General features: G+C 66.4%; 68 protein-coding genes and 1 pseudogene (2 of these 69 cut by a window edge). 36 read left to right on the top strand and 33 right to left on the bottom strand.

All coding sequences use genetic code 11. The annotated features are described in order from the left end of the window. On the bottom strand, positions 1-390 hold the 5' portion of the coding sequence (locus D8896_RS05525; RefSeq protein WP_121821085.1) for a hypothetical protein. Its footprint begins 612 nt before the window's first position; the window shows 390 of its 1002 coding nt (coding positions 1-390); it begins with the start codon at positions 388-390; its stop codon lies beyond the left edge, outside the window. Between the two features lie 128 nt (positions 391-518). On the opposite strand from D8896_RS05525, the gene D8896_RS05530 reads away from it, so the two are divergent. Next, positions 519-1436, top strand: coding sequence for a ParB N-terminal domain-containing protein (locus D8896_RS05530; protein WP_121821086.1), 918 nt, complete (start codon positions 519-521; stop codon positions 1434-1436). Between the two features lie 45 nt (positions 1437-1481). Here D8896_RS05530 and D8896_RS05535 read toward each other — a convergent pair whose 3' ends face one another. From D8896_RS05535 to D8896_RS05550, 4 genes are all read right to left on the bottom strand, one after another. Beyond that, the gene (locus D8896_RS05535; protein WP_162991469.1) at positions 1482-2369 is read right to left on the bottom strand and encodes a hypothetical protein; all 888 of its coding nucleotides are present in this window, start codon (positions 2367-2369) and stop codon (positions 1482-1484) included. A 110-nt stretch (positions 2370-2479) separates the two neighbouring features. Next, positions 2480-2854, bottom strand: coding sequence for a hypothetical protein (locus tag D8896_RS05540; RefSeq protein ID WP_121821088.1), 375 nt, complete (start codon positions 2852-2854; stop codon positions 2480-2482). Positions 2855-3097: 243 nt separating this feature from the next. Next, complete coding sequence (locus D8896_RS05545; protein ID WP_162991470.1) at positions 3098-3442, bottom strand: hypothetical protein; 345 nt, start codon at positions 3440-3442, stop codon at positions 3098-3100. Positions 3443-3555: 113 nt separating this feature from the next. Then, positions 3556-3780 (bottom strand): HalOD1 output domain-containing protein, encoded by a 225-nt coding sequence (locus tag D8896_RS05550; protein ID WP_205596774.1) that lies wholly within the window; start codon positions 3778-3780, stop codon positions 3556-3558. A 124-nt stretch (positions 3781-3904) separates the two neighbouring features. Here D8896_RS05550 and D8896_RS05555 point away from each other — a divergent pair, with 124 nt between their 5' ends. Next, positions 3905-5701: a PAS domain-containing protein gene (locus D8896_RS05555; RefSeq protein ID WP_121821090.1), complete on the top strand. Its 1797-nt coding sequence runs from the start codon at positions 3905-3907 to the stop codon at positions 5699-5701. Positions 5702-5841: 140 nt separating this feature from the next. Here D8896_RS05555 and D8896_RS05560 read toward each other — a convergent pair whose 3' ends face one another. Continuing rightward, positions 5842-6231, bottom strand: coding sequence for a hypothetical protein (locus tag D8896_RS05560; protein WP_121821091.1), 390 nt, complete (start codon positions 6229-6231; stop codon positions 5842-5844). Further along, entirely contained in the window at positions 6228-6419 is a 192-nt protein-coding gene (locus tag D8896_RS05565; protein ID WP_121821092.1) for a hypothetical protein, read from the bottom strand. The genes D8896_RS05560 and D8896_RS05565 overlap by 4 nt, the downstream gene beginning before the upstream one ends. A 94-nt stretch (positions 6420-6513) precedes the next feature. On the opposite strand from D8896_RS05565, the gene D8896_RS05570 reads away from it, so the two are divergent. Then, complete coding sequence (locus tag D8896_RS05570; protein WP_121821093.1) at positions 6514-6825, top strand: hypothetical protein; 312 nt, start codon at positions 6514-6516, stop codon at positions 6823-6825. 59 nt (positions 6826-6884) lie between these two features. Further along, a complete protein-coding gene (locus D8896_RS05575; protein ID WP_162991471.1) occupies positions 6885-7121 on the top strand; it encodes a hypothetical protein in 237 nt (78 codons plus the stop codon). Positions 7122-7398: 277 nt separating this feature from the next. Here D8896_RS05575 and D8896_RS05580 read toward each other — a convergent pair whose 3' ends face one another. Continuing rightward, positions 7399-7887, bottom strand: coding sequence for a hypothetical protein (locus D8896_RS05580; protein WP_162991472.1), 489 nt, complete (start codon positions 7885-7887; stop codon positions 7399-7401). Positions 7888-8201: 314 nt separating this feature from the next. After that, the gene (locus D8896_RS05585; protein ID WP_162991473.1) at positions 8202-8663 is read right to left on the bottom strand and encodes a hypothetical protein; all 462 of its coding nucleotides are present in this window, start codon (positions 8661-8663) and stop codon (positions 8202-8204) included. Between the two features lie 167 nt (positions 8664-8830). Here D8896_RS05585 and D8896_RS05590 point away from each other — a divergent pair, with 167 nt between their 5' ends. Next, positions 8831-9058 carry a hypothetical protein gene (locus D8896_RS05590; RefSeq protein ID WP_121821097.1) on the top strand — a complete coding sequence of 76 codons (228 nt, stop codon included), beginning with the start codon at positions 8831-8833 and terminating at the stop codon, positions 9056-9058. Between the two features lie 311 nt (positions 9059-9369). Here D8896_RS05590 and D8896_RS05595 read toward each other — a convergent pair whose 3' ends face one another. Beyond that, positions 9370-9573, bottom strand: a complete 204-nt coding sequence (locus tag D8896_RS05595; protein WP_121821098.1) for a helix-turn-helix domain-containing protein — start codon at positions 9571-9573, stop codon at positions 9370-9372. 637 nt (positions 9574-10210) lie between these two features. Between D8896_RS05595 and D8896_RS05600 the strand changes: the two genes are divergently transcribed. The 10 genes from D8896_RS05600 (at position 10211) to D8896_RS05650 (ending at position 14443) form a co-directional block, all read left to right on the top strand. Continuing rightward, a complete protein-coding gene (locus D8896_RS05600) occupies positions 10211-10708 on the top strand; it encodes a hypothetical protein (protein WP_121821099.1) in 498 nt (165 codons plus the stop codon). A 151-nt stretch (positions 10709-10859) separates the two neighbouring features. Continuing rightward, positions 10860-11159 (top strand): hypothetical protein, encoded by a 300-nt coding sequence (locus tag D8896_RS05605; protein WP_121821100.1) that lies wholly within the window; start codon positions 10860-10862, stop codon positions 11157-11159. A 103-nt stretch (positions 11160-11262) separates the two neighbouring features. Beyond that, the gene (locus D8896_RS05610) at positions 11263-11751 is read left to right on the top strand and encodes a hypothetical protein (protein ID WP_121821101.1); all 489 of its coding nucleotides are present in this window, start codon (positions 11263-11265) and stop codon (positions 11749-11751) included. Positions 11752-11880: 129 nt separating this feature from the next. Continuing rightward, entirely contained in the window at positions 11881-12180 is a 300-nt protein-coding gene (locus D8896_RS05620) for a hypothetical protein (protein ID WP_162991474.1), read from the top strand. Further along, positions 12177-12422, top strand: coding sequence for a hypothetical protein (locus D8896_RS05625; RefSeq protein WP_121821104.1), 246 nt, complete (start codon positions 12177-12179; stop codon positions 12420-12422). Before D8896_RS05620 ends, D8896_RS05625 begins: the two co-directional genes overlap by 4 nt. Positions 12423-12555: 133 nt before the next feature. After that, positions 12556-13116, top strand: coding sequence for a hypothetical protein (locus D8896_RS05630; protein WP_121821105.1), 561 nt, complete (start codon positions 12556-12558; stop codon positions 13114-13116). Positions 13117-13294: 178 nt separating this feature from the next. Then, positions 13295-13528, top strand: coding sequence for a hypothetical protein (locus tag D8896_RS05635; RefSeq protein WP_121821106.1), 234 nt, complete (start codon positions 13295-13297; stop codon positions 13526-13528). Then, positions 13525-13797 (top strand): hypothetical protein, encoded by a 273-nt coding sequence (locus tag D8896_RS05640; RefSeq protein ID WP_121821107.1) that lies wholly within the window; start codon positions 13525-13527, stop codon positions 13795-13797. Before D8896_RS05635 ends, D8896_RS05640 begins: the two co-directional genes overlap by 4 nt. A gap of 119 nt (positions 13798-13916) precedes the next feature. After that, positions 13917-14219 carry a hypothetical protein gene (locus D8896_RS05645; protein WP_121821108.1) on the top strand — a complete coding sequence of 101 codons (303 nt, stop codon included), beginning with the start codon at positions 13917-13919 and terminating at the stop codon, positions 14217-14219. Then, a complete protein-coding gene (locus D8896_RS05650) occupies positions 14216-14443 on the top strand; it encodes a hypothetical protein (protein WP_162991475.1) in 228 nt (75 codons plus the stop codon). Before D8896_RS05645 ends, D8896_RS05650 begins: the two co-directional genes overlap by 4 nt. Positions 14444-14460: 17 nt before the next feature. Here the strand turns inward: D8896_RS05650 and D8896_RS05655 are convergent, their stop codons facing one another. Then, a complete protein-coding gene (locus tag D8896_RS05655; RefSeq protein ID WP_162991476.1) occupies positions 14461-15768 on the bottom strand; it encodes a SprT-like domain-containing protein in 1308 nt (435 codons plus the stop codon). An 18-nt stretch (positions 15769-15786) separates the two neighbouring features. On the opposite strand from D8896_RS05655, the gene D8896_RS05660 reads away from it, so the two are divergent. Together D8896_RS05660 and D8896_RS05665 are read left to right on the top strand one after the other, a co-directional pair. After that, a complete protein-coding gene (locus tag D8896_RS05660) occupies positions 15787-16044 on the top strand; it encodes a hypothetical protein (protein ID WP_121821111.1) in 258 nt (85 codons plus the stop codon). 32 nt (positions 16045-16076) lie between these two features. Further along, positions 16077-16496: a hypothetical protein gene (locus tag D8896_RS05665; RefSeq protein ID WP_121821112.1), complete on the top strand. Its 420-nt coding sequence runs from the start codon at positions 16077-16079 to the stop codon at positions 16494-16496. A gap of 55 nt (positions 16497-16551) precedes the next feature. Here the strand turns inward: D8896_RS05665 and D8896_RS05670 are convergent, their stop codons facing one another. The 3 genes from D8896_RS05670 to D8896_RS05680 all read right to left on the bottom strand — a co-directional run bounded on the left by D8896_RS05670 (position 16552) and on the right by D8896_RS05680 (position 18858). Continuing rightward, on the bottom strand, positions 16552-16854 hold the full coding sequence (locus D8896_RS05670) for a hypothetical protein (RefSeq protein WP_121821113.1): 303 nt from the start codon (positions 16852-16854) through the stop codon (positions 16552-16554). 63 nt (positions 16855-16917) lie between these two features. Further along, positions 16918-17271: a hypothetical protein gene (locus D8896_RS05675; protein ID WP_121821114.1), complete on the bottom strand. Its 354-nt coding sequence runs from the start codon at positions 17269-17271 to the stop codon at positions 16918-16920. Between the two features lie 57 nt (positions 17272-17328). Beyond that, positions 17329-18858 (bottom strand): site-specific integrase, encoded by a 1530-nt coding sequence (locus D8896_RS05680; RefSeq protein WP_121821115.1) that lies wholly within the window; start codon positions 18856-18858, stop codon positions 17329-17331. 188 nt (positions 18859-19046) lie between these two features. On the opposite strand from D8896_RS05680, the gene D8896_RS05685 reads away from it, so the two are divergent. Next, on the top strand, positions 19047-19811 hold the full coding sequence (locus D8896_RS05685) for an RlmE family RNA methyltransferase (RefSeq protein WP_121821116.1): 765 nt from the start codon (positions 19047-19049) through the stop codon (positions 19809-19811). A 35-nt stretch (positions 19812-19846) separates the two neighbouring features. Here the strand turns inward: D8896_RS05685 and D8896_RS05690 are convergent, their stop codons facing one another. The 3 genes from D8896_RS05690 to D8896_RS05700 all read right to left on the bottom strand — a co-directional run bounded on the left by D8896_RS05690 (position 19847) and on the right by D8896_RS05700 (position 22834). Then, complete coding sequence (locus tag D8896_RS05690) at positions 19847-20050, bottom strand: hypothetical protein (RefSeq protein WP_121821117.1); 204 nt, start codon at positions 20048-20050, stop codon at positions 19847-19849. A 283-nt stretch (positions 20051-20333) separates the two neighbouring features. After that, positions 20334-20507: a ribbon-helix-helix domain-containing protein gene (locus tag D8896_RS05695; RefSeq protein WP_121821118.1), complete on the bottom strand. Its 174-nt coding sequence runs from the start codon at positions 20505-20507 to the stop codon at positions 20334-20336. Positions 20508-20554: 47 nt separating this feature from the next. Beyond that, positions 20555-22834: a twin-arginine translocase subunit TatC gene (locus D8896_RS05700; protein ID WP_121821119.1), complete on the bottom strand. Its 2280-nt coding sequence runs from the start codon at positions 22832-22834 to the stop codon at positions 20555-20557. 137 nt (positions 22835-22971) lie between these two features. Here D8896_RS05700 and D8896_RS05705 point away from each other — a divergent pair, with 137 nt between their 5' ends. The 4 genes and pseudogenes from D8896_RS05705 to D8896_RS05720 all read left to right on the top strand — a co-directional run bounded on the left by D8896_RS05705 (position 22972) and on the right by D8896_RS05720 (position 29106). Continuing rightward, positions 22972-23979 carry a twin-arginine translocase subunit TatC gene (locus tag D8896_RS05705; protein ID WP_121821120.1) on the top strand — a complete coding sequence of 336 codons (1008 nt, stop codon included), beginning with the start codon at positions 22972-22974 and terminating at the stop codon, positions 23977-23979. A 327-nt stretch (positions 23980-24306) separates the two neighbouring features. Further along, positions 24307-26409 (top strand): assimilatory nitrate reductase NasA, encoded by a 2103-nt coding sequence (nasA, locus tag D8896_RS05710; RefSeq protein WP_121821121.1) that lies wholly within the window; start codon positions 24307-24309, stop codon positions 26407-26409. Beyond that, positions 26406-27089 (top strand): nucleotidyltransferase family protein, encoded by a 684-nt coding sequence (locus D8896_RS05715; RefSeq protein WP_162991477.1) that lies wholly within the window; start codon positions 26406-26408, stop codon positions 27087-27089. Before nasA ends, D8896_RS05715 begins: the two co-directional genes overlap by 4 nt. 253 nt (positions 27090-27342) lie before the next feature. Next, positions 27343-29106 (top strand): annotated as a pseudogene (locus D8896_RS05720) (nitrite/sulfite reductase). Between the two features lie 20 nt (positions 29107-29126). On the opposite strand, the gene D8896_RS05725 reads toward D8896_RS05720, so the two are convergent. From D8896_RS05725 to larE, 3 genes are all read right to left on the bottom strand, one after another. Continuing rightward, on the bottom strand, positions 29127-30047 hold the full coding sequence (locus D8896_RS05725; protein ID WP_121821122.1) for an NAD+ synthase: 921 nt from the start codon (positions 30045-30047) through the stop codon (positions 29127-29129). Positions 30048-30551: 504 nt separating this feature from the next. Further along, positions 30552-30950, bottom strand: a complete 399-nt coding sequence (locus tag D8896_RS05730; protein WP_162991478.1) for a hypothetical protein — start codon at positions 30948-30950, stop codon at positions 30552-30554. Between the two features lie 209 nt (positions 30951-31159). After that, the gene (gene larE / locus D8896_RS05735; protein ID WP_121821124.1) at positions 31160-32044 is read right to left on the bottom strand and encodes an ATP-dependent sacrificial sulfur transferase LarE; all 885 of its coding nucleotides are present in this window, start codon (positions 32042-32044) and stop codon (positions 31160-31162) included. Between the two features lie 207 nt (positions 32045-32251). Here larE and D8896_RS05740 point away from each other — a divergent pair, with 207 nt between their 5' ends. The 3 genes from D8896_RS05740 to D8896_RS05750 all read left to right on the top strand — a co-directional run bounded on the left by D8896_RS05740 (position 32252) and on the right by D8896_RS05750 (position 35759). After that, complete coding sequence (locus D8896_RS05740) at positions 32252-34300, top strand: MutS-related protein (protein ID WP_121821125.1); 2049 nt, start codon at positions 32252-32254, stop codon at positions 34298-34300. 47 nt (positions 34301-34347) lie between these two features. After that, positions 34348-34506 (top strand): DUF1059 domain-containing protein, encoded by a 159-nt coding sequence (locus D8896_RS05745; RefSeq protein WP_121821126.1) that lies wholly within the window; start codon positions 34348-34350, stop codon positions 34504-34506. Positions 34507-34634: 128 nt separating this feature from the next. Next, positions 34635-35759, top strand: a complete 1125-nt coding sequence (locus D8896_RS05750) for an ORC1-type DNA replication protein (protein ID WP_121821127.1) — start codon at positions 34635-34637, stop codon at positions 35757-35759. Here the strand turns inward: D8896_RS05750 and D8896_RS05755 are convergent. The 3 genes from D8896_RS05755 to glmM are packed head-to-tail and all read right to left on the bottom strand — an operon-like array spanning position 35756 to position 38349. Then, entirely contained in the window at positions 35756-36409 is a 654-nt protein-coding gene (locus tag D8896_RS05755; protein ID WP_121821128.1) for a hypothetical protein, read from the bottom strand. The genes D8896_RS05750 and D8896_RS05755 overlap by 4 nt on opposite strands. After that, the gene (locus tag D8896_RS05760) at positions 36406-36990 is read right to left on the bottom strand and encodes a hypothetical protein (protein ID WP_121821129.1); all 585 of its coding nucleotides are present in this window, start codon (positions 36988-36990) and stop codon (positions 36406-36408) included. The genes D8896_RS05755 and D8896_RS05760 overlap by 4 nt, the downstream gene beginning before the upstream one ends. A gap of 48 nt (positions 36991-37038) precedes the next feature. Further along, positions 37039-38349: a phosphoglucosamine mutase gene (gene glmM, locus D8896_RS05765; RefSeq protein ID WP_121821130.1), complete on the bottom strand. Its 1311-nt coding sequence runs from the start codon at positions 38347-38349 to the stop codon at positions 37039-37041. 206 nt (positions 38350-38555) lie between these two features. Between glmM and D8896_RS05770 the strand changes: the two genes are divergently transcribed. After that, the gene (locus D8896_RS05770; RefSeq protein WP_121821131.1) at positions 38556-39650 is read left to right on the top strand and encodes an aminopeptidase; all 1095 of its coding nucleotides are present in this window, start codon (positions 38556-38558) and stop codon (positions 39648-39650) included. Positions 39651-39665: 15 nt separating this feature from the next. Here D8896_RS05770 and D8896_RS05775 read toward each other — a convergent pair whose 3' ends face one another. From D8896_RS05775 to D8896_RS05785, 3 genes are all read right to left on the bottom strand, one after another. Continuing rightward, on the bottom strand, positions 39666-39944 hold the full coding sequence (locus D8896_RS05775; protein WP_121821132.1) for an amphi-Trp domain-containing protein: 279 nt from the start codon (positions 39942-39944) through the stop codon (positions 39666-39668). A 365-nt stretch (positions 39945-40309) separates the two neighbouring features. After that, positions 40310-41542 (bottom strand): ABC transporter permease, encoded by a 1233-nt coding sequence (locus tag D8896_RS05780; protein WP_121821133.1) that lies wholly within the window; start codon positions 41540-41542, stop codon positions 40310-40312. After that, on the bottom strand, positions 41539-42267 hold the full coding sequence (locus D8896_RS05785; RefSeq protein ID WP_121821134.1) for an ABC transporter ATP-binding protein: 729 nt from the start codon (positions 42265-42267) through the stop codon (positions 41539-41541). The genes D8896_RS05780 and D8896_RS05785 overlap by 4 nt, the downstream gene beginning before the upstream one ends. Before the next feature lie 114 nt (positions 42268-42381). Between D8896_RS05785 and rpiA the strand changes: the two genes are divergently transcribed. Continuing rightward, entirely contained in the window at positions 42382-43068 is a 687-nt protein-coding gene (rpiA, locus tag D8896_RS05790; RefSeq protein WP_121821135.1) for a ribose-5-phosphate isomerase RpiA, read from the top strand. Positions 43069-43105: 37 nt separating this feature from the next. Here the strand turns inward: rpiA and D8896_RS05795 are convergent, their stop codons facing one another. Further along, on the bottom strand, positions 43106-43273 hold the full coding sequence (locus tag D8896_RS05795) for a DUF1931 family protein (protein ID WP_121821136.1): 168 nt from the start codon (positions 43271-43273) through the stop codon (positions 43106-43108). A 159-nt stretch (positions 43274-43432) separates the two neighbouring features. Here D8896_RS05795 and larB point away from each other — a divergent pair, with 159 nt between their 5' ends. The 5 genes from larB (at position 43433) to D8896_RS05815 (ending at position 46486) form a co-directional block, all read left to right on the top strand. Further along, positions 43433-44194, top strand: coding sequence for a nickel pincer cofactor biosynthesis protein LarB (gene larB / locus D8896_RS05800; RefSeq protein ID WP_121821137.1), 762 nt, complete (start codon positions 43433-43435; stop codon positions 44192-44194). 174 nt (positions 44195-44368) lie between these two features. Beyond that, a complete protein-coding gene (locus D8896_RS19260) occupies positions 44369-44518 on the top strand; it encodes a DUF7563 family protein (protein WP_162991479.1) in 150 nt (49 codons plus the stop codon). Positions 44519-44604: 86 nt separating this feature from the next. After that, a complete protein-coding gene (locus D8896_RS05805) occupies positions 44605-44844 on the top strand; it encodes a GIY-YIG nuclease family protein (protein ID WP_121821138.1) in 240 nt (79 codons plus the stop codon). 36 nt (positions 44845-44880) lie between these two features. Next, positions 44881-46260, top strand: coding sequence for a phosphoglucomutase/phosphomannomutase family protein (locus tag D8896_RS05810; RefSeq protein WP_121821139.1), 1380 nt, complete (start codon positions 44881-44883; stop codon positions 46258-46260). 37 nt (positions 46261-46297) lie between these two features. Continuing rightward, a complete protein-coding gene (locus D8896_RS05815; protein WP_121821140.1) occupies positions 46298-46486 on the top strand; it encodes a hypothetical protein in 189 nt (62 codons plus the stop codon). On the opposite strand, the gene D8896_RS05820 is transcribed toward D8896_RS05815, so the two are convergent. Together D8896_RS05820 and samp2 are read right to left on the bottom strand one after the other, a co-directional pair. After that, positions 46483-46893, bottom strand: a complete 411-nt coding sequence (locus D8896_RS05820; RefSeq protein WP_121821141.1) for a GNAT family N-acetyltransferase — start codon at positions 46891-46893, stop codon at positions 46483-46485. The two genes, D8896_RS05815 and D8896_RS05820, sit on opposite strands and share 4 nt — an antisense overlap. Next, positions 46890-47087, bottom strand: a complete 198-nt coding sequence (samp2, locus tag D8896_RS05825) for a ubiquitin-like small modifier protein SAMP2 (protein WP_121821142.1) — start codon at positions 47085-47087, stop codon at positions 46890-46892. Before samp2 ends, D8896_RS05820 begins: the two co-directional genes overlap by 4 nt. A gap of 96 nt (positions 47088-47183) precedes the next feature. On the opposite strand from samp2, the gene D8896_RS05830 reads away from it, so the two are divergent. After that, positions 47184-48518, top strand: coding sequence for an ABC transporter substrate-binding protein (locus tag D8896_RS05830; RefSeq protein WP_121821143.1), 1335 nt, complete (start codon positions 47184-47186; stop codon positions 48516-48518). On the opposite strand, the gene D8896_RS05835 is transcribed toward D8896_RS05830, so the two are convergent. Further along, positions 48471-49385, bottom strand: a complete 915-nt coding sequence (locus D8896_RS05835) for a hypothetical protein (protein ID WP_240452001.1) — start codon at positions 49383-49385, stop codon at positions 48471-48473. The genes D8896_RS05830 and D8896_RS05835 overlap by 48 nt on opposite strands. Before the next feature lie 78 nt (positions 49386-49463). Here D8896_RS05835 and D8896_RS05840 point away from each other — a divergent pair, with 78 nt between their 5' ends. Further along, entirely contained in the window at positions 49464-50435 is a 972-nt protein-coding gene (locus D8896_RS05840) for a WD40/YVTN/BNR-like repeat-containing protein (protein ID WP_121821144.1), read from the top strand. A 32-nt stretch (positions 50436-50467) separates the two neighbouring features. Here D8896_RS05840 and D8896_RS05845 read toward each other — a convergent pair whose 3' ends face one another. From D8896_RS05845 to D8896_RS05855, 3 genes are all read right to left on the bottom strand, one after another. Next, positions 50468-51367: a hypothetical protein gene (locus D8896_RS05845; protein ID WP_121821145.1), complete on the bottom strand. Its 900-nt coding sequence runs from the start codon at positions 51365-51367 to the stop codon at positions 50468-50470. An 87-nt stretch (positions 51368-51454) separates the two neighbouring features. Then, positions 51455-51736: a hypothetical protein gene (locus D8896_RS05850; RefSeq protein WP_121821146.1), complete on the bottom strand. Its 282-nt coding sequence runs from the start codon at positions 51734-51736 to the stop codon at positions 51455-51457. A 64-nt stretch (positions 51737-51800) separates the two neighbouring features. Next, a complete protein-coding gene (locus D8896_RS05855; RefSeq protein ID WP_121821147.1) occupies positions 51801-52079 on the bottom strand; it encodes an ArsR/SmtB family transcription factor in 279 nt (92 codons plus the stop codon). Positions 52080-52352: 273 nt separating this feature from the next. Between D8896_RS05855 and D8896_RS05860 the strand changes: the two genes are divergently transcribed. Together D8896_RS05860 and D8896_RS05865 are read left to right on the top strand one after the other, a co-directional pair. Beyond that, positions 52353-53813 (top strand): DUF4397 domain-containing protein, encoded by a 1461-nt coding sequence (locus D8896_RS05860; RefSeq protein ID WP_121821148.1) that lies wholly within the window; start codon positions 52353-52355, stop codon positions 53811-53813. A 134-nt stretch (positions 53814-53947) separates the two neighbouring features. Next, positions 53948-54213 carry the 5' end (the start) of an MFS transporter gene (locus D8896_RS05865; protein ID WP_121821149.1) on the top strand. The gene runs 1012 nt beyond the window's last position, so the window shows 266 of its 1278 coding nt (coding positions 1-266); its start codon is at positions 53948-53950; its stop codon lies off the right edge, out of view.

Below are 54213 nucleotides of genomic sequence, written 5' to 3' on the forward strand. Positions count from 1 at the left end.
ACCTTCGTCCGAGTCCTCGTCGTCTGTTCCCGTGATGATCTGGCTCCCGGTCGGTTCGTCGGTTTCGCGGATCACGCCCGCGCTCTCGTCGACCTCGAATCGAGGATGGAGACTCAACACGGCGGGGTACGGATCGGCGTCAGGCGGGAGCCGCGAGAGGTCGAATCCATCGACGGCGTCACTGATGCGCTCGTGGAGCGTCTCGAACTGGTCGCGCTGGAGCGGTTGCGTCTCATCCACGTCGCGGTCGAGAAACTCGACGATGATGCGGTGTTCCTGCACGTCGACGATCTGGAAACGCTCCTGAGAAAGGGGTGTGAGCAAGGTCGCGTACTCGGCGAATCCCTCGCACTCGTTGAGGAGCGTGTGCCACTCGCTGCTGAAGGACATAGCGGTCTGTTTGCTGCTCCTCGCGATAAAGTGTGCCGACCCTTCACGTGGAACGGCAGTTCAACGTTGTGTATGTGGGGCTATCCCCTTCTCACAAACACTAACCCACCTCCCTTGCATCTCCACCTATGACCAACAACCCGTTCTGGGACGCGGCGGAGGACGCCCTCCGCGGTGAACGCGTCCGCGTCCACACGACCGACGGAACGTACACCGGTCTTCTCACCCTGTTTCACTATCAAGACCACGCGGTACTACTGAGGGACGTCACGACGCCCGACGGCGACGCGACACCGGCCACGCTCGTCGAGAACCCTCGCACCATCGAACAGCAGCCCGAGACGACCAGCCGCGAGGTCGTCACCGTCGACGTGGACGCGATTGCATCACAGCCGTACAGCGTCCGCGAGTACGACTCCCCAGACTTCGCGGCGTTCGTGCGACAGGTGCGCCACGATGGTGGCCTCACGAATCTCCCGCTACTTCGCCCGCTCGATGGCGACCACGATGCAACGCATCAGGTCGTCTCCGGCCACCGACGCGTCGAGGCGCTCCGCCGCGCCGGCATCGATGAACATCCCGTCGAGGTGGAGTCGTTCACCGACTGGGCGGCCACGAGACGGTTCATCGACGAGCACTTCCCCGTGACCGACTCGGAGCGAGAGAGCTGCACGGACTCGAGGAGTGGGTGGTATTCACCAGAGCTGATGCAGGCTTCGTACGAGCGGCTTCGAGAGGAGTGGGGGCGAGAGAAGCTGCTTGGACATCCAGCTATCAAGGCAAACGAGGCGATTCTCGAAGCGGCCGACGGCACGGCAGCGGACGTTCACGACGTGTTGACCGAGGCTCGCTCTGAAGAGGGTGCTACGGATGAGTCCACCGAGGAAAGTGACACACCCGAGGTTGATGAGGTGGTGGCGGACTTGGCGGCCGATTCTGATGCCGGTGAAGAGCGGATCAGAGACGATGTGACGACGCTTCGAGAGCACGAGGTGCCGCTCAATGCGGTCAAGGGCGCCCTCCGTCGGAAATACGCTGGCGAGTAGACCGGTTCGACGAGCGTTACGAGAGCAGGAGAGGTCGCCTGCTGTTCATCGAAGCAGCGTCTCGCCGTCGAGTTCCACCTCATCGTGTGTGATCGGATTGCCGGTCTGCACGGCGTCAAGCATCTCGTTCACCGTATCTGGCCTGTTCTCCTCGGGAACGTTCGCGATCACGTTGATGAACAGCCACGCCATCCCATCCACCTTGTCCTCCAAGTGGTACGCGCTTGAGGAGATCGCGCCGCGGCTCACGTCATCGAGTTGCTCGGCCATCTCGGCGTGCGAGTCGATGCCGTGCAGGTAGCAGGCCATAATCTCCGACTCTCTGGTTCCGATCGGGCCGTTCTCGTCGATCAGCTCCGCCAACTCGTCGATGCTTCGCGTCGGTTGTTCCTCGATCTCCTGCGGGTCTTGTCCCTCGAGCAGCACGTCGATGTCGCTCGCATCCAGTTCCCTTGCACGCCACGCAACGCGGGCGGCCTCGCCACTTTCGTCCACTTCATCGAAGACGGCGACGAACTCCTCCAACTCGGGATACAGCCACGAGTCCTCCAGTCTGGCGGCCCTGCTCCACACGCCGCGGGATTCGAGAAATCGCTTCGCTCGCCGTCGTCCGATGGGAATGAACCGTTCCTCGGGCGGTTCCTCGGCGTAGTAAACCGTCTGCTCGGTCACCTCCGCCTGCACTCGCTTGACCCGCTCTCGCTCCAACTCGGAGCAGAACGTCACCTCCCATCCCTCGTCCTCGGCCACCTCGACCGCCGCCTCCGGAGCATCGTCCTCGACAGCCAAGAGGAACGGCTCGTCTGCAGCCTCCCAACATCGATACATCTCCATCTCGTCGGCCTCGTCGGGGACGTCAGTCGCAACCAGCACGTGGTCGTGGTCTTTCTCGCTCGATACTTCGTTCAGCTCGAACTCTGTGAACACCTCCAACAGATAGTATGTTATCTGACAATAAATATCATTTCGTGGTGGCGTGACGAGGGATCAGACGACGATGGGATGTCTCAGAATTCCGGACGGTACGGTGGTTCCCCGTCCATCTATTCGACGTCGAAGCGGTCGGAGACCTGATCGGCAAACTCGCCCTCTTCCACGTCAAGGTAGCCGACCTGCCGTCCGTCAACATACACGTGGCCCTCAAAGTCGTACAGTTCGATCTCGCAATCCCCCAGCGTAAAGCAGACTCCCGGGGGGCGGCCCCACGACTCCTCGGTGGGGTACTCCGCGCTTCGCCACTCCACGTCCTCCACACATTTGTCTACCCAATCCTCGACGCGATCTGGCTCGTCGTGAGCGCACTCGATAAGCCACGCCACGGGCGGCATATCGTCTGGCACATCCCGTGATGCGCGTTCCACGACCGAGTCGACGGCGAGCGCAAGCGAAGCCATCGCTTTCTGATGTGCTGTGTCCATATTCGTGGCTATCGTGGTGGGACTGATAAGAACACCGTCAGAACAGGCGACAGTCCCATGGCATCTCAAAGCACCTGTTACAGGGCTATCTGAACTTCTTGAGTGTGACCCTCAACATCGACGACCCATTTGACTTGGCTTCCTGAAACGATACGAGGCAACCGCGAGGAGGCGTGGCGACAGTTAACGCGATCTTTCGACCGGGCCGCCTCAAACGCGCGAAAAAGAAAAGAGGATTAGCAGTCAGTCGATGCGCTCGACTTCCACGACTTCTCCAAGCGACTCGTACTCGTCGATACCGTCGTTGCGGCCTGCGAAGTACTTCGCTTCGGGTTCCGGCCATCCCGTGCGACTCCGCGATGCGAACACATGGATGCAGTAGTCGCGGGGGAGGCCCAGTCTGTCCGCAGTCTCCTTGTTGACGTGGAGGCGGACTTCGATCACCCGATAGTGCTTGGGGTTCCTGTCGAGGATGGCCTCGTTGAATCCGACGCCGGCCTCGAACTCGTGTCCGTTGCTCGTCTTCACGCGAACATCGTCTCCGTCGGAGAGCATCGATAGCTTGCTTATGAGATGTGGTACTCCCATCCGCGCTAGGTACTAGGCACGGGAGTGACATAACTCCACTGACTCGGCACCCGTCGAATTCTGCGGGTATCGGGCTTATAGAGCGAAAACTGTTGGACTCGGCTCGGAACTGGTCACCCAACTCTCACTTCTTCCCCGACGACTACCACGTCGTGTCCCGCGTACGTGAACTCGACGCGCACGCCGTCTTCCGCGATGTCGTCAAGCGCGTCGGCGTCCACCGCGTCCTGCAGCGTCGGCAGCTCTGTCTCGTCCACGCCGTCGACTTCCGCGACCGCCCTCACCACCGCGGCTGACGGTGACTCGTCTGGATTGATCTCTTGGCTATGCATTCCCATACGTGGAGACACGCGATCTACCGTGGAAAGCGTGTTGTTGGACTGTGATGCTCACGGATACGGGCAGTGAAATATGCAGCAGTTGACAGCAGGTTTTTGATGTCGAATATATAAGTAATGGTGTATGGCCACTCACCCCGGCACAGATATTGAAAATCCCCTCAATGAGCAGGCGCTCATCTCCGATGTTGGCGGTGGCGTCGAAATACTACACATCGAGGACGAACCGGACTTTGCCGATCTCGTCTCCACCTTTCTCCAACGTGAACGCGATCACTTCGAGATCTCGACCGAGACCGATCCCCGTGAGGGATTGGAGATTGCAGTCGAGAACGACATCGACTGCGTGGTGTGCGATTACGATATGCCGGGATTGACCGGGCTTGACGTGCTGGAGGAGGTCAGGGAAGAGCATCCGAGTCTGCCGTTCATCCTCTTCACGGGGAAGGGCAGCGAGGAGATCGCCAGCGAGGCCATCACAGCGGGCGTCACAGAGTACCTGCAGAAGGAGGGTGGCACGGATCAGTATAAGGTTCTCGCCAACCGCATCGAGCAGGCCGTGGCCCGGCACCGCGCCGAACGTCAAGTGGAGCGTGGCTTCCACGCCATCGAGACGGCGCACGACGGTATCAGCCTGCTCAACGAGGACGGCGAGTTCATCTACGTCAACGAGGCGTATGCCGAAATCACGGAGTACGAGCGCAGCGAACTCGTCGGTGAACACTTCGATATTCTCTATCCCGAGGGAAGTGTCGACATCGCGTACGACGAGATCATCCCGACCGCGCGAGAAACTGGGGATTGGAAGGGGGAGACCATTTTCCTGACGAAAGATGGTGACCCGGTCACAGTCGATCACTTGCTCTCGTTCACCTCGAAGGATGCGATGGTTTGCACGATCTCCGAGACGGATGATGCGGAGGCGGTGCGCGAGGAGCTTTCACTAAAAGAGCGGGCGATAAACGAGGCCCCGATCGGGATCACGATCAGCGATCCGGCGCGGGACGACAACCCGCTCATCTACGCCAACGACGAGTTTCTCGAGATGACCGGATATGATCGGGACGAGGTTGTGGGCCGGAACTGCCGCTTCCTGCAGGGCGAGGAGACGCGGGAGGAGCGCGTTGCGGAGATGCGTCGGGCAATCGAGGCCGAGGAACCCGTCTGCGTCGAGCTGCGCAACTACCGGAAGGGCGGCGAGATGTTCTGGAACCGCGTGACGATTGCGCCGCTGCGCGACGAAAGTGGCGAGTTGGATCACTTCGTCGGCTTTCAGGAGGACGTGACGTCCCGCCGCGAGTTGATCGAGGAGTTCACCTCGCTCGGGGGCGTGTTGGCCCACGATATGCAAAACCCGCTGCAGACGATTCGTGGGCGGTTGGAGTTGGCTATCGAAGATGATGAGACGGAACACGTCGAGGCCGCGATGTCGTCGCTGGAGCGAGCGGAGCAGCTGGTGGACGACGTTGCCGGCGTGTTGAGATCAGGGACGATCGTCGGTGAACGCGAGGAGATCGATGTCGGACATATTGCTGCGGGCGTGTGGGAGGCGTTGGATCGGTGCAGCGAGGATGATGCGATTGAGATCCGGGACTCGCCCACGGTGAGAGCCGATGGTGATGCAGTGCGGCGGATGCTCGACAACGTGCTTGGCAACTCGTTGGAGCACGGCGAGACGCCGGTCAAGGTGCGAGTGGGTGAGCTGGAGGACGGTTTCTACATCGAGGACAACGGCCCGGGAATCCCCGAGGAAAACCGCGAGCAAGTATTCGAGCAGGGATTCTCGACGAAGGATACTGGGGACGAGACGGGAATGGGAATGGCGTCCCTGCGGCAGATCGTGTTGGCGCACGGTTGGCGCATCGACATCGCGGATGCGGATGAGTTGGACGGCGTTCGCTTCGAGATTCGCACGGAGTGACCTCTTGATCCGCGGTTCCCGATGCCGTCTTCTGGACGACTCCCTATCCGTGACCTTTGGTACATCGGTACCAGCGATTTTGGATGTACCTTGGTACCTGAGGAGTCTCTAGAGTCTATCTGTGAGAGCCGATAGGGAGGTCACCGGTTGGCGTGGTTGCTGGCGAGCATCGCACCCGACAGCGTGACCATATCCTCGCTTCGCCGCCACATTCCACCAGAAATCATCGTCGCGTTGCTGATCGGATTCTCCCACATATCCTCGACGATCCGCTCAACGCCGTCCTGTGCGCTGTCCCACACGCCCTCATCGATGAACTGCACGCACGACTCCGCGAACCCGATCTGCAGCCACCGCGTCACCTCGGAGGTGTCAACCTCGTCCTCAACGCCGTACTCGCACAGCAGTTCGGGTACGGCGTCTTTCGCCGCGTCGAACAAATCCCCGACCGTCCCGCTCGACACTCCGCGCTCCATCAACTCGCCCCGGGCCTCATCGACGGAATTGAATTGGGGTTTGGCGTCAGTCATTCCAACGTGAAATCGGCGTCAAAGCTGTTCTCGAAGCCGTCCTCGATGTTCTCGTCTTGCTCTCTTTTCGCCACAGCGACTGAGATGGAGCGTTCTATCCCGTCGACATCGTTGAATCGCTCCAGCACCTCGTCTGGATCGGTCTCGCCGTGCTTGACCTGTTGGAGGGTCTCTCGCACTTCGTTCACACGTGATGGCACGCCGCTGAACACCTTGAAAACCCGCTTTCCAGAGTCTGAAAGTCAGGATACTGATTTGACGCTCGTCCGCGTACGTGCGGCCGTGAACAGTGAGGACGTCCGCCTACTCCAGCAGCTCCTCGCCAACCGGCACGGTTCGCTGTCGCTCTCGGAACTTGCGGCGTGGAACAGAGAGAGTGAAAGCGAGCTGGAGCAGCATCTGCAGGACTTGCAGGCACGAGGCCTCGTGACGACGTTGATGGGCGACACCACGTACTACGCAGTCACCGAGTTCGGCATCCAGTTGTTGAAGCAAATTGGGCACTTCGAGCAGATCGGCATCCTCTACGATATGTATGAGGCAGCAGAGACAGAAGTGAAGACTGGAGACCGTCCACAACCGGAGTGGCTGTAGCCGTGCCCGGGAGAGTGCGAAAGGTTGCCCTCGCGCTCCGCGTGGGTGGCGGTGACTCCGTGGAGGAGGTGGCCGAGGAACACGGAGTGGGTGAAGAAGCGGTTCGCAAAGCCGTGGAGTGGGTTGTCGCAAACGAGGATGAGGTGCGGGAGATCATCGGGGAGCGTGTCGATTCCCTCGCCGAACTCGGCGTGGAGTATCCCGACGATGTGGAACCGCCCCGGGAACAGTCCGCGGCGGATTACAGGGAGCGGCAACTCGACGCGCTTGACGCGGTTGTCGATCAATTCGAGTAGTCACTCGCTGTTCAATATTTTCTCCACCCACTCCGAGAAGTCGCCGCTCTCACATACACGTCCGTCTAGATCCACGACCGCACCCTCACGTGCGTGCCACCTCCGCATCGTGTAGTCGCGCTCGTCAATCACAGGTAGTCGATCAACTCGTCGATGTCTGCGTGCTTGTCCTCATCTTCGAGCAGCGCCGCCCGCTCCCGCGCCACTTCCCTGTCGCTGCGATTGCCGCTCACACTCGTGGATACGTACTACTGAGGGAAAAGAGCACCCGGGAGCGTTACACGTCGAACTCGTCTGCCGCCTCGTCCAGCATCATATCCCAATCCCATTCGACTGCACTCCAGTTGCGCTCCATCTCGTCCTCTCTATCGACTTGATCTTCCCCTTTTTCGCAGCATCTGATTCGGACGACTTGCTGCCCGGGCGACTCTCTGCACTCGGGTTTGACCTCACTCTCGGGAACGTACACGTCGTAAATGTTGGATAGATTGACGAGTGTCTTTCCTTCAACTTTCCAGCCCATTTTATCCGACGCTCTAACGCTCTCCTCGGTGGTTTTCGTCGTCTTGTTCCTTGGCCTCACGTTAGTGTGTGGGGAGAACACGGTGGATGCGGCCTCGCTCATCAGCAGCGCGTTCGCCATTTTCCCGGGGCGCAATTCGTACAGGTACTCGCATATTGTGTCAAGGGATTGAATGACGTATCCGGGTTTTGCAAGGGACGGGTACCGCGTGGAGAGGTGGATTGTTGTTCGCTCGGTTCGCATTCGCATTACGCCGTGGATTGCCATTCTCTTCATTTGATATTTGGTGCGTGACTCAGAAAAGGGCACTGTCTCGGGGTGTACTGGTGAAAATCAAAGTTTGAAGTGGGTGGTGTGGTTGTGGAATAATCAGAAATATGGGGTGTTCAAGATAGCGTATGTATAAAGTGATGCCGGACGATACCGGTGAGTCTGATTTGACGCAGGCCAGCACGATGTCGTGACGCTCTCCAGCATCGTGTAGTCGCGCTCGTCCATCTCCGTGCTTATCTCCCGCAAACGGTTTGAGAATATGCTTTGGAAAGAGAGAACGTCTGCTACTCGATGCCCAACAGCTCCGCCGCGTTCTCGCGCTCTTCAACACCGATGTCGCCCCACCTGTCAACCGCCTCATCGACGGGAACTTCGTCGCTCCAGCGGAGTCGGTAGTCGTCGGGGAAGTCACCGACGCCGATTCGGACGTGCCACTGCTCGCCAGCACGGAGGCGGAAGTCGTACGCGAAGTCTGCCCACGCTCCCTCGTATCTTTCGCGGCGGATCAGCTTGTAGTTGCAGTGGATCGCGGCCTCGATCTCGTCCTCGTAATCGCGGTAAGGGCAGTGAGGGGAGCGTGCGCCGACGGCGACGAGCAGGCCGGCGAGACCCGGCGGATGCGGGCTGTTGCCGGTGCGGCTTTCCAGTCGCTCAATGATGTCGTGGACGTGGTTGAGCACGATGCGGGGGTAGCCATCTAGTTGACGCCAAACCAACTCCTCGCCGTCATCGTCTGCAAATCGCATCTTTGCCTTGGTTCCCATTCTCTGTAGTTGATGTTTAGAGGGGGTCTCAGAAAAGGGAACTGTCTCGGGGTGTACCGATTGAATTCAAAGTTTGAAGTGGGTGGTGTGGTGGTGTATTAGTCGGATTGACGAGGTGTTTAAAAGTATCAGAATCCTAATATTAGGTGATGGCAGGTGATACCCCTGCTTCAGAGGAGAAGGTTCAGACGACGGTCTACATCACCCGCGAGCAGCGGGAATGGCTTGACCGGCACGACGTGTTGACGCTCTCCAGCATCGTGCGCAAGCAGATTGCCGAGCTGATGGATGCGGATGGAATCGTCGCCACGGTTGATCCCGACGAATTCGAGTTCGACACCGAGTCCTCGCACACCAGTGCGGAGGAGTCGTCGTGATTCGCAGGCTGGTTCTCTCTTTGCTGCTGTGGCTGGCGGGCACGGCGGTGTTGGCCGTCTGACTTGCCCCGGGTGTTGTCTCAGCCACACTGGTGATTGGGAATGCAGTTGTTGCCGCCTCCAAGCGATCTCGTCGTGGGGAAGTGAAGAATGAAGGACGCGAGGAAACGAAAGACGTGAGCAGCGTCGGTGGCACCCTCCCAAAGGAGCCAGCCTTGCTACGCCCCGGTTCGCCGGGACGCACCTCATACTCGGGGTTGATTTGTATTAAACGCCGGCGTGCAGCCGGCTGCAGAAGGTCAGCAAAAAAGTCACTTGTCGTTGGCCAACTCGTAGAGTCCGGTGTTGACCTTCTCCACGAGACCGGCGAGTCGCAGCTCCTTCAGATGGTGCTGGACGGCGTGCTTGCTGTCGATGCTGGTGTTCTCCTTGATGTGGTTCGGCGTCGCTCGGCCTTCTCGAAGGACTTCGATCACTTCTTCCTGTGTCGGAGTGGGTTTCGGTTCCGCACTCATATACGTGTAGTGGTACGTTATAGTGCCACTTAGTGGTTCTGAGTATCCGACTACAAACGACCTCTAACACCCACTTAGTACGTTTGCTTTACTTTGTGGTGCTACCCCGTAACCCTTTAGTGTCAAACAGGGCAAGTATAGGCTGAACAGAAGAAGAGAGCAAACGAGGTGACACAGAAAATGGGACTCGGATGTTTTGGAGGTGATTCGACGCAATCCAAGCCAACGATGGAATGAGCCAAGGAGCGCCGTAGTACTCGCACGGCGTCCGTGGACGTGGCCGAAGCCCACATCTGACACGGACACGACGACGGGGAACAGCCCTCGTCTCTCCCGGTGAAAATCGGGTGCTTCGAGGGTTAAGGGCCTACAAGGCCGACTGGAACGGCGCTGGACGGCACAGTTCCCGTATGGCCCTCGCGGGAAGCAAGCACAGAACGCGCGTGGGAGAGTCGTGGCCGACCCGGCGAGCCCACGTGCGCTTGTTGGTGTTTTCATTCTTGACCCGGGCGTCAAGCCGCGGGAGACCGCGTCTGGTGACCGTCCCCTCGAGGGGACGCGGGGTTCGAGTCCCCGGCGGTCAGTACGACTTGGACGTTCTGGAGGTGATTCGGAAGGCAACCACTATCTGCAAACTATGACAGTCAACATCCGCACGAACGAGTTCGGTGACGTCGTCGTCGTGACGAGAGACAAGTATGGAAACGGAAACAAATACAAGTTCCACAAACTTTTCGATGAGGAGGATGCCGTCGCGCCGAAACCTTCGGAAAAGGTGACCCACACGGTGCGAGAGGCACTTGAGGACGTGGGATACACGGTGTACGGGGAAGATGACGTGAACTACTGTATCTATGATGGCTTCTACATCAAAACGACCCGCGTCTACAGGAGCGAACCGCCCGCAGTCCTCAAGACGACGTGGCATCGTCCCGATCTACTCGATGGCATCTTCGTTGAAGCAATCGAGGCTCACGGCGTCGAGACATACGCTTTCAAGAACACCGACGATGGCCTGATGTACGTGGGCGGCGACACATCAAGACCGCACCGCGAGAAGGACATCAGCGAGGTTCCCCACGAGATCGTCGAGAGGTTGGAGGACGAGGGCTTCGAATTTCACCGAGACGGGTGAGGTGTGGACGCAACTGAGCCTCGATCCAGCCGCGTGATGTAGACTCGCCTTACAGGCGGGATGCGACCTCGACTCGACTGTTCTACGGCGACTCTGAAGGTGATTCTCGACACTCGACAGCCAGCGTTCAATTTTCCTCACAACTCAAACTATGCCAGACAGCGCTGAAGATATGTATGCCACTCTGAACGAGGCAAGCGAGGGAAATGTCGTTGAACTGGACTTCCTGAACCAGCACGGTGAGAAAGATGGAGCGGCGGTTCTGCGCATCGACGAGAAAGTACAAGAGTTCGGTGACGGCGGAGGCAAGATTATCTGCCGGAACGACGTTGACGATAGAGTCCACGTGATCCTTGAAAACGTGGACTATGCAGCAGATGGCCCGCTATTCGTCGAGGAAAAAGATGCCAGATTTTGGTCAAGAGCAGAGGTTGACTGCATCTACGACTGACCGAACGATTGCCTGCTGAACGCTTGACTCGGTTCACAACCGGGAGCGGGCCTCACGACTCGGCTGTTCTGCGGCGACTGGAGGTGATAACCACTACTCAACTATGTCCGACAACAACATCGACATCGAGATCGAGAACAGTATCCAACCGACGCTGCTCGAAGAAGGCGACGAGATTCGCATCGAGAGCATACCCACCGACGAGGAAGTCGTGACGACGGTGAGCGGCGTTGAACACGCCCGCGACGAGCAGAAGCTCACCACCGTCCACCTCGAAGATATCGACCGGCGGCTGTTCCACGATGATGAGTGGCGGTGCGAACACGTCGAGTGCCGCGTTCGGCGCACCGGTCTGCCAACCACTGAGGAAATCATCGAATCCCTGAAGAGCAGCGAGCGACAGCCGGATGAAGCCGACGAGTACGTCGCCATCGAGGGCGACATAGAAGCCTATCACGAGGCCGCCGACGGCCGCGTGATTCTGCGCTACGTCCTGCAGATGGGTTGGGATATGGACGGCACCCACGAGGGCGAGATGCTCGCCGACGAGGAGGTGCAGGAGATGACGCCCCACGACGTGACCGGCGATTGAGAATCACGACCGCTTTCTCACAGGCCAGCCGCGCTCGGCGCCACCCTTGCGGGTGCGGCGGTTCGACTCCGCCGGCGGCCCTCGTTGGTTCTGGAGGTGATTTGCAGGCAATAAAGCACTATTCCAATTATGTCCGACACAGACACCATCGATAGTTTGGAACAGCTCGCAAACGAGTCTCGGGTGGAGACCTTCGACGCCACGCTGAACACCGTGCAGAACGCGCTGGAGATAGACGGCAACCGAATCAACCTCGGCCTCTGCATCGACTACGAGGAGCACTTCGGCGGCGATGTCCGGTACTACACGTACCGGTGCGGGCCGTACGAAGTCGAGGTCAAGCGCGACGTGCGGAAGCAAGGTGGAACGAAGATCGCCGTCGAAGTGACCGACACGCGAACCGCCGACGTGGCGGGTGAGACGATATGAACGAGGAGAAACGCACCGAGATGGAGAACTACGATCTCGATCCCACCCACGTGATCGTGGTAGTCAGGGAGGGTGGCCCAGAAGTCGCGCTCGTCACCGTCGAGGCAGACGTGTTCCGCCACGCGATGAGTGAGGCGGAGGAGCGCATCGAGGAGGAGTATGATGGGACGTGGTACGCTGAAGGCCGCCTCGACGACTATCTCGCCCGCGCGGAGAGCCGCGACATCTCGATTCTCCGCTGAACTTCCGACCGCCCTCACGAGCCAGCCGCGCTCGGCGGCCACCACATCGTGTGGTGCTCGGGTTCGACTCCCGAGGCGGCCCTTCGACTCGGTTGTCTGCAAGACGTTCTGGAGGTGATACACTACCGAAACTATGTCCGACAACAACAGCAACAGCACGGACAGCATCGACATCGAAGACATCGCTGACGGCGACGTGCTTCATCTAGAGAACAAGCACGGAGAGGAGGAGGAAGTTCTCGAAGTCGAACACGTTGGTCACGCGATGGTGTGGCTCGTCAACGACCAGCGGCTGTTCTACCGCGATGGTGGAGAGAAGTGGACGTACGAGGGCACCCCAGCCCGCGTCGAGTTCTCGTCGGCAGCGACATCCCGAGAGCAGGCGTTCGCCGCCGCCCGAGAGATTCACACCGCGCTCCACGATGGGGCACGCCCGGAGCGGGCCGTCGACAAGGCCATCGACGCGGTCGAAGACGACAACGAGGCAGACGTGCTGGATACCGAGCGCGTCAACTCGTCCTCGTGGCGGGTCGAGTGGGGACACTCGTGGGAAACCGCTCTGACGATGGATCGCACCGGCAACTGCTGGACGGTCAAGGTCATCGTCGACGCGGAGACCGTGGCATCTGCCGATCACAACGACGACCCCGCTCCCACTCAGCTCGCTGGCGAATTGCCGGCTGATAGTCGATGACAGTGGAGTACCTGTGCCCGAAGTGTCGCACCCGGGCCGTCACGGGTGACGTGCATCGGTACGGGTGTGAGAGTTGTGGTGGAACGTGGGACAGTCTGAGCGATTTGGCGGAAACGGAACCGCGGATCGACTACGGGCAACTCACCCTCTCCTCGGTAACCGATCCGGGGGATGAGTCGTGATTGCAATCTACCGTGTTGAGGTGCGCCGTCACGGCGTCACGGAGTTTGAAGACCGATGCACCACCCGTGAGACGGCAGAGGGGATTGGAGAGCGGTTCGTTGAGGCTTGCGACGATCCGAGCTGGCAGTACGATGTGACGGTGGAGACGGTGCAAGTGGCTGAGAGCGTTGAGGAATGTGAAGAGATGATCGAGACGATCTCACACACCAGTGTGAGTGATGCAGATTGACCTTTGAGGAGACGTGGGTTGAGGTGGAGAGCGAAGACCGGTTGATTGTGAAGACGAACCCCAGACATCAGAGCGTGCATCGCTACGAGTTCCATCGCAAGGGTGACGCGTGGGTGCCGGATGGCGTTGTGACGGGGCACGCGCTGGAGTACGCGAGAAACCACGTCGATGAGCCGGTTTTGGATAGACGGCTGGCGGACGGTCAACTACAGCTCACTGACTTCTCGGAGACCGTGGCAGACCGTTCGGCAGTTCACGCCGTCGCATAGCTTCGGCGGAGAATATTTCTATTTTAGACAAATACGTATTCCGCCGCTTTCCGTCGTTTTTGGAAAGGGGTGTCAGACATTGCATTTTCACAGAAGCCATTCCAAGATGCTGTTGCAGCGTGGCAGAGAAAGAGAAACAGCCCGATTCAGGTATCGACATCGCAGACAACGAGCCGCACGCGGACGAGTTCTACGAGGGTCTATCGGAGAACGACAGGGAGATAATGCTCGACGCAAGGGCAGGCCTGCACGTCCGCGAAACGTGGCTCCGCGAGCGTCCCGACGATATCGAGCAGGTGCCGTCCGACGTGATCGCCGACCCCCGCAGCGCCGACGACGTTGAGGGAGTCATCCGTGAGTACGTCGAGGATTGGAGAGAAGTGAGAGAGCGACTGGCCGACGAGGCCGGTGATGTGGAGTGACTCCCCATCGCGCCAAACGCCCCCGAATCCGCGCCGCACATCAAGTGCAGGCGCTGTTGGAGGAACGGCACGGCGAGGAGGTCGATGTGGGTGAGGTCTACAAACCCGACGAGCCGCGGAAGAAGTTCACCAGCCGAGACGACAACTACGTCGCAGACCCCGAGGAAACTACCTCTTTCCGGGCGGTCTGGCGCGAGTGGCATCCCGAAGAAATCAACGTCTAAACGCGGGTGCTCCTCGTTCAGGGCCAAAAGACTCCGTACACATCCGTACTGTCTGAACGACGTACAGTTCGATCATCCATCTCCTCTACCTCAGTAGTCCGGAGTCTGGGACGAGACCACACATCGTCTTTCCGGGTACTCAACTTAACCTCGTCCGCATCAATACCCGTCTCGTCTAACTCCAATCTAACGTATTCATCTGACACTTCGACAGGAATCACATATCCCACATACGTCTCGTGATCAACTGTCTCAACCTCTAACTCGTCTCCCTTGTCAACGTCCTTCATAACCATCGCATCGTGTTCCAACCCGCCAATCCCATCGAACTTTTCCCGCCACTCCCACCACGGCCGCTCACCCGCCTCAGCTTTCTCCAACAATTCGAGATCGCCATCACGTTTCTCGCGAATCTCGCTCAACCTCTCCCTCAGATCATCCCTGAGTCTATCCACAAACTGGGCTGACACGGCTTCTCGAATGGTCTCGTGCAACTCACCATCCACAACCATCTCATCTATCATCACGAAATTCCCCGACAACTCCCTCGCAGTCTCATCCCCGATGCCGTAGAAGTCCGTGAGATCAGCCGTCTCCGGAGCCCACTCGTAATCAGACGGGTTGTAGCGCAGATGGGACTTGTCCTCCACGTTGGCACGGTTGTACAGAAATACCGGATCTCCGTCGAACTCGTCTTCATCCGACTCGGAGAGCATCTCCTCGGTCATCACCTCTCCGCGACATTTGACTATCACCTCTCCTTTCGATTCGGGGCCACAGTTTGAGCAGTAACTATGGCCCCGAACCAGACGGCGCACGCTCTTACACATCCGGTGATAGCCCCACTCTGACCCACACATCGTGCAGCGGCACCTGTACTTGTACTCCGTCACCTGCGGCCCCCTCTTTTCGATGTCCAGCACGTCCGTCCACCGCTCAAAGGATTCCGTGTCGTGAGCGTAGTCCACTCCCCATTTGAAGTCCTTCTTGTCGTGTTTGTTCTGCCACGCGTGGACGAGTTCGTGGCGAGTGGTCTGCATTATTTTCTCCCACCCGTTGTACCGCAGACTAGGTATCGAGAGGCGAATTTCACTCCTCCCACCAGAGAGCGGCTTGCAAACTCCGTGCTTGCCCTTCAACCGCTTGCTCGCGCTCCACTCTACGTCGTCCTTGACATCGACATCCATCTCGTCAACGCGGTCAACGACTTGCCGAGCGTGGTGCGTGGCCACATCGAGGAGTTCCTCTTCACTCGCCTCTTCAGCATCAGACTCGATTTCCGGCCGGATCAACTCATACCAGTCAATACTCTGACTCCCAGCCATCATCCCATTCTGCAACACGTGAAGAACTTAAACGTCGATAAGCCGGTCTGCAAGCAGGCCAGTAACGATCTGGAGGTTTTAACCCTCGGCGTAAAAACCGGCTCCATCCACTCCTCACGAGTCCTCTCGGCTGGCGTCGAAGCAGATGAAGGTGAACGGGTCTTCAAGGACAAACCGAAATGGAGCATCAACTCGTCCGCAGACAACTACGTCGTCCCTGCGCTCGAACTGCAGCCCGTTTGGCGTGAGGGATCGGCCGACGACTACGAGGTGTAACTTTCTTTTTACATCACGTCCACCACTCGCGTATGCCCGATCTGTCCACAGACCATTTCGTCACGTTCCAACAGGCAGGTCTCGACTCCAACGGAAACGCGAAATGGAATCCCTCCGACATCCTCGACATCGATCCCGGAGACACCGTGGAAGTCGAAACCGCCCACACCGACGACACGTACATCAGCGAAATCACCTACACCGCCTACGTTGAGAACATCGACGAGGAGACCGACGAGGATGGCACCCTCCGCAAGCGCGAAATACTGACTGCCACGGATTACATCGAGGGCGGCTATTTCTACGTGATCCTCCACCACGCGGATGACTTCCCACCGATCGATGAGGACTTGGATGGCTACGTCTGCTCAGTCACGCACGTGCCTGAAGATCAGGACAAGGACGTGGAGACGGAACTCCTCGAAGACATCGAAGTCGTTGACAAAGTGTAGCGGGCCGTCCTTTATCAGGTGGGTGTGAGTGGTAGCCCGAAGATTACCGGTTAGATTAATCCTCGTCTCCCTCAGCAATAGGAGGATCAGTCGCGGTCTCGAGATACAACTTCGGGATGTACTGATCAAAGGGCTCTGGGAATTCTCCGTCCGCACCAACCGACATATCGAGCAACATCTCATACGCGTTTTCAATCTTCCTGCCCGATTCCCTCGATAACTCTCCTTCCATCGATTCGGTCACGAGACGGGCGATTGCCACAGATGCTGCAAAATTCGCTATATGCTCCTCACTGTTCCATCCGTTCTCCTCCAACCACTCACGAACATCATCCTCTGACAGACTTTCGTCCGCCATACACGATTCACAAACCTAACTCCACTAAGAATTGATGAACGCTACAAATCGGGTCGCCCCTTCTCACTCACCGTCAAGCACACCTCTCAACGCCTCCACGTCGCACTCAAGCGCAACCTTCACGTAGTACTGATCGACGGACTGCTCTACGAACGCCGAGACGGAACTGTCTCCAATATCTTTCTCCTCCAACACAGGACGCAACTCTTCCGCATCATCCTCACCCATCACCCACCCATCACCCCACACGACAACGCAGTGCTTGATCACGTCAATCTTGTACTCGTCATCCACCCCGGCTGCCTCCAACGCTCGATGAACATCGTCCGCAATCTCAGACGCAAACTCCTCATACAACTCGCCTCTCTCATCAGGTGTCAAAGAGTCGTCGTGGATGCGCGATTCCCACGTAACCATACCATCAGGATACCCACGCAATCACCGAAAAATCAACGGAATACGACGAAACAACGACTACTCGCCGCGGAGTTCGCGGGCTCCGGGGTAATGGTCTGTGTGTTCTTCGAAGATGTCGGCGTAGTTCTCGGCGAGCCATTCGATGTCTTCTTCGTCGATAGGTTCTGCGTCTTCAAGGATGTCTTCGCTGGCCCCGAGGTCTTCGAGTGAGACTGGTAGTGGGTCGATGGTGGTGTGCGTGCCTGCTGATATCAATACGCCGACTGCGTGATCGTAGTACCCCGGTGGCAACTGGGAGAGACTTCCGGGAGGAATTTCGTCGTCGTACAGTTCGCGCACCATATCGTCTTCATCGGTTGCTTTGCGGTAGATGCGCCACCACCGCGGGCGCTCGTCGTCTTGTCGGAGCGAACATTCCGGACAGTATTTGGCTTCGGCGCTGACCACCGTGCCACACCGGGGGCATTCGTGCTGTTCGACGGTATCGCCGCCTTCTGCGGGTTCGAATCCGTGCTTTCTGAGAATCCGTTCCGCCTCGTCTTCCTCGGTGACGTGTTCATACCTCGAGTGCATCGGAGTGCCTTCTTCCCAGTCGAGGATTTGTTCGATGTCGTCCTTGTCGTACTTCTCGGAGGCCCGCATCTCGCTCGCCCTACCGTGTTTGAATTTGTGCGGAGAGATGAGGTCGGGGTCAAGACCGTCTGTGCGGCGGGAGATGCGGTTCATCTGGGTGCGGATGCTGTGTGGGTGTAGGTGTTCGGATGGGTCGTCTTGGCTCCGTGTAGGGCAGAACAGGGGTGCGTCGGGGTCGTCGGCCAGCGGGTGTTCGGAGAGCCATCCTTCGAGATATCCCCTGCTGAAGGTGATCGGTTTCGCGGAGAGGTCTGCCCCTTTTAGCCCCACGACGTTGGTGGGGAGTTGGATCACGCCGTAGCTGTCTCCCTTCGGCATCCAGTGCTTGACTTTGAGCGAGCACATCGCGGTCACTCGATTTCCGGTCTCCCAGAGTACGGTGAATAGGGCTTTGTCGCGGGCGGATTCCCCTTCGATCAATAGCATCAGGTCTTCACGTGTGGGTACGGTGTCGACGTCGACAGCGACGTTTGATTGGCCGACTTGAGGGTAGTGGATTTTCTTCGCCTCGTCTTCCTTCGCGTGAGCGAGGAAGTGATTGCGGAGCGACAGGCAGTAGTCCCGTTCGGTTGCTTGGCCGAGTTCGCGGTCGATGGAGAGATCGGCTATGAATTCCGTTGCCATTTCCCCGTCGAGGTCGAGGAGGCGGTCTGGATACTTGTCGCGGTCGGATTCGACGGCGGGCCACGTGATTCCGTCGTATTCAGCTGCGTCCAGTCCCTGTATTTCGCCCGCAAGGATGCGGAGGTTCCGGGCGTTGTTCTGGATAGTCCGTGGTTCCCAGCGTGATTTGGTCTGTTGGTGGGGTTTTGGGCTGGGAATGTTGCCGCGTTCCCCTTTCCGTATGGTCTTCAGAATCTCGTTCTTATTCGGCTCTCGCACGGTGAGCCGTATCCGTTCCTTCTCCCGTTCGGCGTAGCGTTCGACGCGGCCGGGGTCGCTTCCGTCCGGCATAGTCTGGACGAGATGGCGATTCCTGTTAAAAGCCGGCGAGTAGGCATAACAGGCTGTTACTTTCTTATTGGGGAAATCAGGATGGCAATCCTTTCCCTCGCGGGAGCATTCTGGATTGGTATGAGCGAGCGAAATGGACTGGATAGAACGGTGGAAGTGTTAGGGAATTCGAGTTACAGGGCATCCTTATGACTGACGAGTACTACAACAAGGCCAAACAGGAGGGGTATCGGACCCGTGCGGCGTACAAGCTCCAGCAACTCGACCGGCTGGAGGGGCTGATCGGCCCCGGCAACACGGTCGTCGACCTGGGCGCGGCCCCCGGCGGCTGGCTGCAGGTCGCCGCGGAGATGGCGGGCGAGCGCGGCACCGTCGTCGGCGTCGACCGCCAGCGGATCGACCCGCTGGATGACCCCGACGCGACCGTCGAGTACGTCCGCGGCGACATGACCGACGAGTCGACCCGCGAGGAAGTCGTCGATCTCGTCGGGGACGCCGACGTCGTCGTCTCAGACCTCGCGCCGAACATGACCGGCGAGTACGGACTGGACCACGCCCGGTCGGTCCACCTCGCGCGGCAGGCGTTCGAGACGGCGCTGGAACTGCTCGACAGCGGCGGTGACTTCGCGGTGAAGGTGTTCGAGGGGCAGGACCTGAACGACCTCCGCGAGGAGATGGAGGCGGAGTTCGAGTACGTCCGCACGACCAGCCCGGACGCCTCCCGCGACGAGTCCTCGGAGGTGTACCTGATCGCCAAGGGGCGGCTGACCGCGCCCGTCCGCGAGGGCGACCGGCTCACGGTCGAGGTCGTCGACGAGGGGAGCGAGGGCGACGGCGTCGCGAAGGTCGAGGACTACACCCTGTTCGTGCGCGACGGCGAGGTCGGCGACGAGCTGGAGGTCGAAGTGACCGACGTGAAGCCCCGATTCGGATTCGCCGAGCCCGCCGACTGACCACGCCGGCCCACCGGCGACGGCTGCCGTCCGCGCTACCGCGAGATCCAGCAGTACGTCTGGACGCCGCCGAACGCCAGCGCGAGGACGCCGTTCTGGACGATCAGCAGCGTCCGGTCCGGCGCGACCGCCCGGGTGAGCAACAGCAGCGCGGCGAAGACGGTGCTCAACACGAGGTTGTACTTCGCCAGCGCCGTCCAGCACTCCTGGTCGAGTTCGAGGAGGCCGTCGCTTCCCATGGACGGGGGACGACGCGGTCGGGGGTAAGCGTCGGGTGTCGGCCGCTCGGTGGCGTTCGGAGACGGCCCAGCCGAGATGGCGAACGCGTCGAAAGCCCTCGGCCGGTTCCGGTCCCGCGGCTCGCTGCGCGCTTCAGCCGCTTCGCGGCTTCTAGTGCTTACTTCGCCTGGGTTCCCGGAACCGGCCTCGCCCTTTCAGTCCGCCAGGGGCCGGCTGGTCGGCCTGCGAGCAGTTGTTCTTCGTTCGGTGCTTTCTGATACTCCACGCTCATCCGGTCCGGAGTCACTCCCCGTCCAGCCGGCCGTGTCGCTCGTCGATCTCGTCGAGGATGTCGAGGTTCTTGCGGACCGAGGCGCGGATCGCCTCGCTCCGGTTGACGTACTTTCCGTCCTCCCCGACGTGGTCGTCGAGGTCGTCGAGCAGTTCCGCCGGCACCTCGACGCTGATCTTCGGCATATCCACCTATTGCTGCCGCCGGCTGTTAAAAGGCGGAGCTGACCGCATCACTCCGTCGGCGACGCCGACAGCCGGCCGGGCAGCGTGACCACGTAGAGGATGCCCAGACCGAGCACGTACGTCAGCGCCACCGGGAGCGCGACGATGAGCATCGTCAGGACGCCCGACGGCGTCAGCAGGCCGGCGAGCGCGAAGATCAGGATGGTGACGATCCGCCAGCGCCTGTACATCGACTCGAACGAGACGATCCCGCCGAAGTGGAACAGGAGCTGCGTGACGAGGATGTTGCCGAGGATGCCGATCCCCGCGGTCGTGAGGAAGATGAGCCAGAAGAAGTTCTTCAGGCGGTAGGAGATCACCATCCCGGCCTGGTAGGCGTCGGCGACGAGGTAGGAGATGATCGTCGGCGCGACGAAGAGGTAGCCGACGGCGCTCCCGCCGACGACGCCGCCGAGGATCGCCAGCCCCCACACCGCGAACACGCGGCGGTCGCCGCTGACGAGGCCGCGCTCGGACATGGCGGGCCAGGCGTAGTAGACGACCAGCGGCGCGACGGCCAGCGCCGCGAGGATCGTCGACACCTTCACCTCGAAGATGAGCGCCTCGACGGGGTGCATGGCGATGACCGGGTCCTGCACGTCGCCGATCACCTCCTGTGGCATCTTCCGGAGGAAGTCATCCCGGATCCGCCCGATGCCGCCCTGATAGAGCCAGAAGAACGTCCCCGCGAGGACGACCATAAAGAGGCCGACGATGCGGAACAGCTTCGACGTGAGGCTCTGGAGGATGAAGGAGAGGTCGTAGTAGTAGCCGCCGATGTCCTCCTCGGTCGTCTCGTCCTCGGTGAACGCGTCGACCATGCCGGCGGCGGTGCTGGTGGCGGTGCCGCCGGGATCCTCTCCGCCACCGTCTCCGCCGCCCTCGTCGCCCGCGTCGTCGGCGCTCGCGGCGGCCGCCTCCCCGTCGCCGTCGTCGTCCGCCTGCGCTTCCTGGACCTCGTCGAACCGGTCCAAGATCGCCTCGGCCTTGTCGGGCTGGTCGGCCTCCATCGCCTCGCGGGCGCGGGCAAGCGCCTCGTCCTCGGTCAGCTCCGCGAACGCCTCCGGCGGGGCCGCGCGGATCCCCGCGGCGTCAAGCGGTCCCAGATCGATGTCGGCCGGGTCGGGCGACGTGCGGGCGTCGTACCGTGGCGCGACGGGCCCCCGGAGCACCTTCACCGTGTAGGCGAGCACGAGCAGGATGGCGACCGCGAGGGCGATCTGACCCGCGACGGCCGCCTGGTCGAGGAGCCCGGTCGGGGCCGAAAGCGGTCGCGTGGTCAGCGCGTTCGGCGTGTACGGGATCGACGGGAGGACGGAGTTGAGCGCGTCGACGACCGTCCGGTCGACGACCGGCAGCAGGCGGTCGTTGATGAGCCCGACCGCCCCGGCCCGGATACCGGCGACCGATCCGGCGAAGGCGAGCGCGACGGCGAGGACGCCGACCCCGGCGGTCCGTTCGAACGAGCCCTCCTGAACGGCGTCGGGGGCGGCTCCGGTCCGGCGAACGTTCGTCACCAGCTTCGCCAGCCCGAGGCTGACGACGTAGAGGACGACCAGCGGCGCGGCCCACATGATCTGCGTGAACGGGTCCGGCGGGGAGAACAGCGCGCCGAACGCGAAGATGCCGACGATCGCGTAGCGCCACTTGTCGCGGAACGTCTCGTAGGGGACGATCTCGGCGTAGGAGAGGACGCTCATCACGAGCGGGAGCTGTGCGGCCAGCCCGAACGACGCCGTCAGGAGCAGGAGGAACTGCGTGTAGAGGACGATCCCGTAGCTCGGCTTGATCTCCGCGCGGACGGCGTTGACCGCGAGGAACTCGAACATGAACGGGAAGAAGACGTTGTAGGCGTACACGATGCCGCCGGCAAACAGTGCGAGGGAGAGTACGACGAAGCCGGCGACGCGGGCGCGGGTGACCGGGACGACCGAGTCGTACCCGCGCTCCCGCAGGGCGTCCCGGGAGTAGTACAGGAGGAACGGGATCGCGAGCAGGACCCCGACGAGCAGGCCGATCTTCACCTGCAGCAGTATCACGTCGAAGGGGGTGCGGACGATGAAGTCGACCTGCCCCTCGGCGACGGTGCCGCCGAGCCGGGACTTGGTGTTTGCCTGCAGGAAGTCCCAGACGTACGTCCGGAGGCCCCAGATCGTCGCCATCATGCCGACGACGAAGACGATGAACACCTTCTGGAGGTGGGACTGGGCGGACGACAGCATCGCGCCGATCGTCTCCCGGCCCGCGTTGACGGCCTGGACCGTGTCCTCGTCGACGGCCGAACTCATGAGTCGTCGGACGGTAATCCTGTGGTGGTTATCAATCTTCTTCTCTCGTCGGCGGGCGAACGCGGACGCCGCCCGCGGTTCCCGGCGCGAGCAGTACAAAAAGGCCTATAAGAAGCCGCCTGCCTACACACGGACGAATGGCGGACGAGTCGGAGGACGGTTCTGAGCGGGATGCTACCGGTTCCGACGAGCCGTGGGACCCGCCCGAGCAGGAGGTGCCCGACCACTCGGCACCGGGCGCGGACGACCCCATCGAGCGAGCGACGCCCGACGCCGGATCGGGCGGCCAGTCGTTCGACCCGGCCGACGACGTGGACACGACGACGCCGCCCGGCACCCCGGCCCACGGCGGGCCTGAGACCGGCACCGGCGTCGACGAGGAGGTGGAGGACGAGTGGGCACAGCCGCCGGACGACGAGGAGCTGCCGCTGGCGGCCCACATCGAGGAGATGGTCAAGCGGCTCGGCGTCGTCGTCGTCATCGCCGCGATCGTCACCTCCGTCGCCTTCCCCTTCGCCGAGAACTTCATCACGACCATCTGGTACCACATCCACCCGGGGACCGTGGCGACCTGTCCGGGGACGGAGTCCTGCGCGCCGCCCCACGTGTACGGCCCGCTGGAACTGAAACTGGCCGAGCTGAAGCTGGCGAGCCTCGCCGGCCTCGTACTCGCCCTGCCCGTGTTCGTCTACGAGACGTACCTGTTCATGCGGCCCGGGCTCTACCCGCAGGAGCGCCGGTACTACCTCGCGGCGGTCCCGACGAGCCTCGTGCTGGCGCTGTTCGGCGTCGCCTTCGCGTACTTCCTCGTCCTGCCGGCGCTGTTCACGTACTTCCTCTACTACTCGCAGGCGACGGCCGACATCGCCTTCGCGCTCCGGGACACGTTCAACCTGATCCTCATGATGATGGGGACGCTGGCGCTCGTCTTCCAGATCCCGCTGTTCATCATGCTCGCCATCATGATGGGGATCACGACCCGCCAGTGGCTCGCCGACCGCCGCCTCTACTTCTGGGGCGGGTTCCTCGGCATCGCCTTCATCTTCAGCCCCGACCCGACCGGGATGGCCCCCATCCTCGTCGCCTCGACGATGGTGATCCTGTTCGAGGGGACGCTGTTCCTCCTCCGCTGGGTCGGGCGGTGACCGGGCGGTCCCCGACCGCTCCCCGCACGGGACGTCCTTGAGGGGATACCCTGTGAACAGCGTGAACACGGCACACGCCCGCCGGCCCACGCCCGGTCAGTTGCGCCGCCGGTCCGCGGCGTTCCGTTCGGTTAACCCGGTTATATCCCCTTGAACATCGACCGCCCGGCCACGATCGCGGTACTTTATTCGACGTTTCACAACGGGCAGGATTATGAAGTGGTGGGACGTTCAGATGAGTATGAATATCAGCGCGTTCGTTTCGGATCCTATCTTGGAACTGATCGAATGGCATACCGGAGACGAACTGCCGGGGGTGAGCCGTCCGTGACGGACCAGGTTCCGACGACCTGCGTCCGCTGTGCGGTGGGCTGTGGCCACGTCCAGCAAGCCGTCGACCAGGGGTACGGGCTGGACCTGGTTCGGGGCGACCCTAGCCACCCGGTCAACCGCGGGCTGGCCTGCCAGCGCGGCGTGAGCGAGACGGCCGACCCCGACGGCGAGTGGCTGACGCGGCCGCTCGTCCGGACGAACGGCGAACTGACGGCGACGACGTGGGACGTGGCGCTGTCCGCCGCCGCCGAGGGGATCGCCTCGGCGGCCGAGCGCGACCCCGACTCGGTGGCCGTCCTCGGGAGCGGCCAGCAGACCAACGAGGCCGCCTACGCCCTCGGCAAGCTCGCTCGCGCCGGGATCGGAACCAAACACTACGACGCGAACACGACGCTGTGCATGGCCAGCGCGGTGACGGCGTACTACGACGCGTTCGGGAGCGACGCGCCGCCGCCGACGTACGACGACATCCCCGAGGCCGACACGCACCTCGTCTGGGGCGCTAACCCGGCGGCGGCCCACCCGGTCATGTTCCGCTGGATCGCGGACTCGGCGGCCGACGACGGCAGCGAACTGCTCGTCGTCGACCCGGTCGGGAGCGAGACCGCCGAGGTCGCGGACGAGCACGTCGCCCCGGACCCGGGGACCGACCTCGCGCTCGCCCGCGCCGTGCTGGCGCGGGTGGTCGACACCGACCGCGTCGACGACGCGTTCGTCGAGCGAGCGACGGCGGGGTTCGACGACCTCCGCGCGGCGCTGCCCGACGCCGCCGAGGCGGCCGAGACGGCCGGCGTGTCCGCCGACACCGTCGACCGCCTCGCGGCCGCGCTGGCCGACGATACGCTGCTGTACTGGGGGATGGGCGTCAACCAGTCGACGCAGGGGACCGCGACCGCCGGCGCGCTGGTCGACCTCTGTCTCGCCACCGGCAACCTCGGTCCGGGGACCGGCCCGTTCTCGCTGACCGGGCAGGCCAACTCGATGGGGACCCGCGTCTGCTCCTCGAAGGGGACGTGGCCCGGCCACCGGCCGTTCGACGACCCCGACGCCCGCGAGGCGGTGGCGTCGGCGTGGGACGTGCCCGTCGCGGCGCTCGCGGCCGACACCGGTCCCGGTCCGGTCGGGATCGTCGACGCCATCGGCGACGACGTCGACGTCTGCTGGACCGTCGCGACGAACCCCGCCGCCGGCCTGCCGGACGCGACCCGCGCCCGGGAGCGGCTCGACGACGCGTTCCTCGTCGTGCAGGACGCCTTCCGCTCGGAAACGGTCGAGCACGCCGACGTGGTGCTGCCGGCGGCGACGTGGGGCGAGACCGACGGGACGGTGACGAACATGGAGCGGCGCGTCTCCCGCGTCCGCCCGGCGACGGACACGCCGAGCGGCGTCCGCTCGGACCTGAACATCATCGCGGCGATAGCCGCCCGCGTCGCCCCGGACCTGCTCGGCCGGCCGCCGGTCGACCCCGAAGCGGTGTTCGACGAACTCGCCGACCTCACCGCCGGGACGCCGGCGGACATGTCCGGGATCGGCTACGACCGGCTGGACGCCGCCGGCGCGGTGCGCTGGCCCGCGCCCGACGCCGAGACCGAGGGGGGCTACCGCTACCACGACGACGGCGACTGGTCGTTCCCGACGCCGTCGGGCCGGGCACGGTTCTCGACGGCGACCCACGCCGGCGTTCCCGAACCGCCGGACGACGAGTATCCGCTGACGCTCACCACGGCCCGCGAGGCCGACGCGTACAACACCGGCGTCCGGGCGCGCGGCGACTCGCCCACGGCGCGGCTGAGCCCCGCCACCGCCGCGGCGTTCGAGGGGGCTGTCACGGCGGACGGGGACGATGCCGGCGGCGACCCGCACGCCGACGCCCGCGTGACCGTCGTCTCCCGCCGCGGCTCGGTCGAGGCGGCCGTCGCTGTCGACGACGGGGTGCCCGACGGCGTCGTCTGGCTCCCGATCCACCACCCCGCGGTGAACGACCTGACGCTCCCGGCGACCGACCCGCGGTCGGACGAACCGAACTTCAAGCAGTGTGCGGTGCGGCTGGCGAGGCCGGAGCAGTCGCCCGAGCGCGCCGCGGAGGTGCCGCAGTGACTCTCGCCGGACTCGTCGCCGGCGGCTGTCGCCCGGACGAGGGGGGTGACGACGCGGCCCGCCCGCTCGTATCCGGCGACGGCACGCCGGATCTCCGGCACGTCGCGGAGACGCTCGCCGAGCAGACGGACCGGCTGGTCGTCACCTGCTCGCCCGACCGGCGGGACGCCGTCGCCGACGCGCTGGACGGACTGGACGCTCGAATCGCCCCTGACCCGACACCTGCCGGCGGTCCCGCCGCGACGCTCCGGGCCGGCCTGCGGACCTGCGGCCGCGACCGCGCGGTCGTCGTCGCTCCGGACGTGGCGACGGTGGACGGCCGGGTCGTCGACGCACTGGTCGCCGCGCTCGACGCGAGCGACGCCGACGCCGCGGTTCCGACCGTCGACGGCCGCCAGCGCCCGCTGTGTGCGGCGTACGACGTGGCGGCTGCCGTCGACGCCTGTACGACGGCGCTGCGCTACGGCGAGGGGAGCATCCGGGGCGTCCCGGTGGGATCGCAGGTCGGCCCGCGAGGGGTCGCGTTCCGCGGCGTGTTGACCGCGCTGTCGGTCGTCTCCGTCGACGCGTCGCGGCTCCGTTCGCGGGCGGACTCGGCGGCCGTCCGTCGGAGCGACGCCGCCGGGACGGCCCGCGCGGCCCGTGGCGACCCCGTCGACCACCGGCGTGGGTCGGATTGACGAACCCACCGTTCCCGGCCGGGCCACCCCCGAACAATCGAACGTGCGTTGGCCTAAAACACCATTAAGACGGCTTAACTCCGACCGCACGTCGGCGGGAGCACGATAATTTTGGAGTTGTTCAATGATTACTCTTTTGCACGTCGTTAGAATAAGATCGACTGATATACGGATATGTACGCAAGGAAATCACAGATTAATATGGACGAATGTTCACAACTATTGGCCGGTACGGTCGCGGGGGGCGCTGGCGATGCCGCATAAGAAAGAGGCCTGGAAGGAGGGCTGTTACGGCGACGAGGTGCGGGAGAAGATCCTAGAGTTCGCGGACCGCGGCTGGGAGTCGGTGCCCGAGGACGAGCGCGACGAGTGGTTCTCCCGGTTCAAGTTCTGGGGCCTGTTCCACCAGCGCTCCGGCCAGGAGAGCTACTTCATGATGCGCCTGACCAACTGCGGCGGCGTGCTGGAGCCGGGCCAGCTCCGTGCGATCGGCGAGGTCGCCGACGAGTACGCGACCGGCCCGGCCGAGAACCCCGAGTGGGGGAACGGCTTCGTCGACCTGACGACGCGGCAGTCGGTCCAGCTGCACTGGCTCAAGCTGGAGGACGTGCCCGCGATCTGGGAGCAACTCGAAGCCGTCGGCGTCTCCTCGCGCTCCGCGGGCGGCGACACGATGCGTAACATCTCGGGCTGTCCGGTCGCCGGAAAGGCCGAGGAGTACGTCGAGAGCCGCGACCTGCTGGACGAGATCCAGGCGGAGATCCGCGACGACGACGCGCTGTCGAACATGCCGCGGAAGTTCAACATCAGCGTGACGGGCTGCCGGGTCGGGTGTGCCCAGGACAGCATCAACGACGTGGCGCTAGAGCCCGCCCGGAAGCTGGAGGACGGCGACTAGGTGACGGGGTTCAACGTCCGCGCCGGCGGCGGGCTGGGCGGTCGCGAACCCCGGCCCGCACGGCCGCTCGACATCTTCGTCAGGCCCGAGAACGCCGTCGAACTCGTGCGGTCGTTCGTGGAACTGTACCACGAGGAAGGCAACCGCGAGAACCGCTCGAAGAACCGCGCCCGTTTCTTCGTCGACGAGTGGGGGACCGACGCGATCCGGGAGGAGCTGGTCGAGCGGACCGACTTCGCCCTCGAACGCGCCGGGACGGACCTGCGCGACGAGTACACGTACAACGCCGGCCGCAAGGCCGAGCGCGGCAAGCACGACCACGTCGGCGTCCACGAGCAGGCCGACGGGAACCGCTACGTCGGGCTGAGCGTCCCCGTCGGCCGGCTCACCGCGGCCGAGACCATCGAACTGGCCGACCTCGCCCACGACTACGGCTCCGGCGAAGTGCGCCTCACTCGGCGGCAGAATCCGATCATCGTCGACGTGCCCGAGGCCGACCTTCCGGAGCTGCTCGACGAGCCCCTGCTCGACGACCTGCCGCCCGAGCCGAACGTCTTCGAGCGCGGCGCGGTCGCCTGCACCGGGACGGAGTTCTGCTCGCTCGCGCTGACCGAGACGAAGGCCCGCACCGCCGAGATGCTGCGCTGGCTCCAGACCAACGTCGCGGTGCCCGACGACGTACAGCAGCTGAAGATCCACTTCTCGGGCTGTACCGCCGACTGCGGGCAGGCGATGACGGCCGACATCGGGTTGCAGGGGATGCGCGCCCGCAAGGACGGCGAGATGGTCGAGGCCGTCGACGTCGGCGTCGGCGGCGGGATCGGCGAGGAGCCGTCCTTCATCGAGTGGGTCCGACAGCGCGTGCCCGCCGACGAGGTGCCGGGGCTGATCCGGAATCTGGTGGAGGCGTACGCGGCGCTGCGCACGGAGGGCCAGACGTTCCGCGAGTGGGTCGAGGCGACGGGCCACGAGACGATCATCGAGCTCGCCGAACCGGAGGAGACCGACTACGAGGACCCGTGTCTCACCGACGCCAAGCAGTCGTGGTACCCCTTCGACGACGGCGAGAGCCCCGCGCCGACCGCGCCGGACGGGACGCCGCTGTCGGCCGATGACTGACGCTAGGAGCCGGTGAGCCGTCAGTCCGCGCCGGACCCCCGAACCTCGTCGACGAGGTGGAGCGCGTACGACGGTCGGCTGCCGTCCTCGCCGCGAAGCCCCGGCGTCGGCGGCACCGTCCGCTTGTGGAGCGTGTCGACGTACATCGACGCGACGCGCTCGGCCGTCTCGACGTCGACGCCGACCTCGTCGGCGGCCCGTTCGACGCGCTTGCCCTCGTCGACGAGCCGGCGCAGGAGCGGGTCGACCACGTCGTACCGTGCGCCGATCTCCGACTCGTCGGTCTGGCCCGCCCACAGCCCGGCGGTCGGCTCCTTGCCGATGATCCGCCGGGGGATCCCCAGATGGCTCGCGAGCGTCCGCACCTCCGTCTTGTACAGGTCGCCGATGGGGTAGCAGTCCGCCGCGCCGTCGCCGTATTTCGTGAAGTAGCCCAGCAACAGCTCCGAGCGGTTGGCCGTGCCGACGACGAGCCGCGACCGCGCGTTGGCCGCGTAGTACGCACAGACCATCCGGAGTCTGGCGATGACGTTGCCGATGTCGTCCCTGTCGCCCTCGGGCGCGACTTCGGGGGCGACGAGGTCCTCGAACATGTCGAGCAGGGGCCGGAGCTGTATCTCCCTGAACTCGATGCCGAGCCCCTCCGCGACCGTCCGGGCCTCCGTGGCGTGGGCGCTGTCGACCTTCGTGCAGGGCAGGCCTAGCCCGAGTATCCGGTCGGGGCCGAGCGCGTCGGCCGCCAGCGCCGCCGTCACCGTCGAATCGATCCCGCCGCTCATCGCGACGACGACGCCGCCCGCCCCCGCCTCGGCGACGGTCCCCTGCAGAAACGACCGGACGTTCGAGCGCGCCCGCTCGGCCGCCTCGTCCGTGGTGATCGCGTCGGCGGACGGCCGTCCGTGTCCGTACGTGTCGCTCGTATCCGAATTACTACCTAGCATGAATGGTCCTCGTATCAAATCCGCGTCCCTCGGTCGTTCGAAAGCAGGGAGACGGGAAGGACGGCCGTCGAGGCAGACGTCGCCGTCGCACGATAACCGCCGACGGTAGGGGATCGCGCACAGGTCAACGACGATCAGCCCGCGTCGGCGCAGGTGGCTGGTGTCGACAGGCATGGCTGACATCCCACTGGTGACAGCGTACCGACGACGCCCCTCCCGGGTCAGCGTCCGTCGAACCGGAACCTGCGGTCGTGTAGCCTCGTTTCTCACCTCCGGCATCAGTCTGGATGCTCCGGAGGTATAAGTATTTTTCCTAGAACGTCCTATATTCCACAGGATACCTATTCTATCGTCGCCGAATTCGAGAGATAACACAACATACAGACACAGTACTGGAGTTTAATTGAATGAATGGGGGAACAAGGGTTGCGTTCCGGCGAGAGCGGGCGGCACGCCCGCGTACTCGCCCGGATCGTCACAGGAGACCCGCATCGACGGCCGCCGTCACCCGTCCCGGCTTGGCAGGTCCGTCCCGACCGCTTCGGTCGGTCTCGTCCGTTCGAGCGCGTAGGCGACGGCGTTCTCCAGAGCCATTTCGCCGTCGCTGGCCCCACCGGGACCGCCGTACGCGCCGTCGAAGAGGCCGGCGAAGTCCCGGGCGATGCGCTCGGCACGGCGGCCCGACGCCACCGTCCGCACGTCGTACTCCTCCGCGAGGTCCGTGTGGGGAAACAGCGTCACACCGACCGCGTACGCGCCGTCGTCGGTGTTCTCCGGCGGCGTGACGCGAAGTCGAACGTCGCCGGAGGCGTGGACGTAGTCCACGAACTCCGCGGTCCGCGTCTCGTGTACCGTCCGCTCCCAGGCCGTCGGGATGTCCTCGTCGTCCATCGAGCGTGACAACGTCTCCCCACCTTACGTGCGTAGAGAATCAGTCAATATTCGCAGACGGAACGAGTGTTTCTGGACGAATACCGCAGTTCATGCCGGATGTATCGGACTGCATGTGGTCGAACGTCCAACGACGGCGACGGAAGTTTGTGGTTTGCGCGGTGCGTCCGGTCGCTTCCCGCCCGGCACGCCGGCGTCGGGCCGTCGCCGGTCGGGGGTGGTCACTCGGCGTGGGGGTAGTCGGCGTCGAGCGGGTCGTCGTCATCGCCGTCCGCGAACACGTCGGCGACAACCGGTTCGTCGTCGGGGCTGACGCTTCCGGTCCGGTAGCCGTGGAGGTCGAGCGTGACGTGGTCGAACCCGAGGTCGGCGAGATGGTCGCGGACGGTTTCGACGAACTCGCGGTTCAGCGCGGCGTCGAGTTCGTCGGGCGCGATCTCGATGCGGGCGAGGCCGTCGTGGTCCCGGACGCGGAACTGCGAGAACCCCCACTGCCGGAGGATCGTCTCGGCCTTCTCGACGCGGGTGAGTCGCTCCTCCGTGACCTCCAGTCCGGTCGGGATCCGCGAGGAGAGGCAGGCCATCGACGGCTTGTCCGCGACCGAGAGGTCGTAGCTGTCGGCGATCTCGCGGACCTCCTCCTTCGTGATGTCGTGGGCCAACAGCGGCGAGTAGGCGTCGAGTTCGTCGACCGCCTGCAGGCCGGGCCGGTGCCCCTCGCCGGGATCGCTGGCGTTCGTTCCGTCGCAGACGACCTCGATACCCATGCGCTCGGCGGCGTCGAACATCTCGCCGAGGCGCATCGTCCGGCAGTGGTAACAGCGGTCGCCGTCGTTCTCGACGAACGCCTCGCTGTCGAGTTCGCTGAACTCGACTATCTCGTGACGGATCCCGATCTCCTCGGCGACGCGTTTGGCGTCGTCGAGTTCGGCTGCCGGCAGCGTCTCGCTCTTCGCGGTGCAGGCGACGGCGTCGTCGCCGAGCGCCTCCGCGGCCAGCGTCGCGACGACGCTCGAATCGACGCCGCCGCTGAACGCCACGAGCACGCCGTCCCGTTCCGCGAGGTCCTCACGGACGGCCGCCATCTTCTCCTCGACGGTGGTCATGTCCCGGATGTAGCCGTCGCGCGGGCAAAAGCGCGTTGCACGCGGCGACCGGCGGCGGGTCCCCGCGGTCGACCGACGCACGGAATCCGTCGAATACGGTCGTTCTCCACCGGAAACGGAGGGGTTCCCCGTCTGTTTGACAACGTTTCACACTGGTTCGGTCCCCGGGCGGGAGGTTTTTCCCCTCCCCCTCGCATTGGCGAGGTGATGGAGTTCGAGGCGATCCCCGGCGTCGGCGAGAAGACCGCGGCGTCGCTCGCCGAACTGGACGACGCCGAGCGCGCCCTGCGTGCGGGCGACGTGGCTGCACTCGCCGACGCGCCGGGCATCAGCGAAGGACGGGCCGCCCGCATCGCCCGGGCGGCGATCCGGCTGGAGCACGACGACCCCGGCGGCTTTCTCGCCACCGACCGGGCGAGGGAGGTGTACGACGAGGTGCTCGGACTGCTGCGCGACCGGACGGTCACCGACTACGCGGCCCGGCGGCTGGAGACGTTCTACCCCAGCCCGACGCCCTCCCGGATCGCGGAGGTCCGGGCGTTCGTGGCCGACGCGACCGAGCGCGAGCCATCGCCCGAGGTGACCGACGCGCTCGCCGGCGTCGAGCCGCTCTCGACGCCCGGCGACCTCCGGGTCCGGGACCGGTGTCTGGCCACGAGCGACGCCGAGCGGTACAGCGAGGCCCGCGAGGCGGTCCCCGAACTGAGCGTCGAGGTCGTCGAGGACGCCCGCGACCTGGCCGAACTCGCGCGGGGCTACGCCACCGTCGTCGCGCTGGACGAGGACTTCGCCGGCGTCGACGTGGAGGGCGACGTGCGCGTCGAACCGGACGCCCTGGAGAACCCCGCGGAGGTGGTGCCCGAGCGCGTCCTCGCGTTCTTCGCCACGAACCGCGAGCCGCTGCGGGCCGCCGCCGCGGTCCACCGCGCCGCCGACATGAACGCGCCCTGCGATCTGGACGCGCTGTCGGGCGCGCTCGACCGCCTCGCCGCGGACGGCACCGTCGTCGGCGACGACGAACTCGACCGGCTGACGACCGCTGTCGACGATCTTGACGCCGCGGTCGGCACCGCCGAGAGCGTCGCCAACGACCGCCTCCGCGAGTCGATCCGCGAGCGCGACGTGACCGTCGAGGGGTCGGACCTGCTCTCGCTGGTCGAGCAGGGGGCGGGCGTCGACTCCCTGCTCTCCCGCGAACTGGCCGACGAGTACGCCGCCGCGGTCGAGGCCGCCCGCGACCACGTCGTCGACGCGCTGGACCTCGACCCGGGGGAGGCGGAGGTCGTCCGGCGGGCGTTCCCGGACGAGCCGACGTTTCCGGTCGAGCGCAACGACGAGGCCGTCTCGCGGCTCCGCGACGACCTGACCGCCGCCAAGGAGCGCCGGGCGACCCGCCTGAAGCGCGAGTTGGCCGACGACCTCGCGGACCTGCGCGAGCCGGCCGAGGAACTGGTCCGCGCGGCGCTGGAACTCGACGTGGAACTCGCCGTTGCGCGCTTCGCCGACGACTTCGACTGCACGCTCCCCGAGGTCGTCGACCCGGACGACCCCGACGCGCCCGACGGCTTCGAGATCGAGGGCGGGCGCTCGCCGCTGCTGGACGTCCCACACGACGAGGTCGACCCGGTGGACTACGGCGTCGACGGCGTCGCGCTGCTGTCGGGTGTCAACAGCGGCGGGAAGACCTCGACGCTCGACCTGGTGGCGACGGTCGTCGTCCTCGCGCACATGGGCCTGCCGGTGCCCGCAGACGCGGCGCGGGTCGAGCGCGTCGAGGAGCTACACTACCACGCCAAGACACAGGGCACCCTCGACGCCGGCGCGTTCGAGTCCACCGTCCGGGAGTTCGCGGATCTGGCCACCGGCGGCGAGGGGTCGCTCGTCCTCGTCGACGAACTGGAGAGCATCACCGAACCCGGCGCGAGCGCGAAGATCATCGCCGGCATCCTCGAAGCGCTCCACGAGAACGGCGCGACGGGCGTGTTCGTCTCCCACCTCGCGGGCGAGATCCGGGACGCCGCCGACTTCGCGGTCACCGTCGACGGCATCGAGGCCGAGGGGCTGGAGGACGGCGAACTGCAGGTGAACCGCTCGCCGGTCAAGGACCACCTCGCGCGGTCGACGCCCGAACTCATCGTCGAGAAACTCGCCCGGGAGGCCGGCGACGGCGACGGTCCGGGGAGCGGGGCGGCGGCCGACCACGACGCCGCGTTCTACGGCGGCCTGCTGGAGAAATTCGAGTCGGCGGGGGACTGACCCCGCCGGCCACCAACGTTTACGCCGTCGAGCGTCGTCGTCCGAACGTGCCGTACAGCTACGACTGCCCCGCCCGCGACTGCGAGTACAGCGCGCAGGACAACGAGATGGGCGTCGTCGTGGAGAACGCTCAGCAACACCGGCAGGACAAGCACGGCGAGTCGGCGACGCGGGAGGACGTGGAGGAACGCATCGTCGGGCCGTAGCCCGCCCGGGCCGGATCGTTGACCGCCCCGCGTCCGTCGCCGTTCGCTTCCGGCGAAACGCCCGAACACGGCGGGTATGACGCCCGTCTGCCGAAAGACTAAGTGCCTCGGCGAGCGTGGTGAAAGTGATGGCCGACGACCCCGAGGAGGGGATGTTGTCCTGGGACGAGTCGGTGTTCCGGAACGAGCACGTCTTCGAGATCGACTACGTTCCGGAGACGTTCAAACACCGCGAGAGCCAGGTCGACAGCCTCAAACACTGCCTGCGCCCGGCGGTCAGGGGCTCCCGCCCGCTGAACGCCATGGTCCGGGGGCCGCCCGGCACCGGCAAGACGACCGCCGTCCAGAAGCTGTTCGGCGAGCTGTCGGGCAAGACTGGCGTGAAGACGACGCGCGTGAACTGCCAGGTCAACGCCACCCGCTACTCCGTGTTCTCGCAGCTGTTCGAGGCGATGTTCGACTACGAGCCGCCGTCCAGCGGCATCTCGTTCAAGAAGCTGTTCGGCCAGATCACCGAGAAGCTGGTCGAGGAGGAGGAGGTGCTCGTCGTCGCGCTGGACGACGTGAACTACCTGTTCTACGAGAGCGAGGCCTCCGACACGCTGTACTCGCTGCTGCGCGCCCACGAGGAACACAGCGGCGCGCGCATCGGCGTCATCGTCGTCTCGTCGGACCCCGACCTGGACGTGATCGAGGAGCTCGACGGGCGCGTCCAGAGCGTGTTCCGCCCGGAGGACATCTACTTCCCCGTCTACGGCGAGCGCGAGATAGCGGACATCCTCGCCGAGCGCGTCGACCGCGGGTTCCACGACGGGGCCGTGGCCGCGCCGGTGCTCGACCGCGTCGCCGAACTCACCGCCGAGAGCGGCGACCTGCGCGTCGGGATCGACCTGCTCCGGCGGGCGGGGCTGAACGCCGAGATGCGCGCCAGCCGGACGGTTTCGGTCGACGACGTCGACGAGGCCTACGAGAAGTCGAAGTACGTCCACCTCTCGCGGAGCCTGGAGAACCTGAGCGACAGCGAGGCCGAACTCGTCCGCGTCATCGCCGAAAACGAGGGCGAGCAGGCCGGCGACGTGTACGAGGCGTTCCACGACGAGACGGATCTGGGCTACACCCGCTACTCGGAGATCATCAACAAGCTCGACAACCTCGGGCTGGTCGAGGCCGAGTACACCGACGTGGAGGGACGCGGCCGCTCGCGCTCGCTCGAACTGGCGTACGACCCGCAGGCCGTGATCGACCGGCTCTAGCGGTCCTCCTGCCGGCCGAACACGCTCGCGACCCCGCGCGACAGCACCGCGGCGATGCCGTCGAAGTACCCGGTTCCCCACAGCCCAACCGCGACCGCGCCGACGGCGTTGAACGTCAGGTCGAGCACGATGTCGCGTTGCCCGTACTGTGCGAGCACCGGTTCGCCGCCGACGAGGCTCGCCAGCCCGCCCGAGGCGAACTCCGCGACCTCCCAGACGACGCCGAACGCCAGCACGAACAGCACGATGAAGAGAAAGCGGAACTCGGGCGGGAACTCGACGGCACCGGAGGACTCGTCCAGTGCCTTCACCACGGCGTACCCCACGCCCGCGACGAGCGTCGCGGACAGCGTGTGTGTCACCTGGTCGTACCAGCCGATCCACTCGTAGGGGCCGAGCGCGCCGACCGTGTGGAGGAACGTGGCCGCGGCGATCCACACTGCGAGTCCGCCGCCCACGTCGCGCTCGTAGTGGCGGTCGAGGATGTCGGGAACGAACGACACGAGCAGCGGGAGGCCGGCGTTGACAACCAGCGTCGGGTCGACCGTGACGACGGCGTACGCCGTGACGGCGGCGAGGGTGGCCTGCATCCCCCGGACGACGGCCCACAGGGGCGAGTCAGCCACGCCGAGCGTCTCCCGGACCGTCATTCCAGCCCCTCCTCGTCGCTGGCGACGGCCGCCACCGGGGTGTGCCGCCGGAAGTAGAGTTCGAAGGCGACGCCCGCGACGACGCCGACGGCGGCCGCGAGCACCATGTCCCACATCATGTCGGCCACGTCGGCGAAGTACGCCGTCCCGAGGTAGCGGTCCGCGGCGAACCCGGTGATCGTCCGGAGCCCGGCGACGGCCAGCGTCGTGATCACGACGAAAGCGACGGCGAAGCGGGCGGTCATCTCCACCTCGGTGAACGCGTCGAGTTCGACCGCCACCAGCAGGGCGAGCGCGGCGACCGCGACGTAACCCGCGAACTGCGTGTACGGCTCGGCCCGCCGGACGACGGCCGGCAGCGCCGCCAGTGCGAGCAGTTCCGGCGGCGGCATCGCCGTCCGGGACCGCCGGACGGCCGCCGGGATCAGGGCGACGACGGCCACGGCCACCGCGAACAGCGCCCACAGCGGCGCGTCCGTCGCCGCGCTCTCGACCGCCGTGAGGACGAAGAAGCCGACCAGCAGCCAGGCGATCGCGACGCCGACGCGCCGGTCGCCCACAAGCGACGCTCGTGACGACATGGGGGGCGCTACGACCCCCTGCCGGAAAAATCCCGCTAGGGCGGACGCTCAGGCGGCGTCGTCCACGAGGGCCGCGGCCTCGTCGAACACGGCGTCCGCGCGGCCGGCGTCGCGGGCCTCCGCGGTGATCCGCACCAGCGGCTGCGTACCGCTCGCGCGGACGAGGAACCAGGCGTCCCCGAGGTCGACGCGGACGCCGTCGACCGTCTGCACGTCGTCGTACTCGGCGAGGACGGCCTCGCGGACGCGCTCCATGACGGCGGCCTTCTCGGCCGTCTCCACGCTGTCCCGGCGGATCGGGTACGTCTCGACGGCGTCGACCAGGTCGGCGAGCGGGCCGCGCTCGCTCACGAGTTCGACGAGCTTGCAGGCGGCGAGCGGCCCGTCCGGACAGAGCGTCTCGGCGGGCCAGATCCACGCGCCGCTCTCCTCGCCGCCGAACGCCACGTCCGGGTCGGTCGCCGCCTCCGCCACGAACACGTCGCCGACCCGGGTGCGGGAAAGCGACGCCCCCACGTCGGCGAGCGCGTCGTCGACCGCGAGGCTGGTGTTCAGCGGCGCGGCGACGCGGTCGCCCTCGCCGGCCGCCGCCCGGCCGAACAGCGCGAGCAACACGTCGCCGGCGATGAACTCGCCGTCGCCGGTGACCGCCTGCATGCGGTCCGCGTCGCCGTCGTGGGCGACGCCGAGGTCCGCGTCGGTCCGGTCGACCAGCGCGCACAGCGACCGGCAGTTCGCGGCGGTCGGCTCGCTGGGCCGCCCCGGGAACGACCCGTCCTCCTGTGCGTTCAGCGTCTCCACGTCACAGCCCAGCCGCGAGAGCGCCGCGACGGTGACGCCGCCCATCCCGTTGCCCACGTCGACGACGACGCTGGGAGGATCGTCGACGGAGACGGCCTCTGTGAGCGTCTCGACGTGGCGGTCGAACGCCCCGTCCCACGCCCGCCGGTCGCCGGTCGCGTCCCACCCCGACAGGTCGGGGTCGTCCGCGCGGACGCGCTCCGCGACGGCCTCGCGCTCGCCCTCGTCGAACGCCTGCCCGCTCGGCGACCAGAGCTTGATCCCGTTGTCCGGCGCGGGGTTGTGGCTCGCCGTCACCGAGACGCCGGCGTCGGCGTCCCGCCACGCGACCGAGCGCGCGACGGTCGGCGTTGCCGCGCGCCCGAGGTCGACCACGTCGGTGCCACACTCCCGCAGCCCCGCCGCCAGCGCGTCCGCGAGGAACTCGCCGCTCTCCCGGGGGTCGCGGCCGACGACGACGCGGTCGGCCTCCGCCGCCACCGCGCGGCCCACCGACAGCGCCAGATCCGCCGTCACGTCCTCGCCGACTCGTCCCCGGATGCCGCTCGTCCCGAACATAGCCGAGGTGACAACACCGGGCGGGAAAAGCGGTGCGGGTCGGGCGAGCATTCGGTGGGGCGCAGCGACAGGCCGGACGGACGGCGAGGCCCCGTCGCGGGCCGAGCCGTCGAACCCGGGGGAGGGCAGGCTGTCGGCAGTCACGGGCGATTTCACTTTCACCGAGGCCGGCGGGGGTTCTTGGGGCGGGCGCGAGTGGGTCGCCCATGGACGACAGGATCAGGCGACACGCCGAGATACTGGTCGACCACTGTACCGAGATCACCGCCGATGACAACGTCTTGATCCGCGCGCCGACGCCGGCCGAGGACCTGGTCGTCGCGCTGTACGAGCGGATCGGCGAGGTCGGTGCGCGGCCGTCGCTCTCCTGGAGCAACTCCCGCGCCGGTCGGGCGTACGCCCGGGCGATGGACGCCGAGGACTTCCGGCTCAACGACGCCCGTCTCGCGGCGATGGAGGAGACGGATGTGGTGATCCTGATAGCGGGGTCGACCAACGCGGCCGAGACGAGCGACGTGGCCCCGGAGAAGTCGGCGGCATCGAGTCGGGCGAGTGGCCCGATCCTGCAGGAACGACTCGACAAACGGTGGGTGATCACCCAGCACCCGACGCCGGCCGACGCACAGCAGGCCGAGATGAGCACCGAGGGGTGGGAGCAGTTCGTGTACGACGCCATCAACCGCGACTGGGACGCACAGCGCGAGTTCCAGGCGAACATGGTCGAACTGCTGGACCCCGCCGACGAGGTGCGGATCGTCGCCGGCGATGACACGGACGTGACCCTCTCGGTCGACGGGATGGACGCCGCCAACGACTACGCGAAACAGAACCTTCCGGGCGGCGAGGCGTTCACGTCGCCGGTGCCGGACGGCGTCGACGGCGAGGTGACGTTCGATATGCCGGTGATGCGTAACGGCCGCGAGGTCGAGGGGGCGTCCCTGCGGTTCGAGGACGGCGAGGTCGTCGACCACAGCGCCGGGAAGAACGAGGACGTGCTCACGAGCATCCTCGACACCGACGACGGTGCGCGCCGCGTCGGCGAACTCGGGATCGGCATGAACCGCGGCATCGACGAGTTCTCCTACAACATGCTGTTCGACGAGAAGATGGGCGACACGGTCCACCTCGCGCTCGGCAAGGCCATCGAGGAGTGCGTGCCCGAGGACCGCGAGTTCAACGAGAGCGACACTCACGTCGACATGCTCGTGGACATGAGCGAGGACTCGCGGATCGAGGTCGACGGCGAGGTGGTGCAGCGGAACGGGACGTTCCGGTTCGAGGACGGCTTCGAGAGCGAGTGACTGGCGGCGCGGTCGTCACTCCCGCACGTCTAACCGTCCCTCGGCGGCGGTAGCGGCTTCCCGCCACCAGACGAGTTCGAACTCGATGCTCTGCTTTGCCTCCGTATCCCCCTGTGACCAGTCTGACTCGCCTTCGAGTTTGAACGTCACGGGCTCGGCCGGATCCAGTCGGACCGTACTTCCGCCGAGGTCGAGCGTCACATCCCCACCGCCGTCGAGCTGGTCGGCCAGGTCACGGAGGTAGGTAGCGACCTCCGCCCGCGTCTTCTGCTCTTCGGTTTCGAGTTCCCCCATAGCTTCGAGCCCGACGGCTACGGGAATAAATCCGGGGACCTCGATGCCGCTTGACCGGTCGGCGACCCGGAACGTCCCGTATGACGATTGCAGTCGATCCGTCCGACCCGAGCGACGGCACCGCAGTATTGACCGCTCGGTCGTCGACGATAGCACCCAGGCGGCCGGGCGGACGGCGAGGCCCCGTCACGGGCCGAGCCGTCCAACCCGGGGAAGGGTAGGCGGTCGGCGGTCGAGCATACGGCGGCTTTGCCGCCGTTTCACCGCCGGAGCGGGACGGAGTCCCGCGGAGGCGGCCTTTTTGATCGACATTTTTGCCGGGAGGGGTGCGCCGCAGGCGCACCCGACCGGGAAAAAGGTCGTCGCTATTCGTACCGCAGCGCCTCGATAGGATCGGTCCGCGCGGCCCGCCACGCCGGGTAGAGGCCGGCGGCGATCCCGACGAGGACGCCGACGGCGACGGCGACCGCGAACCACTCGAAGGGGTAGGTCAGCGGCAGGTCCGCGTACTCGGTGACGGCCCAGCCGCCGGCCGCGCCGAGCAGGACGCCGCCGACAGCGCCCATGACGCCGAGGATGACCGCCTCGGTCAGGAACAGCGTCAGCACGTCGCGGTTCTGCGCGCCGACGGCCTTCATGATCCCGATTTCGCGGGTGCGCTCGGTGACGCTGACGAGCATGATGTTGGCGATGCCGATCGCGCCGACGATCAGCGAGATGACGGCGATGCCGGTGACGAAGCTGGTGAGCTGGTCCAGCACGGTCCGGAGCTGGTCGAGCAGTTCCTCGCTGGTCTGGAGCGTGAGTTCGAGGTCCTCGCCGAGGAACTCGCTGGCGTCCGAGGCGTTGCTCTCCAGATAGGTGCGGGTCCCCTCGCGGGCCTCGTCGACGCTGTCGACGCCTGTGGCCCGGACGGCGATGGAGTAGTACCGGACCGCATCGTCGCCCGACAGCGAGGTGTAGTACGGGTCCGCGGGGAGGTAGACGCGCGGCTCGTTGCCGAAGCCCTCGAACGGGCTCTGCCCCTCGGAGGTCGCGAGCACCCCGACGACCGTCGCGTTCTGCCGGCCCAGCCCCGGCACGGTGACGCCGATCTCGTCGCCGACCGAGACGTTGCGGTCGAACCGCTCGGCCATCGCGGGGTTGATGACGACCTCGCGCTCGCCCTCGGTGAAGCGTTCGCCCTCGCCGATGTCCGCCGGGTCCAGATACGCCGCGCCGGTGGCGTACACGCCCTGTCTGAGCGGGACCGTCTCGTTGCCGTGGGCGACCGACTCGGTGGGCACCGGCGACCACGGGAACGCGGCCTCGACGCCGTCGACCTCGTTCAGGCGCTCCACGTCCCGCGGGGTAAAGACGAGTTCCGCGCCCTGGCCGGGACCGCCCTCCTGATCCGGTGGGCTGGCCCAGACGTAGACGGTGCTCGCATCCTCCGCGCCGACCTCGCCGAGGATCCCCGCGGAGAGCGAGACGCCGAGCGTGACGAACGTGATGACGGCGGCGACGCCGATGACGACGCCGAGCGTCGTCAGCGCCGACCGGAGCTTGTGGCCGCGGATCGACCGCCAGGCGAGGCGGAGGCTCTCCCGGAGCCTCATCCCGCCACCTCGGCGTCGTCGACCGTTTCGACCCGTTCGATGCGGCCGTCGAGGAGGTGGACGATCCGCTCGGCGCGCTCGGCGATGTGGCGCTCGTGGGTGACGACCAGCAGGGTGTTGCCTTCCGCGTGGACCTCGTCCAGCAGGTCCATGATCGTCGCGCCGGTGTCCGTGTCGAGGTTCCCGGTCGGCTCGTCGGCGAGCACGAGCGTCGGCTCCGTGACGAGCGCGCGGGCGATGGCGACGCGCTGGCGCTGGCCGCCGGAGAGTTCGTTCGGCCGGTGGTCGCCCCGATCGCCGAGGCCGACCCGCTCCAGTATCGCCGCGGCCCGGCGCTCGCGCTCGGCGGCGGGGACGCCCTGGAAGATCAGCGGCATGGCGACGTTCTCCCGGGCGGTGAGCCGCGGCATGAGGTTGAACGTCTGGAACACGAAGCCGATCTCGTCGCCGCGCAGCGCGGTGCGCTCGCGGTCGGAGAGCGCGGTCACGTCGGTCCCGTCGACGCCGACGACGCCGTCGGTCGGCGTGTCGAGACAGCCGACGAGGTTCATCAGCGTGCTCTTGCCCGAGCCGCTCGGGCCCATGACGGCGGTGTAGGAGCCGCGGGGCAGCTCCAGGTCGACGCCGTCGAGCGCGTGGACCGGCTCGCCGATGCGGTACGTCTTGCGCACGCCCGAAAGGGAGATGGCGGGGTCGGCTGCCGTGACGGCGGGGTCGTCGGCCATGCACGCGCTAGGGCCGGATCGGGCAAAAGGGTGACCCGGTTGCGGCGCGGTGTCGGTTCCCCGCACCGCCGCCGTCGCCGGGGCTTTTTCTCCCTGCGGCGCGGGGTCGTCGGTATGAAGCAACGCGGCGGGTCGACGGCGGCGAAGCGCAGGGCGGGCGAGCGGGCGGCCGAGGTGGTCGCGGACGGCATGGTCGTCGGGCTGGGCACCGGGAGCACGGCCGCACACGCGATCCGGGCCATCGGCGAGGCGGTCGACGCCGGGCTGGACGTTCGGGGCGTCCCGACCTCGTTTCAGTCGCGCCAGCTCGCCATCGACGCCGGCATCCCGCTGGTCGGGCTGGACGAGGTCGAGACGGTCGACCTCGCCATCGACGGCGCGGACCAGTTCGCCGGCGGGGATCTGGTGAAAGGCGGCGGCGCGGCTCACGCCCGCGAGAAGGTGGTCGACGCGACGGCCGACCGGTTCGTGGTCGTCGCCGACCCGTCGAAGGCGGCGGAGCGGCTCGACCACCCCGTCCCCGTGGAGGTGCTGCCGGACGCGCGCTCGCTCGTCGCCGAGCGCGTGGACGAGTTCGGCGGCGACCCGACGCTCCGGGCGGCCGAGGGGAAGGACGGCCCGGTCGTCACCGACAACGGCAACCTCGTGCTGGACTGTGCGTTCGGCGCGATCGACGACCCCGGCGGACTAGCCGGACGGCTGTCGGCGGTACCGGGCGTCGTCGCGCACGGGCTGTTCGTCGGGATGGCGGACGAGATACTCGTCGGTCACGGTGACGGCGTCGACGCAAAAAATCCCTGAACGGTGGAACCGGTCAGGTTCGAAGCGGAAGGCCTGCTTACAGGTCGCGCGGCTGGACCGTCTTCCGGTCGTTGGCCTCGGCTCGCTCGGCGGCGTCGGCGAGGAGCTCGTCGACCTCCTCGTCGAGGGCCTCGTAGAAGTCGGAGGCAACGTTCTTGTCGTCGAGCGCTTCCTTGACGGCTGCTTTGACAATGAGGTCTGCCATACGAACGGGAGTTGCCCGGCACCCTTTATAAGGTTTCTCAAATCGCCCGGGAAGCGGGCCTGAGTCGGGCGTACAGCGTGGGATCGGTTCGCAGACCCGGCGGAGTGTGTCGCGCCGGGGGAGCGACAGGCAGGAGTGGATCGGGCGCTGACGGGGGGTATGCGCGACATACTGGAGGCCGTCGCGGCCGGCGACCTGACGCCGGCACAGGCCGAGGCCGAACTGCGGGGCTACGCGACCGGCGAGGCGGGGCGGTTCGACGCCGCCCGCGAACAGCGAAGCGGCGTGCCCGAGGCGGTGTACGGCGAGGGGAAGACGCCCGACGAGGTGGCCGAACTCGTCGCCACCGCCGTCGAGACGACGGGACGGGGGATCGCGACCCGCGTCGACGACGCCGCGGTGGCGGCGGTCCGCGAGCGGGTCGCGGACGAACATCTCGATGCGACCGTCGACCACCGCGAGCGCTCGCGGGTGCTGATCGTCCGCGCCGACGACTTCGAGCCGCCGGACCTCGATGCGACCGTGGGGGTCGTGACGGGCGGCACCGCCGACGCCGGGCCGGCAGGGGAAGCCGAAGCCATCGCCGCGGCGATGGGTGCGACCGTCGAACGGGTCCACGACGTGGGCGTCGCCAGCATCGTCCGCCTGCTCGACCAGGTCGACGACCTCCGGGACCTGGACGTGCTGGTCGTCGCGGCCGGCCGCGAGGGCGCGCTGCCGACCGTCGTCGCCGGGCTGGTCGACACCCCCGTGATCGGGCTGCCGGTCGCCAGCGGCTACGGCCACGGCGGCGACGGCGAAGCGGCGCTCTCCGGACTGCTCCAGTCCTGTACCGTCCTGTCCACGGTCAACGTCGACGCCGGCTTCGTCGCGGGGGCACAGGCCGGTCTCGTCGCCCGTGCCGTCGACGGGTCTAACTAAATCGGAAAATAACACCGCTGTCTCTCCGAGTAATACTCCGGATACCAGTGGTATAATTCTCGAAACCCCAATTCAATTTCCCGAACTCCGAAATCGGGTCCAATTTTGGAAAGAATATAAACCGTAGCAGGCCGTACTCAAAAACGCCGGCATCAGACGTGCCGGACGACAACAATGCCCACGTGTGACCACTGCGACGCACACGTCTCCGAGCGGTTCGCGCGTGTGTTCGCAGACGAGCACGGGCGCATCTTCGCCTGTCCAGGCTGTTCGGCGAACGCAGGAATCGCCGAGGCCGCCCGACAGCGCGCCCGGGGCTCGTGAGACCACTGAGACAGTCAGCGGACGACCACCACGCGAAGCCTTTCTCTATCACGCCGTTTTTGCCCGGCGACGACGACTCCCCACCAGTGACACATCACGTGTACGTCGTCGAGTGCGCCGACGGCACGCTCTACACCGGCTACACGACCGACGTGGAGCGGCGCGTCGCCGAACACGACGCCGGCGAGGGCGCGAAGTACACCAGGGGCCGGACGCCGGTCGAACTCGTCCACACCGAGTCATTCGACTCGAAGTCGGCGGCGATGTCCCGGGAACACGAGATCAAGTCGCTCTCGCGGGCCGCGAAGGAGCGGCTGGTCGAGTGAGGGGGGTTTTTTCGCCCTCGGCGGCGTTTGGCCGGTATGGAGACGCCGATAACGTTCGGGACCGACGGGTGGCGGACGACCCTCTCGGAGTTCACCGACGCCCGCGTCCGGATGGTCGGGCAGGCCGTCGCGACGTACCTCGACGACGAGGGCCGGGGCACGGACCCGGTGGCGGTGGGGTACGACGCCCGTGAGAGCTCCCGCGGGTTCGCAGAGGAACTGGCCCGCGTGCTCGCCGCCAACGGCCACGACGTGCTGTTGCCCGAGCGCGACCGCCCGACGCCGCTGGTCGCCTGGGCCATCGTCGAGCGCGACCTGGCGGGCGCGCTGATGGTGACGGCCTCGCACAACCCGCCCGAGTACAACGGCGTGAAGTTCATCCCCGAGGACGGCGCGCCGGCCCTGCCCGAGGTCACCGACGCCATCGAGGCCCGGCTCGCGGAGCCGGAGCCGCTCCCGGCCGACCAGCACGGGACCGTCCGGGAGGTCGACCTGGCGACGCCCCACGCCGACCACGCGCTCGACCTGGTCGACGCGGACCTCGCGGACCTGACGGTCGCCTACGACGCGATCCACGGCAGCGGCCGCGGGACGACCGACGCGCTGCTGGAGCGGGCCGGCGCGACCGTCGAACGCCTGCGCTGCGAGCGCGACCCCGACTTCGGCGGCGCGTCGCCCGAGCCGAGCGCGGAGCAGCTGACCGAGCTGGTCGACGCGGTCCAGAACGGTGACGCCGACCTGGGGATCGCAAACGACGGCGACGCCGACCGGCTGGCGGTCGTCACGCCCGAGCGCGGCTTCCTCGACGAGAACCTGTTTTTCGCGGCGCTGTACGACTACCTCCTCGAAACCGACGCGGGGCCGGCCGTCCGGAGCGTCTCGACCACGTTCCTCATCGACCGCGTCGCCGAGGCCCACGGCGAGGAGGTGATCGAGACGCCGGTCGGCTTCAAGTGGGTCGCGGCGGCGATGGCCGACCACGACGCGCTGGTCGGCGGCGAGGAGAGCGGCGGCTTCACCGTCCGCGGCCACGTCCGGGAGAAGGACGGCGTGCTGACGGCGCTCTTGGCCGGGGCCGCCGCGGCCGCGGAGCCGTTCGACGACCGCGTCGACCGCCTGCTCGACGCCCACGGCGAGATCTACCAGGGGAAAATAAGCGTCGACTGTCCCGACGCCGAGAAGGAACGCGTCGTCGCGGACCTGGAGGGAGTCATCCCCGACGAGGTCGCGGGCGCGGCCGTCGAGGACGTGGTCACCGTCGACGGGTTCAAGCTCCTGCTCGCGGACGGCTCGTGGACGCTCGTCCGGCCCAGCGGCACCGAGCCGAAGCTCCGCGTCTACGCCGAGGCCGACAGCGAGGCCCGCGTCGAGACGCTGCTCGCCGAGGGGCGCGAACTGGTCGAGCCGCTGGTCTGAGCGACGGAGTTACCCGTACGCCGCCGGTAGGCGTCCCATGGTCTCCCGCGACACGAAGGTGACTGCCGTGTTCGTCGTCCTCGGCGTGGCCGCCTGGCTGGCGACGGACGCCGTCGCCGACGGCCCCTGGCCCTGGATCGTCCTGTTCGGCGTCGGCGTGCTGGTGCCGATGCTGGTCAACGACCGTCTCGACGCCCGAGCGGCCGGCGACGACGCGGACCGCTAGCGCGCCCCGCGAAGCCGCCCGTCATCCCCCGGTTCGATATCGAACCCCAGCGATTCGTAGAAGGGTCGCACGTCCGGGTCGAACGCCGCGGTGAGCCGGTCGGTCTGCTCGGCGGCGGTCTCCACGAGCGCGGTGCCGACCCCCTGCCCCCGGCGGGACCGATTCACGGCGACGGCCGCGACGTGCGCGCCGTGGTCACGCGGTTCGAGCACGAGCGCCCCGACGACCCGGTCCCCGGCGACGGCGACGAGCGCGTCGCCCCGGGCTATCGCGCCCGCCACGTCGCCCGGGTCGAGCATCGCCGCGTCGACCACCCGCCGGACGGCGACGCGTTCGTCGGGCCGGGCCTCGCGGACGACGACGCCGTCCGACTGACCGCCGTCCCGGCTCCCGTCGCCGTCGCTCATCCCCCTTTGATCAGCCGCACCACGGTGACGCGCTCGGCCTCGACCGGCTGGTCCTCCGGGACGGGGCGTCCGTCCACCATCGCCGTCGCCTCGTGCGGCGAGAGGTCGACCGCGGCGAGCAGGTCGGCGTACGTCGGGTCCTCGACGGACACCTCGTGGGTCCCCTCGCCCGCGACCTCGACGGTGACGTTCATGGCGCGGGGTTGCCCGCCAGCGGGGGTAAGGCTGTCGTTGCGGCCACATCGACCCTGACCACAAACGGTACTACCCCGGACTGTGTGCGCCCGGATATGTCGAACGGAGAACACTCGCGACGTGAGTGGCTGACTGCGCTCGGCTCCGCGGGGCTCCTCGGGCTCGCCGGCTGCTCGTCGGCACGCGATGACGACGACGGTGCTTTCCGGACCGGAACCGGCACCGCGACGGACGCCACGGGGACGGGCACCACGGCGGGCGATGGGACCACGGACGACGGGACGACGACCGAGGACTCGTCGGCGGCCGAGACGGTGCCGGTCGCGGTTCTCGCACCGACCAGCGGCGGGCTCGGCGACCTCGGGACGAGCCAGCTTCGGGGTGCCGAACTCGCCGTCGAGCGGGTGAACGAGTCCGACGCCTACGGCTTCGGGATCGAACTCGCGACCGCCGACACCGAGGCCCACCCCAACAGGGCCCGCGCGGAGCTCGAACAGATCGCCGGCGAACAGGGCGTGGATTTCGCCGTCGGCGGGATCACCGCCCCGGTGTCGCTCGCGCTCTCGGAGGTCGCCTGGGAGTTCGAACAGGTCTACTTTTCCGGCAGCCAGACGGCGACGATCACCGGGTCGTCGTGCAACCCGGGGACCTTCCGGTGCGAGACGAGTACGGCCCGGATGGCCGGGGCGCTGTCGTCGTTCGTCGCGGCAGACCTCGGTTCGAACGTCTGGTTCCACTACGCCGACTACGCCTACGGCAACGACGTGTACGAGATGGTCCGCGAGGCGCTGGCGAGCACCGACGACGCGTTCGCCGAGGCCGGGAACTCGACCTCCGAGATCGGCACGACCGATTTCTCGACGGTCATCGAGCGGATCGGGCAGTCGGACGCCGAGACGGTCGTGCTCGGCCTGCCCCCGTCGGACCTCGTCACCTTCCTCGCACAGGCCGACGCCAGGGGGCTGTCCGACGAGGTGGCCCTCGCCAGCCCCTCCGGCGGGTCCCGTGCCGTCCGCCGGGGTGCCGGGGAGAGCGCCGTCGGCACCTACGGCGGTGTCCGCTACCACCCGTCGCTGGAGACGGGCGACAACCGGGCGTTCGTCGACGCCTACGCGAGCCGGCACGGCGAACGCCCGGACAACTTCGCCCGCGTCGGCTTCGACTCGGTTCGGCTCGTCGCGAAGGGTATCCGGGCCGCGGGGAGCACGGACCCCGGCGACGTTCGCGACGCCCTCAAGGGCGACACCTTCACGACCGTGCTCGGGGACGTGATCATCAGCCCGGAGAACCGCCAGGCGATAAACCCCGCCTGGGTCGGTGAACTGACCGCCGGCTCCGAGTATCCGGACGTCGAACTCCAGCACGAGGTCGGGGCCGACGAGCTACTCCTGCCGGGCAGCGAACTCGCGCGTCAGTGCGGCGACCGCTGACCGGAAGGCCCGCCGCTGTTCGTCCGTCGCACCGAGCAGTTCGCGGTGGTGTTCCCGCAGGATCGACTCCAGCACGCGGTCGTACACCGCATCGACGGTGACCGCCGACCCCTGCCCCGTCACGTCGTCGGCGACCGCCTCGAACCGGCTGTCGGTCGCCCACGACTCGGCTCGCGCTTCCGGGTCGAAGTCGGTCGCTCCCGGTTCTGACTCCGGCCTCGTCCCGACCGCCGGGTTCGGGAGTTCGGCCCGGGCACCGGTCTTGTTCCGGAGGACGACGCCAGCGGCCGGTCCGTCGTACCAGCGCGACTCCGGGAACGCGTACGTCTCGGGGTCGAAGTCGGCCGCCCGGACCTCCTTCGCGACCGCGTTGACGGGCGTCAGGCCGAGTTTCGAGAAGGCCTGCTCGGCCCTGTCGGGCGGGAGGAACGCCCCGTCGGCCCCCGACCAGACCTCGTAGCCCAGAAACGACGGGAGCCGGTCCCAGTCGTAGTCGACGCCGCGGTCGTGTGTCGACACGCCGAAAAACACCACGTCCCCGACGCGCTCGGCGGCGCTCCGGAGCGCCTCGCGGTCGAGTCGCTCCCGGACGTGACGGACGGTGTGCCGGTACGGCGCGGGGACCCCGTCGGACTCGAACACGCGCTCCCGGTCGCCGAACCGGACGACGCCGGTCTCCGCGAGTCGGAACCGGCAGTGGCCGCCGACGACGCGCTCCTGCACCCAGAGGTGGCCGCCGTCGAAGAGGTCCGGCGGTGCGTCGTCGACGTGAGGGCGGTCGGGTGGGGCCTGCATCGCTTCGTCGGGTCCCACTCCGTGCTGGTACTTCCCTGCTTCGGCGACGGCGGCGTTTCGGTGGGACGCCACCTGGCGTCAACCTCCCAGTTCGCTTCCAAAAACTCGGTTCAGGGAACGCTTTCCCCGCCGGACCGCGCAGTGTGTCCCATGCTCATCGCCGGCAGCGACGACGGCGTGTATCGACTCCCCGACCCCGAATCGACCGACGCCGAGCAGCTACTCGACGCCGGTCGGGTGTGGCGGGTCCGGCAGTTCGACGGCCTCGACGGGGTGTTCGCCGCCGGTGAGACCGGTCTCTACCACTCCCTCGACGGCCGCGAGTGGCGCTCCCTCCCGGTCCCGGCGGAGCAGGTGTACGCCGTCGCGGCGAACCCGGCGGGTGACCGACTCTACGCGGGGACCCGGCCCGCCCGGGTGTTCGTCGCCGACTCTGCCTCGGGCCTCCCGACCGACGCAGCAGCGTGGTCGGAACTCGACGGTTTCCGTACCCTGCGCGAGCAGGACGACTGGGGGATCCCTCGACACGACGGCATGGCCCAGGTGCGGAGCCTCCGGACGCATCCGGACCGCCCGGACCGGATCGTGGCCGGCGTCGAGGTCGGCGGTGTCCACGTCAGCGACGACGGCGGCGAGACGTGGGCGACGCGGACGATCGACGGGTTCGACGCGCCCCACACCGACGACGTGCATCACGTCGAACTGGCCGACGCTGGGACGGTGATCGCCGCCACGGGGAGCGGTCTGTACCGCTCGACGGACGCCGGCCGGACGTGGGACCGGCTGGACGCGGGCCATCACCAGCGATACTTCCGCGAGGCGTTCGCGCACGACGGGACTCTCTACGCCGGCGGCGCGACCGGGCCGTCGACGACCTGGGCTGACGAGGACGACCACGCGCTGTTCGAGCGTCGCGCCGGCGGTCGTCTCGAACGGGTCGAGTCGCCGCGGCCGGGCGAGGTCGTCATCGGCTGGTGCGATGTCGACGGCGACGTGCTGGCCGCGACGCACCGCGGAACGCTCCTGCGACGGGACCCCGACGGCTGGCGTGCGGCGGGAGCGATCCCCACCACGGAACGAACCCGGGGCCGGTATCTCCCGATGACGTGGGACGACCGCTGACCGCCGGCGCGTGTGCCATCGCCGGGACCGAATTACGCCGGTCCCGAGGCGTCTCGCACCTGCACGGCCCGGTCCGCGGCGACGTGGCCGCGCACCGACAGCGTCACCGGTTCGGCCTCGTCGGTGGTGTGGCCCGTGTCTATCTCGATTGATTCGCTCGCCGTCTCGCCGGCATCCACCTCGCGCTCGACGACGTGGGACTCGTCGTCGTCGGCGATCAGCTTCGTCGGCCAGTACACCGCCGCGAGGAACCGGCCGTCCACGTCGGCCGTGTTCGTCACGGTCAGCGAGACCGAGAGCGGGTCGCCCTGTGAGACCGCGTCGGGGACCGTCAGGTCGTCGAGTTCGAACTGCGGGGCGGCCGCCGCGAGCCGGTCGGTCGCCGCCTCGGGGAGCGGCCACTCCGTGCCGCCGTCGCCCCTGTACCGGATCCGGGCGTCGGACGCCGACAGCGGCGACGGGACAGTGAACGCGAGATACGACGTCCCGTTCCCGAGGCTCCGGCTCACGGGACCGCCCTCGTGGCCCGCGACGGCGTAGTTGATCGCCCCTCGCGTGTCCGGCAGGCCGGGGCCCCACGTCTCCCCGTCCGCTTCGAAGGAGAACCCGGACAGCGACGGCTTCTCCTCCGCACGGACCGTCGCGACGACGTACTGCCGGTCGGGGCCGGCGAGCACGCCGCCGGACCCCATGATCGACGTGTACGTGACCGCCTTCCTGACGACGATGTCCTCGACCGCGACGCCGCCGGAGCCGCCCGTCGTGGTGTCTGTGTGGTCTGTCGTGTCCGGTCCGTCGGTCGTGGCCGCGGTGTCGTCGGCCGGGTTGCCTGTGTTATCGGTCGCATCGTCTGGGTCGGCGTCGCCCAGACAGCCCGCGAGCGCCGCTCCGAGGGCGACGCCGGTCGTGGCGAGCACCGTTCGTCGGTTCATAGCGGACGGTCGGCGGCAGCGGATAAATGTCTCGTCAAAGGTCAAACAGGCGTTTGACCTGCCGGCGGGACGGCCGGCGTCCGCCGGCTACTGCCAGGTGACGTAGGTGAGGGCGGCGATGCCGACCGTTTCGAGGATCTGTAGCACCATCATCACCTGCACCGCGACCGCCGGCATCGCCGGCGCGTTGAAGTAGAAGTACAGCGCGACGGCGTTCTCCGCGAGCAGGAACGCGGCGAACACGATCGCACCGAGCGTGAAGGGGGCGCGGACCTCGCGGTACGTCCGGACCCAGATGCCGATCAGGGTCGCGAGCAGCAACACGTTGACCGCCGCGGCGACGCGGGCGGCGTCCAGTACCAGGGTCATGCAGGGACCTCCCGAACCTCGTCCGGTGGCTCCCGCCGTCGGCGGTGTCTCGTGGTGATCATGGTCAGTCGTTTAGCTGCGTGAGTATGTTTTCGACCGTCTCCCAGTTGCTCCGGGCCCTGTCGCTGGGGAGGTAGATGACGCCGTAGTCGGCGTCGCTGCTGGTGATGACCCCGTTCTCCTCGAGCACGTCGAGGTGGTAGCGGACCGTGTTGTACGCCAGGTCCAGGTCATCGGCCAGCTGGTTGGCGTTTCGGGGCTGGTCGTCCAGCGCGCGCAGGATACGAGCCCTGTTCGGTCCCCCACGTGTGCCGGCGAGAGTTTGCCAGAGGACCGTATCCATTCCGTTGCTGATTCGTCATCAGTTGGCAAGAAACCATCGGGATCCCGGCATCGTCGCCGCCGGGCCGCCGGCTCCGCCGACGCCGGGATCCGCCCCACGAGACGAACCTGTCGTGCATGGTAGAAGCTACCGGGTATGCCGAATAAAACCCTTTCGGCAACCCGCGTCTGCGCCTTTGAGAGAGTCTCTAGCCGGAGTTTCGTCGAAATTGAGAGGGAGTTACGTCCCAGTCACGAAATCGACTATTTCGGTGGTTCGCCCAGTTGGGAGTGGATGACATCAGATACGACTCGACGGCGGATCCTGCTCGGCATCGGAACCGGCGCGACCGTGGCCCTCGCCGGCTGTAGCGGCGGCGGCGACGGCGACGGCACCGACACCGGGACGGCGACCGACACGTCGATGGGGGACGGGATGGAGACGGACACTGAAACCGAGACGGAGACGGAGGACGACATGGGGACCGCGGCGGTCCGCGTCGCGCACATGTCGCCGAACGCGCCGAACGTGGACGTGTACGTCGACGACTCGGCCGTGCTGGAGGACGTACCGTTCGGCGCGGTCAGCGACTACCTCGACGTGCCCGCGGGGGACCGGCAGGTCGAGATCACGGCGGCGGGCGACGCGGACACCTCGGTGTTCTCGGGGACCGTCCCCGTCGAAGTCGACACCGACTACACGGTCGCGGCGACCGGCGAGGTCGGCGACGACGCCGACGAGCCGTTCGAGCCGCTCGTGCTGGAAGACGACAACAGCGACCCCGGCTCCGACACCGCCCGGGTGCGGCTCGTCCACGCTTCCCCGGACGCGCCGGCCGTCGACGTGACGCTCGCCGCGAACGGCGACGCGCTGTACGACGGCGTCGAGTTCGGCGAGTCCGGCTACGTCGAGGTCCCCGCGGGCGACTACACGCTGCAGGTCCGGGGCGACACGGAAAGCAACGACGGCGACGTGGTGGCCGAGTTCGACGTGAGCCTCGCCGGCGGAACGGTGTACACCGCGTTCGCGGCGGGCTACCTCTCGCCGGACGACGAACCGGTCGACACCCAGTTCGACCTGATCGTGGCCCAGGACGCGGGCAGCGGCGGGATGGACGACGGCGGCGACCCCGCGAGCGTCCGCGTCGCACACATGTCGCCGGACGCGCCGAACGTTGACGTGTACGTCGACGACTCGGCCGTGCTGGAGGACGTACCGTTCGGCGCGGTCAGCGACTACCTCGACGTGCCCGGCGGGACGCGGACCGTCGAGATCACGGCCGCCGGGGACGCCGACGCCTCGGTGTTCGCCGGCGACGTGGAGTTCGCGGCCGGCGGGGCGTACACCGTCGCGGCAACGGGCGAGGTCGGGGACGACGCCGACCAGGCGTTCGAGCCGCTGGTGCTGGAAGACGACACCAGCGCCCCCGGCGGCGACACCGCCCGCCTCCGCCTCGTTCACGCCTCGCCCGACGCGCCCGCGGTCGACGTGACGGTCAACTCGTCGGGCGACGTGCTGTTCGACGGCGTCGCCTACGGCGAGACGGGCACCGTCGAGGTGCCGGCGAACGACTACACCGTCCAGATCCGCGGCGACACGGAGAGCAACGACGGCGAGATCGTCGCCGACTTCGACGTGAGCCTGAACGGCGGGACGGCCTACACCGCGTTCGCGGCGGGCTACCTCTCGCCGGACGACGAGCCGGCCGACACCCAGTTCGACCTGATCGTCGCCCAGGACAGCGGCGGCATGTAGCGCGGTCCACGGTCCCCGATTCGGCCCTTCCCGTTCGGCTTCTCCGTCGCTCCCGCGCCGGGGCGACGGTCCACAACCCTATTGTCCGGGGAGGCGGATGCGTAGGCCATGGCACCGTCACCGCCGGTGACGCGATGGGGATAGCCAAGCGGCTGGGCATCGACCCGCAGGTCCTGACGCTCGCGATCGCCCGCATGACCGAGTCGATCGGCAACTCCTTTCTCATCGTCGTGCTCCCGCTGTTCATCGGGAGCGACGCGCTGGCGGGGAGCACGTTCGGCCTCACCGAGGTGGCGGTCACGGGGATCGTGCTCTCCCTGTTCGGCTTCGTCAACAGCCCGCTCCAGCCCTTTACCGGTCGGCTCTCGGATCAGACGGGCCGCCGGAAAGTGTTCGTCCT

It is taken from the genome of Halostella salina, from assembly GCF_003675855.1.
Taxonomy (GTDB): domain Archaea; phylum Halobacteriota; class Halobacteria; order Halobacteriales; family Natronoarchaeaceae; genus Halostella; species Halostella salina.

Coding starts and splice junctions, on each gene's coding strand:
- D8896_RS05530 (WP_121821086.1), top strand. CDS start 519: ATGACCAACAACCCGTTCTGGGACGCGGCGGAGGACGCCCTCCGCGGT.
- D8896_RS05540 (WP_121821088.1), bottom strand. CDS start 2,854: ATGGACACAGCACATCAGAAAGCGATGGCTTCGCTTGCGCTCGCCGTC.
- D8896_RS05545 (WP_162991470.1), bottom strand. CDS start 3,442: ATGGGAGTACCACATCTCATAAGCAAGCTATCGATGCTCTCCGACGGA.
- D8896_RS05550 (WP_205596774.1), bottom strand. CDS start 3,780: ATGGGAATGCATAGCCAAGAGATCAATCCAGACGAGTCACCGTCAGCC.
- D8896_RS05555 (WP_121821090.1), top strand. CDS start 3,905: ATGGCCACTCACCCCGGCACAGATATTGAAAATCCCCTCAATGAGCAG.
- D8896_RS05560 (WP_121821091.1), bottom strand. CDS start 6,231: ATGACTGACGCCAAACCCCAATTCAATTCCGTCGATGAGGCCCGGGGC.
- D8896_RS05580 (WP_162991472.1), bottom strand. CDS start 7,887: ATGCGAACCGAGCGAACAACAATCCACCTCTCCACGCGGTACCCGTCC.
- D8896_RS05585 (WP_162991473.1), bottom strand. CDS start 8,663: ATGCGATTTGCAGACGATGACGGCGAGGAGTTGGTTTGGCGTCAACTA.
- D8896_RS05590 (WP_121821097.1), top strand. CDS start 8,831: ATGGCAGGTGATACCCCTGCTTCAGAGGAGAAGGTTCAGACGACGGTC.
- D8896_RS05595 (WP_121821098.1), bottom strand. CDS start 9,573: ATGAGTGCGGAACCGAAACCCACTCCGACACAGGAAGAAGTGATCGAA.
- D8896_RS05600 (WP_121821099.1), top strand. CDS start 10,211: ATGACAGTCAACATCCGCACGAACGAGTTCGGTGACGTCGTCGTCGTG.
- D8896_RS05605 (WP_121821100.1), top strand. CDS start 10,860: ATGCCAGACAGCGCTGAAGATATGTATGCCACTCTGAACGAGGCAAGC.
- D8896_RS05610 (WP_121821101.1), top strand. CDS start 11,263: ATGTCCGACAACAACATCGACATCGAGATCGAGAACAGTATCCAACCG.
- D8896_RS05620 (WP_162991474.1), top strand. CDS start 11,881: ATGTCCGACACAGACACCATCGATAGTTTGGAACAGCTCGCAAACGAG.
- D8896_RS05625 (WP_121821104.1), top strand. CDS start 12,177: ATGAACGAGGAGAAACGCACCGAGATGGAGAACTACGATCTCGATCCC.
- D8896_RS05630 (WP_121821105.1), top strand. CDS start 12,556: ATGTCCGACAACAACAGCAACAGCACGGACAGCATCGACATCGAAGAC.
- D8896_RS05655 (WP_162991476.1), bottom strand. CDS start 15,768: ATGGCTGGGAGTCAGAGTATTGACTGGTATGAGTTGATCCGGCCGGAA.
- D8896_RS05665 (WP_121821112.1), top strand. CDS start 16,077: ATGCCCGATCTGTCCACAGACCATTTCGTCACGTTCCAACAGGCAGGT.
- D8896_RS05670 (WP_121821113.1), bottom strand. CDS start 16,854: ATGGCGGACGAAAGTCTGTCAGAGGATGATGTTCGTGAGTGGTTGGAG.
- D8896_RS05675 (WP_121821114.1), bottom strand. CDS start 17,271: ATGGTTACGTGGGAATCGCGCATCCACGACGACTCTTTGACACCTGAT.
- D8896_RS05680 (WP_121821115.1), bottom strand. CDS start 18,858: ATGCCGGACGGAAGCGACCCCGGCCGCGTCGAACGCTACGCCGAACGG.
- D8896_RS05685 (WP_121821116.1), top strand. CDS start 19,047: ATGACTGACGAGTACTACAACAAGGCCAAACAGGAGGGGTATCGGACC.
- D8896_RS05690 (WP_121821117.1), bottom strand. CDS start 20,050: ATGGGAAGCGACGGCCTCCTCGAACTCGACCAGGAGTGCTGGACGGCG.
- D8896_RS05695 (WP_121821118.1), bottom strand. CDS start 20,507: ATGCCGAAGATCAGCGTCGAGGTGCCGGCGGAACTGCTCGACGACCTC.
- D8896_RS05700 (WP_121821119.1), bottom strand. CDS start 22,834: ATGAGTTCGGCCGTCGACGAGGACACGGTCCAGGCCGTCAACGCGGGC.
- D8896_RS05705 (WP_121821120.1), top strand. CDS start 22,972: ATGGCGGACGAGTCGGAGGACGGTTCTGAGCGGGATGCTACCGGTTCC.
- D8896_RS05725 (WP_121821122.1), bottom strand. CDS start 30,047: ATGCTAGGTAGTAATTCGGATACGAGCGACACGTACGGACACGGACGG.
- larE (WP_121821124.1), bottom strand. CDS start 32,044: ATGACCACCGTCGAGGAGAAGATGGCGGCCGTCCGTGAGGACCTCGCG.
- D8896_RS05740 (WP_121821125.1), top strand. CDS start 32,252: ATGGAGTTCGAGGCGATCCCCGGCGTCGGCGAGAAGACCGCGGCGTCG.
- D8896_RS05750 (WP_121821127.1), top strand. CDS start 34,635: ATGGCCGACGACCCCGAGGAGGGGATGTTGTCCTGGGACGAGTCGGTG.
- D8896_RS05755 (WP_121821128.1), bottom strand. CDS start 36,409: ATGACGGTCCGGGAGACGCTCGGCGTGGCTGACTCGCCCCTGTGGGCC.
- D8896_RS05760 (WP_121821129.1), bottom strand. CDS start 36,990: ATGTCGTCACGAGCGTCGCTTGTGGGCGACCGGCGCGTCGGCGTCGCG.
- glmM (WP_121821130.1), bottom strand. CDS start 38,349: ATGTTCGGGACGAGCGGCATCCGGGGACGAGTCGGCGAGGACGTGACG.
- D8896_RS05770 (WP_121821131.1), top strand. CDS start 38,556: ATGGACGACAGGATCAGGCGACACGCCGAGATACTGGTCGACCACTGT.
- D8896_RS05775 (WP_121821132.1), bottom strand. CDS start 39,944: ATGGGGGAACTCGAAACCGAAGAGCAGAAGACGCGGGCGGAGGTCGCT.
- D8896_RS05780 (WP_121821133.1), bottom strand. CDS start 41,542: ATGAGGCTCCGGGAGAGCCTCCGCCTCGCCTGGCGGTCGATCCGCGGC.
- D8896_RS05785 (WP_121821134.1), bottom strand. CDS start 42,267: ATGGCCGACGACCCCGCCGTCACGGCAGCCGACCCCGCCATCTCCCTT.
- rpiA (WP_121821135.1), top strand. CDS start 42,382: ATGAAGCAACGCGGCGGGTCGACGGCGGCGAAGCGCAGGGCGGGCGAG.
- D8896_RS05795 (WP_121821136.1), bottom strand. CDS start 43,273: ATGGCAGACCTCATTGTCAAAGCAGCCGTCAAGGAAGCGCTCGACGAC.
- larB (WP_121821137.1), top strand. CDS start 43,433: ATGCGCGACATACTGGAGGCCGTCGCGGCCGGCGACCTGACGCCGGCA.
- D8896_RS19260 (WP_162991479.1), top strand. CDS start 44,369: ATGCCCACGTGTGACCACTGCGACGCACACGTCTCCGAGCGGTTCGCG.
- D8896_RS05810 (WP_121821139.1), top strand. CDS start 44,881: ATGGAGACGCCGATAACGTTCGGGACCGACGGGTGGCGGACGACCCTC.
- D8896_RS05815 (WP_121821140.1), top strand. CDS start 46,298: ATGGTCTCCCGCGACACGAAGGTGACTGCCGTGTTCGTCGTCCTCGGC.
- D8896_RS05820 (WP_121821141.1), bottom strand. CDS start 46,893: ATGAGCGACGGCGACGGGAGCCGGGACGGCGGTCAGTCGGACGGCGTC.
- samp2 (WP_121821142.1), bottom strand. CDS start 47,087: ATGAACGTCACCGTCGAGGTCGCGGGCGAGGGGACCCACGAGGTGTCC.
- D8896_RS05830 (WP_121821143.1), top strand. CDS start 47,184: ATGTCGAACGGAGAACACTCGCGACGTGAGTGGCTGACTGCGCTCGGC.
- D8896_RS05840 (WP_121821144.1), top strand. CDS start 49,464: ATGCTCATCGCCGGCAGCGACGACGGCGTGTATCGACTCCCCGACCCC.
- D8896_RS05845 (WP_121821145.1), bottom strand. CDS start 51,367: ATGAACCGACGAACGGTGCTCGCCACGACCGGCGTCGCCCTCGGAGCG.
- D8896_RS05850 (WP_121821146.1), bottom strand. CDS start 51,736: ATGACCCTGGTACTGGACGCCGCCCGCGTCGCCGCGGCGGTCAACGTG.
- D8896_RS05855 (WP_121821147.1), bottom strand. CDS start 52,079: ATGGATACGGTCCTCTGGCAAACTCTCGCCGGCACACGTGGGGGACCG.
- D8896_RS05860 (WP_121821148.1), top strand. CDS start 52,353: ATGACATCAGATACGACTCGACGGCGGATCCTGCTCGGCATCGGAACC.